This window comes from Dysosmobacter welbionis, from assembly GCF_005121165.3.
In the GTDB taxonomy this organism is placed as follows: Bacteria; Bacillota; Clostridia; order Oscillospirales; family Oscillospiraceae; genus Oscillibacter; species Oscillibacter welbionis.
In genome coordinates this window covers 1,078,604-1,132,740 of sequence record NZ_CP034413.3, presented here as the reverse complement: position 1 = coordinate 1,132,740, position 54,137 = coordinate 1,078,604, and the positions used below count along the sequence as shown (strand labels likewise).

Annotated in this window: 61 protein-coding genes, 1 tRNA gene and 2 pseudogenes (2 of these 64 running past the window's edge); 39 read left to right on the top strand and 25 right to left on the bottom strand. The window is 62.7% G+C overall.

Going from position 1 to position 54,137, the window contains the following annotated elements:
* Positions 1–408, top strand: a pseudogene (locus EIO64_RS06000) (phosphoketolase family protein) (it extends 2,036 nt beyond the left edge of the window).
* Between the two features lie 65 nt (positions 409–473).
* Here the strand turns inward: EIO64_RS06000 and EIO64_RS05995 are convergent.
* The 4 genes from EIO64_RS05995 to EIO64_RS05980 form a co-directional block, all read right to left on the bottom strand.
* Positions 474–1,592 (bottom strand): DUF4825 domain-containing protein, encoded by a 1,119-nt coding sequence (locus EIO64_RS05995; RefSeq protein ID WP_119311568.1) that lies wholly within the window; start codon positions 1,590–1,592, stop codon positions 474–476.
* Entirely contained in the window at positions 1,576–2,070 is a 495-nt protein-coding gene (locus EIO64_RS05990) for an RNA polymerase sigma factor (protein ID WP_021749601.1), read from the bottom strand. Before EIO64_RS05990 ends, EIO64_RS05995 begins: the two co-directional genes overlap by 17 nt.
* A gap of 760 nt (positions 2,071–2,830) precedes the next feature.
* Positions 2,831–3,757, bottom strand: a complete 927-nt coding sequence (locus tag EIO64_RS05985; protein WP_181446427.1) for a SufB/SufD family protein — start codon at positions 3,755–3,757, stop codon at positions 2,831–2,833.
* Positions 3,754–4,494, bottom strand: a complete 741-nt coding sequence (locus EIO64_RS05980) for an ABC transporter ATP-binding protein (protein ID WP_021750875.1) — start codon at positions 4,492–4,494, stop codon at positions 3,754–3,756. Before EIO64_RS05980 ends, EIO64_RS05985 begins: the two co-directional genes overlap by 4 nt.
* 196 nt (positions 4,495–4,690) lie before the next feature.
* Between EIO64_RS05980 and EIO64_RS05975 the strand changes: the two genes are divergently transcribed.
* From EIO64_RS05975 to EIO64_RS05965, 3 genes are all read left to right on the top strand, one after another.
* Positions 4,691–5,323: a ferritin-like domain-containing protein gene (locus EIO64_RS05975; RefSeq protein WP_119311567.1), complete on the top strand. Its 633-nt coding sequence runs from the start codon at positions 4,691–4,693 to the stop codon at positions 5,321–5,323.
* A 107-nt stretch (positions 5,324–5,430) separates the two neighbouring features.
* The gene (locus tag EIO64_RS05970; RefSeq protein WP_021750872.1) at positions 5,431–6,120 is read left to right on the top strand and encodes a DUF2461 domain-containing protein; all 690 of its coding nucleotides are present in this window, start codon (positions 5,431–5,433) and stop codon (positions 6,118–6,120) included.
* 25 nt (positions 6,121–6,145) lie between these two features.
* Complete coding sequence (locus tag EIO64_RS05965; protein WP_136891002.1) at positions 6,146–6,730, top strand: hydrolase; 585 nt, start codon at positions 6,146–6,148, stop codon at positions 6,728–6,730.
* On the opposite strand, the gene EIO64_RS05960 is transcribed toward EIO64_RS05965, so the two are convergent.
* Positions 6,682–7,302, bottom strand: coding sequence for a GNAT family N-acetyltransferase (locus tag EIO64_RS05960; protein WP_249390824.1), 621 nt, complete (start codon positions 7,300–7,302; stop codon positions 6,682–6,684). The genes EIO64_RS05965 and EIO64_RS05960 overlap by 49 nt on opposite strands.
* Before the next feature lie 162 nt (positions 7,303–7,464).
* On the opposite strand from EIO64_RS05960, the gene EIO64_RS05955 reads away from it, so the two are divergent.
* Positions 7,465–8,016, top strand: coding sequence for a helix-turn-helix domain-containing protein (locus tag EIO64_RS05955; RefSeq protein WP_119311566.1), 552 nt, complete (start codon positions 7,465–7,467; stop codon positions 8,014–8,016).
* A 58-nt stretch (positions 8,017–8,074) separates the two neighbouring features.
* Here the strand turns inward: EIO64_RS05955 and EIO64_RS05950 are convergent, their stop codons facing one another.
* The 3 genes from EIO64_RS05950 to EIO64_RS05940 form a co-directional block, all read right to left on the bottom strand.
* Positions 8,075–8,545 (bottom strand): hypothetical protein, encoded by a 471-nt coding sequence (locus EIO64_RS05950; protein WP_021750868.1) that lies wholly within the window; start codon positions 8,543–8,545, stop codon positions 8,075–8,077.
* Between the two features lie 68 nt (positions 8,546–8,613).
* On the bottom strand, positions 8,614–10,305 hold the full coding sequence (locus EIO64_RS05945) for a DAK2 domain-containing protein (protein ID WP_136891001.1): 1,692 nt from the start codon (positions 10,303–10,305) through the stop codon (positions 8,614–8,616).
* Between the two features lie 16 nt (positions 10,306–10,321).
* A complete protein-coding gene (locus tag EIO64_RS05940; RefSeq protein WP_021750866.1) occupies positions 10,322–10,672 on the bottom strand; it encodes an Asp23/Gls24 family envelope stress response protein in 351 nt (116 codons plus the stop codon).
* A gap of 261 nt (positions 10,673–10,933) precedes the next feature.
* Between EIO64_RS05940 and rarD the strand changes: the two genes are divergently transcribed.
* The 17 genes from rarD to spoIVB all read left to right on the top strand — a co-directional run bounded on the left by rarD (position 10,934) and on the right by spoIVB (position 28,667).
* A complete protein-coding gene (gene rarD / locus EIO64_RS05935; RefSeq protein ID WP_119311564.1) occupies positions 10,934–11,833 on the top strand; it encodes an EamA family transporter RarD in 900 nt (299 codons plus the stop codon).
* Positions 11,824–12,387: a 16S rRNA (guanine(966)-N(2))-methyltransferase RsmD gene (rsmD, locus tag EIO64_RS05930; protein ID WP_021750864.1), complete on the top strand. Its 564-nt coding sequence runs from the start codon at positions 11,824–11,826 to the stop codon at positions 12,385–12,387. Before rarD ends, rsmD begins: the two co-directional genes overlap by 10 nt.
* 5 nt (positions 12,388–12,392) lie before the next feature.
* Positions 12,393–12,884 (top strand): pantetheine-phosphate adenylyltransferase, encoded by a 492-nt coding sequence (gene coaD / locus EIO64_RS05925; RefSeq protein WP_025544663.1) that lies wholly within the window; start codon positions 12,393–12,395, stop codon positions 12,882–12,884.
* A 5-nt stretch (positions 12,885–12,889) separates the two neighbouring features.
* A complete protein-coding gene (locus tag EIO64_RS05920; RefSeq protein WP_025544664.1) occupies positions 12,890–13,417 on the top strand; it encodes a hypothetical protein in 528 nt (175 codons plus the stop codon).
* Positions 13,418–13,509: 92 nt separating this feature from the next.
* On the top strand, positions 13,510–13,731 hold the full coding sequence (locus tag EIO64_RS05915) for a hypothetical protein (RefSeq protein ID WP_155979332.1): 222 nt from the start codon (positions 13,510–13,512) through the stop codon (positions 13,729–13,731).
* A gap of 67 nt (positions 13,732–13,798) precedes the next feature.
* Positions 13,799–14,242, top strand: coding sequence for a division/cell wall cluster transcriptional repressor MraZ (gene mraZ / locus EIO64_RS05910; RefSeq protein WP_021750860.1), 444 nt, complete (start codon positions 13,799–13,801; stop codon positions 14,240–14,242).
* A gap of 6 nt (positions 14,243–14,248) precedes the next feature.
* The gene (rsmH, locus tag EIO64_RS05905) at positions 14,249–15,193 is read left to right on the top strand and encodes a 16S rRNA (cytosine(1402)-N(4))-methyltransferase RsmH (protein WP_136891000.1); all 945 of its coding nucleotides are present in this window, start codon (positions 14,249–14,251) and stop codon (positions 15,191–15,193) included.
* Between the two features lie 79 nt (positions 15,194–15,272).
* Positions 15,273–15,842, top strand: a complete 570-nt coding sequence (locus EIO64_RS05900) for a hypothetical protein (RefSeq protein ID WP_025544668.1) — start codon at positions 15,273–15,275, stop codon at positions 15,840–15,842.
* A gap of 117 nt (positions 15,843–15,959) precedes the next feature.
* The gene (locus EIO64_RS05895; RefSeq protein ID WP_119311562.1) at positions 15,960–18,425 is read left to right on the top strand and encodes a penicillin-binding transpeptidase domain-containing protein; all 2,466 of its coding nucleotides are present in this window, start codon (positions 15,960–15,962) and stop codon (positions 18,423–18,425) included.
* A 115-nt stretch (positions 18,426–18,540) separates the two neighbouring features.
* Positions 18,541–19,989, top strand: a complete 1,449-nt coding sequence (locus EIO64_RS05890) for a UDP-N-acetylmuramoyl-L-alanyl-D-glutamate--2,6-diaminopimelate ligase (protein ID WP_136890999.1) — start codon at positions 18,541–18,543, stop codon at positions 19,987–19,989.
* A gap of 414 nt (positions 19,990–20,403) precedes the next feature.
* The gene (gene mraY, locus EIO64_RS05885) at positions 20,404–21,339 is read left to right on the top strand and encodes a phospho-N-acetylmuramoyl-pentapeptide-transferase (protein WP_346730083.1); all 936 of its coding nucleotides are present in this window, start codon (positions 20,404–20,406) and stop codon (positions 21,337–21,339) included.
* A gap of 115 nt (positions 21,340–21,454) precedes the next feature.
* Entirely contained in the window at positions 21,455–22,696 is a 1,242-nt protein-coding gene (gene ftsW, locus EIO64_RS05880) for a putative lipid II flippase FtsW (RefSeq protein WP_174233003.1), read from the top strand.
* A 131-nt stretch (positions 22,697–22,827) separates the two neighbouring features.
* A complete protein-coding gene (gene murG, locus EIO64_RS05875; RefSeq protein ID WP_136890998.1) occupies positions 22,828–23,964 on the top strand; it encodes an undecaprenyldiphospho-muramoylpentapeptide beta-N-acetylglucosaminyltransferase in 1,137 nt (378 codons plus the stop codon).
* 64 nt (positions 23,965–24,028) lie between these two features.
* Positions 24,029–25,300 (top strand): UDP-N-acetylglucosamine 1-carboxyvinyltransferase, encoded by a 1,272-nt coding sequence (gene murA, locus EIO64_RS05870; protein ID WP_021750850.1) that lies wholly within the window; start codon positions 24,029–24,031, stop codon positions 25,298–25,300.
* Positions 25,301–25,310: 10 nt separating this feature from the next.
* Positions 25,311–26,072, top strand: a complete 762-nt coding sequence (locus tag EIO64_RS05865) for a cell division protein FtsQ/DivIB (RefSeq protein WP_021750849.1) — start codon at positions 25,311–25,313, stop codon at positions 26,070–26,072.
* 215 nt (positions 26,073–26,287) lie between these two features.
* On the top strand, positions 26,288–27,409 hold the full coding sequence (gene ftsZ / locus EIO64_RS05860; protein WP_021750847.1) for a cell division protein FtsZ: 1,122 nt from the start codon (positions 26,288–26,290) through the stop codon (positions 27,407–27,409).
* A 271-nt stretch (positions 27,410–27,680) separates the two neighbouring features.
* Positions 27,681–28,667 (top strand): SpoIVB peptidase, encoded by a 987-nt coding sequence (spoIVB, locus tag EIO64_RS05855; protein WP_249390823.1) that lies wholly within the window; start codon positions 27,681–27,683, stop codon positions 28,665–28,667.
* Between the two features lie 76 nt (positions 28,668–28,743).
* Here spoIVB and EIO64_RS05850 read toward each other — a convergent pair whose 3' ends face one another.
* A complete protein-coding gene (locus EIO64_RS05850; RefSeq protein WP_021750844.1) occupies positions 28,744–29,172 on the bottom strand; it encodes a helix-turn-helix domain-containing protein in 429 nt (142 codons plus the stop codon).
* Positions 29,173–29,263: 91 nt separating this feature from the next.
* Entirely contained in the window at positions 29,264–29,851 is a 588-nt protein-coding gene (locus EIO64_RS05845; RefSeq protein ID WP_197714231.1) for an NUDIX hydrolase, read from the bottom strand.
* Positions 29,852–30,169: 318 nt separating this feature from the next.
* On the opposite strand from EIO64_RS05845, the gene spo0A reads away from it, so the two are divergent.
* On the top strand, positions 30,170–30,931 hold the full coding sequence (gene spo0A / locus EIO64_RS05840) for a sporulation transcription factor Spo0A (protein WP_021750842.1): 762 nt from the start codon (positions 30,170–30,172) through the stop codon (positions 30,929–30,931).
* Positions 30,932–30,981: 50 nt separating this feature from the next.
* Here spo0A and EIO64_RS05835 read toward each other — a convergent pair whose 3' ends face one another.
* From EIO64_RS05835 to EIO64_RS05825, 3 genes are read right to left on the bottom strand one after another with little or no spacing between them, the layout of a single operon-like run.
* Positions 30,982–31,353 carry a hypothetical protein gene (locus tag EIO64_RS05835; protein WP_136890997.1) on the bottom strand — a complete coding sequence of 124 codons (372 nt, stop codon included), beginning with the start codon at positions 31,351–31,353 and terminating at the stop codon, positions 30,982–30,984.
* A gap of 43 nt (positions 31,354–31,396) precedes the next feature.
* Positions 31,397–32,386 (bottom strand): DUF2812 domain-containing protein, encoded by a 990-nt coding sequence (locus EIO64_RS05830; protein ID WP_136890996.1) that lies wholly within the window; start codon positions 32,384–32,386, stop codon positions 31,397–31,399.
* Positions 32,383–32,709, bottom strand: coding sequence for a PadR family transcriptional regulator (locus EIO64_RS05825; RefSeq protein WP_021750839.1), 327 nt, complete (start codon positions 32,707–32,709; stop codon positions 32,383–32,385). The genes EIO64_RS05830 and EIO64_RS05825 overlap by 4 nt, the downstream gene beginning before the upstream one ends.
* A 249-nt stretch (positions 32,710–32,958) precedes the next feature.
* Here EIO64_RS05825 and EIO64_RS05820 point away from each other — a divergent pair, with 249 nt between their 5' ends.
* The 3 genes from EIO64_RS05820 (at position 32,959) to EIO64_RS05810 (ending at position 34,877) form a co-directional block, all read left to right on the top strand.
* On the top strand, positions 32,959–33,138 hold the full coding sequence (locus EIO64_RS05820) for a hypothetical protein (protein ID WP_021750837.1): 180 nt from the start codon (positions 32,959–32,961) through the stop codon (positions 33,136–33,138).
* Positions 33,139–33,314: 176 nt separating this feature from the next.
* The gene (locus EIO64_RS05815; protein WP_021750836.1) at positions 33,315–33,572 is read left to right on the top strand and encodes a TIGR03905 family TSCPD domain-containing protein; all 258 of its coding nucleotides are present in this window, start codon (positions 33,315–33,317) and stop codon (positions 33,570–33,572) included.
* 165 nt (positions 33,573–33,737) lie between these two features.
* Positions 33,738–34,877 carry a glycosyltransferase gene (locus tag EIO64_RS05810; protein ID WP_021750835.1) on the top strand — a complete coding sequence of 380 codons (1,140 nt, stop codon included), beginning with the start codon at positions 33,738–33,740 and terminating at the stop codon, positions 34,875–34,877.
* Between the two features lie 84 nt (positions 34,878–34,961).
* Here the strand turns inward: EIO64_RS05810 and EIO64_RS05805 are convergent, their stop codons facing one another.
* Genes EIO64_RS05805 through EIO64_RS05795 form a run of 3 tightly spaced genes read right to left on the bottom strand, consistent with a single transcriptional unit; the run spans position 34,962 to position 36,225 of the window.
* Entirely contained in the window at positions 34,962–35,330 is a 369-nt protein-coding gene (locus EIO64_RS05805) for a DUF4180 domain-containing protein (protein WP_025545301.1), read from the bottom strand.
* A 57-nt stretch (positions 35,331–35,387) separates the two neighbouring features.
* Positions 35,388–36,056, bottom strand: a complete 669-nt coding sequence (locus EIO64_RS05800; protein WP_136890995.1) for a nitroreductase family protein — start codon at positions 36,054–36,056, stop codon at positions 35,388–35,390.
* Positions 36,057–36,084: 28 nt separating this feature from the next.
* Positions 36,085–36,225, bottom strand: a complete 141-nt coding sequence (locus EIO64_RS05795; protein WP_158629707.1) for a hypothetical protein — start codon at positions 36,223–36,225, stop codon at positions 36,085–36,087.
* A 393-nt stretch (positions 36,226–36,618) separates the two neighbouring features.
* Here EIO64_RS05795 and EIO64_RS05790 point away from each other — a divergent pair, with 393 nt between their 5' ends.
* The 3 genes from EIO64_RS05790 (at position 36,619) to EIO64_RS05780 (ending at position 38,201) form a co-directional block, all read left to right on the top strand.
* Positions 36,619–37,059, top strand: a complete 441-nt coding sequence (locus tag EIO64_RS05790) for a cell wall hydrolase (protein ID WP_021750831.1) — start codon at positions 36,619–36,621, stop codon at positions 37,057–37,059.
* Between the two features lie 12 nt (positions 37,060–37,071).
* A complete protein-coding gene (locus EIO64_RS05785) occupies positions 37,072–37,617 on the top strand; it encodes a hypothetical protein (RefSeq protein WP_119311555.1) in 546 nt (181 codons plus the stop codon).
* 71 nt (positions 37,618–37,688) lie between these two features.
* On the top strand, positions 37,689–38,201 hold the full coding sequence (locus EIO64_RS05780; protein ID WP_025545193.1) for a nitroreductase family protein: 513 nt from the start codon (positions 37,689–37,691) through the stop codon (positions 38,199–38,201).
* Between the two features lie 169 nt (positions 38,202–38,370).
* Here the strand turns inward: EIO64_RS05780 and EIO64_RS05775 are convergent, their stop codons facing one another.
* Positions 38,371–39,735, bottom strand: coding sequence for a D-alanyl-D-alanine carboxypeptidase family protein (locus EIO64_RS05775; protein WP_021749178.1), 1,365 nt, complete (start codon positions 39,733–39,735; stop codon positions 38,371–38,373).
* Between the two features lie 118 nt (positions 39,736–39,853).
* Here EIO64_RS05775 and EIO64_RS05770 point away from each other — a divergent pair, with 118 nt between their 5' ends.
* Genes EIO64_RS05770 through EIO64_RS05755 form a run of 4 tightly spaced genes read left to right on the top strand, consistent with a single transcriptional unit; the run spans position 39,854 to position 43,238 of the window.
* The gene (locus EIO64_RS05770) at positions 39,854–40,258 is read left to right on the top strand and encodes a ComEA family DNA-binding protein (RefSeq protein ID WP_021749177.1); all 405 of its coding nucleotides are present in this window, start codon (positions 39,854–39,856) and stop codon (positions 40,256–40,258) included.
* Complete coding sequence (locus EIO64_RS05765; protein ID WP_021749176.1) at positions 40,239–40,916, top strand: response regulator transcription factor; 678 nt, start codon at positions 40,239–40,241, stop codon at positions 40,914–40,916. The genes EIO64_RS05770 and EIO64_RS05765 overlap by 20 nt, the downstream gene beginning before the upstream one ends.
* A complete protein-coding gene (locus EIO64_RS05760) occupies positions 40,894–42,330 on the top strand; it encodes a sensor histidine kinase (RefSeq protein ID WP_021749175.1) in 1,437 nt (478 codons plus the stop codon). Before EIO64_RS05765 ends, EIO64_RS05760 begins: the two co-directional genes overlap by 23 nt.
* Positions 42,327–43,238: a GerMN domain-containing protein gene (locus tag EIO64_RS05755; RefSeq protein ID WP_025545191.1), complete on the top strand. Its 912-nt coding sequence runs from the start codon at positions 42,327–42,329 to the stop codon at positions 43,236–43,238. The genes EIO64_RS05760 and EIO64_RS05755 overlap by 4 nt, the downstream gene beginning before the upstream one ends.
* A 20-nt stretch (positions 43,239–43,258) precedes the next feature.
* On the opposite strand, the gene EIO64_RS05750 is transcribed toward EIO64_RS05755, so the two are convergent.
* Positions 43,259–43,780, bottom strand: a complete 522-nt coding sequence (locus tag EIO64_RS05750; RefSeq protein WP_036630223.1) for a spore maturation protein — start codon at positions 43,778–43,780, stop codon at positions 43,259–43,261.
* Complete coding sequence (locus EIO64_RS05745; protein ID WP_036630220.1) at positions 43,777–44,361, bottom strand: nucleoside recognition domain-containing protein; 585 nt, start codon at positions 44,359–44,361, stop codon at positions 43,777–43,779. The genes EIO64_RS05750 and EIO64_RS05745 overlap by 4 nt, the downstream gene beginning before the upstream one ends.
* A 191-nt stretch (positions 44,362–44,552) precedes the next feature.
* Here EIO64_RS05745 and EIO64_RS05740 point away from each other — a divergent pair, with 191 nt between their 5' ends.
* A complete protein-coding gene (locus tag EIO64_RS05740; protein ID WP_021749170.1) occupies positions 44,553–44,795 on the top strand; it encodes an AbrB/MazE/SpoVT family DNA-binding domain-containing protein in 243 nt (80 codons plus the stop codon).
* Positions 44,796–44,874: 79 nt separating this feature from the next.
* On the opposite strand, the gene rsmI is transcribed toward EIO64_RS05740, so the two are convergent.
* From rsmI to EIO64_RS05710, 6 genes and pseudogenes are all read right to left on the bottom strand, one after another.
* Entirely contained in the window at positions 44,875–45,708 is an 834-nt protein-coding gene (rsmI, locus tag EIO64_RS05735) for a 16S rRNA (cytidine(1402)-2'-O)-methyltransferase (RefSeq protein ID WP_119311554.1), read from the bottom strand.
* Positions 45,705–46,097 carry a hypothetical protein gene (locus EIO64_RS05730; RefSeq protein WP_249390822.1) on the bottom strand — a complete coding sequence of 131 codons (393 nt, stop codon included), beginning with the start codon at positions 46,095–46,097 and terminating at the stop codon, positions 45,705–45,707. The genes rsmI and EIO64_RS05730 overlap by 4 nt, the downstream gene beginning before the upstream one ends.
* A 47-nt stretch (positions 46,098–46,144) precedes the next feature.
* A pseudogene (locus EIO64_RS05725) lies at positions 46,145–46,315 on the bottom strand (methyltransferase); the annotation flags it as partial.
* Between the two features lie 472 nt (positions 46,316–46,787).
* Positions 46,788–47,642 carry a TraX family protein gene (locus EIO64_RS05720; protein ID WP_119311552.1) on the bottom strand — a complete coding sequence of 285 codons (855 nt, stop codon included), beginning with the start codon at positions 47,640–47,642 and terminating at the stop codon, positions 46,788–46,790.
* A complete protein-coding gene (locus EIO64_RS05715; protein WP_021749165.1) occupies positions 47,639–48,907 on the bottom strand; it encodes a S41 family peptidase in 1,269 nt (422 codons plus the stop codon). Before EIO64_RS05715 ends, EIO64_RS05720 begins: the two co-directional genes overlap by 4 nt.
* Before the next feature lie 199 nt (positions 48,908–49,106).
* Entirely contained in the window at positions 49,107–49,280 is a 174-nt protein-coding gene (locus tag EIO64_RS05710; protein WP_025544307.1) for a DUF362 domain-containing protein, read from the bottom strand.
* A 290-nt stretch (positions 49,281–49,570) separates the two neighbouring features.
* On the opposite strand from EIO64_RS05710, the gene EIO64_RS05705 reads away from it, so the two are divergent.
* The 5 genes from EIO64_RS05705 to EIO64_RS05685 form a co-directional block, all read left to right on the top strand.
* The gene (locus EIO64_RS05705; RefSeq protein ID WP_025544308.1) at positions 49,571–50,023 is read left to right on the top strand and encodes a CtsR family transcriptional regulator; all 453 of its coding nucleotides are present in this window, start codon (positions 49,571–49,573) and stop codon (positions 50,021–50,023) included.
* A 73-nt stretch (positions 50,024–50,096) separates the two neighbouring features.
* Entirely contained in the window at positions 50,097–50,606 is a 510-nt protein-coding gene (locus EIO64_RS05700) for a UvrB/UvrC motif-containing protein (RefSeq protein ID WP_021749162.1), read from the top strand.
* A 35-nt stretch (positions 50,607–50,641) separates the two neighbouring features.
* Positions 50,642–53,104 (top strand): ATP-dependent Clp protease ATP-binding subunit, encoded by a 2,463-nt coding sequence (locus EIO64_RS05695; protein WP_119311551.1) that lies wholly within the window; start codon positions 50,642–50,644, stop codon positions 53,102–53,104.
* 468 nt (positions 53,105–53,572) lie between these two features.
* A tRNA-Pro gene (locus tag EIO64_RS05690) sits at positions 53,573–53,648 on the top strand.
* Between the two features lie 392 nt (positions 53,649–54,040).
* On the top strand, positions 54,041–54,137 hold the beginning of the coding sequence (locus tag EIO64_RS05685) for a translation initiation factor 2 (RefSeq protein ID WP_181446426.1). 335 nt of this gene lie beyond the right edge of the window; the window shows 97 of its 432 coding nt (coding positions 1–97); the start codon lies at positions 54,041–54,043; its stop codon lies off the right edge, out of view.

Sequence of the window (54,137 nt, the reverse complement as noted above, 5' to 3'; positions counted from 1 at the left end):
TCTGATGAAGCTCCAGCCCCACACGGAGCATCCCCACGGCCTCACGGACATGGAGTACGATATGCTCTTCACCCAGGACAGGCCCATCATCTTCGCCTACCACGGATACCCCACGCTGATTCATGAGCTGACCTACCGCCGGCACAACAAGCATCTTCACGTCCGTGGCTACAAGGAGGAGGGCACCATCACCACGCCCTTCGACATGCGGGTCCTCAACGATATCGACCGGTTCCATCTGGTGATCGACGTGGTCCAGCGGCTGCACTCCCTGGGTAACCGGGGGCCTATCTGGTCCAGCGGATGAACGACAAGCTGGTGGAGCACCGCCAGTATATCAAGGATCACGGCGTGGACCTGCCGGAGATCCGGGAGTGGAAGTGGAACAACGGCAAGGGAATTGAATGAGCCGGCTTCATTTGCACAAAAGAAGCGCCCCGTCTCCTTTGAGACGGGGCACTTCTGACGCTGTTTTAGAATTGCGGGGTGAAAATGGTGGTTCCATCTTCTTCCGTGACCACATAGAAGCCGTGACATGTCAGGTCCAGCAGCTGCTGCAGGGCTGCCGGTGAGGTGGCGTAATCCTTGACACTCTCCGGGGCAGTCCAATCCGCGCCGGCATCCAGATTGTAGGCTTCGATCCAATCCGGCAGGGCCTGGTCCACTTCCTCCAGTGTCACAGAGCGGGTCACTGCGGTGCCGTCCGGGGCGGCGTAGGTCCACTGCACCTGCCCCAGGTTGCCGATCAGCGCCAGCAGGGAGGGAGCGATGGCATACATCCGCTTGTCGATGTCGCGCTCCACACCCAGTACATGAGCGGTGACGCTGTCGAAGTGAATGGTCAGGCCATAGGGCTCGCTGGTGGTTTGCAGGCTGATGGTGTAGTTATAGGGGAGCTCCATACTGGAAAGCCAGAGGCCGATCTCATGGACCAGGTTCCCCACGGCAGTGGCGTCGCCTACATAGGGGGTGCGGGCGTCGTAGATCCACAGTGTGGATTCAAGAATAGTGGTGCCGTTCTGCCAGACCAGCCTGCCACAGACCCAGACTTCCTTAAGCCCCTCCAGTGGGACCCGAAGGTCTACTAGATCGTTTGGGTGAATGAAAGAGGCTCTCGCTTCACGGGCGGTGAAAGAAACAACCCCATCTTCTGTCTCATCCTGTTCCCAGCCGTAGAAGGCATTGACAGCATACAGGCAGTCCACATTGACAGACAGGGTGTCCCCATCCACAATTTCCACGAGGCGAACCCCCACATCATTGGCTTGTCCCGGCCCGCCAATGATGAAGATTTTTGTAAGAATCACTGCCGCCAGCACCAGCGTGGTGCAGGCCACCGCCAGCCATACTCTCCGCCGGTTCCTGCGCCGCACCTTTTTCAGATAGTCCACCTCCCGGGCGGTCTCTTCGGCGTTTTGACCCGCCGCTTCCGTTTCCTTCGCCCCCATGGCGGTCCGCTTGGCCGCACAGGCGGGGCAGGACGCCAGATGGGCCTCCACCGCCATGTTGGTTTCCTCCGAGGTCAGCCTCTCCACATAGGTGGGCAGCAGGTCCTCCACAATGGCGCAGGATAATTCAGGAATGTTCTTCATGGTCTGCTCCTCCTTTCCGCAGTGCCTCCTTGCCCCGGTAAAACGTCACCCGGGCCCAGGTCTCCGTCCGTCCCAGCACGTCCCCGATCTCCCGGAAGCTGAGGCCCCCGAAGGCCCGGAGGTACACCACCTCCCGGGTGCTGGGGGGCAGGGCATGGATCTGCCGCAGCAGGTCCAGATGGCCCTGCCGGGTGAGCACGTCCTCCTCCGCGGAGGGGCCCGGCAGGCCGTCCTCCGGCAGGGGCTCCTCCGGTTTTCGTTTCCGCAGGTGCTGGTACCACAGGTGCTTGGCGATCTGGCACAGCCAGACGGACACCTTGCAGGAGCCGTTGAACCGGTCGATGGACCGGACGGCCTGGTAGAAGGTCTCCTGGGTCAGCTCCTCCGCCAGGTCGGCGTCATGGCACTGGGAGAGGAGAAATTTATAGACGGTCCTGGCATGGGCCTGGTAAATTTCTTCCATGTTGGCCAAGGGCATCTCCCTCCTCTCTGTCAGGTATGTCCGGCTGGCGGGGGATTCGTTACACGGATTTGAAAAAAATTCTCCATCCCGGCAGGGAGAGGGATGGGCCGCCGAACGGCGGCCGCGGGGGATTCCGCTCCCGCAGGGGATGCGCGCCCCATTTTCTTTTTGAGACATCAAAAAGAAAATGCGCCGCGCCCGGTGGAAAAGAAAACATGTTCGGCGGGTCGGCCTGCGCAGGCGCAGCCCTCCTGCCGCCGGCGGGGGAAGGTTGGCAGTCCCTTGCGGCAGTCAGAGACGGAAACGCGCCGCCCTTGGGGAAACCTCCAGCCCGGGGAGGTACAGGGATACCCCCTGCCCCTCTCCCCGCTGCCGCTCACGCTCCCGCGAAGAAGCAGGCAGCGCCTGGCGAAGCGGAAGGCGCAGAAAGAGAAGCTGGTCGAATGCATCCTTGCACCCCGACGCTGTCGGCACCATCCGCCACGGGACAGCAGTCACGACCTCGCAGAAGATGATAGCGTGCCCGAAGGCAAGCCCAAATCGGCGCTTGCACCGATACGCCGACCCCCGTCAGCACAGAGGCGCGAATGCGCCGGCGTGCGCCAAAAGCGGCCTTTTCTTTTGGACCGGGCATTGCCCAGCCATCCTCATGGCTGAATCCACCCGGGCGGCAGATTGCCGCCCCTGCGGCGCCTCCGGAAGAAAGCCCCCTCTCTGGGGGCGGGGAAGCAAAAAAGGCGGCCGGCCCTCCGGCCAGCCGCCCCGCGGTCTGTCTTTATGCCAAAAATCCCTTGAGGATCCGGTCCTCCGCTTCCTCCTCGGTGAGGCCCAGGGTCTCCAGCTTCAGCAGCTGGTCCCCGGCGATCTTGCCGATGGCGGCCTCGTGGATCAGCTGGGCCTCGGTGTCGTTGGCGGCGATCTCCGGCACGGAGCTGATCTTGGCCTGTCCCATAATAATGGAGTCGCACTGCACATGGCCGAAGCACTTGGCGTTGCCCACCACGCAGGGGCGGAACACCTGGGAGGACTCGTCCTGGGCCACAGACCGGGAGATGACCCGGCCCTTGGCGTCCTCACCGTTCAGCTCGATGACCATGTCGCTGTCCGCCACCTGGCGGCCGTGGGTCAGCAGCCGCTCTGTGATGACGGCCTCGGCCCCCTTGCCGCAGACGATCTTGGTGTACCGCTTGGTGGAGTCCACGCCCCGGATCTGCACCGTGTCCATCTGGATGGAGGCGCCCTCCTCCAGATACACGATGGTCTGGGGGTTCATGATCTTCTCGCCCCTGCCGTCCCCCTCAGCGTAGTGCTTTTCCGAGTAGTGGACATGGGAGTTTTTGCCCACATGGAAGGTGTGGATGCCGTCGTGGCGGGACTCCTGGTCGCCGCAGTTGTGGATGCCGCAGCCGGCCACGATCTCCACATCGCAGTCCCCGCCGATGTAGAAGTCGTTGTACACCGTCTCTTCCACACCGGACTTGGTGATGATGACGGGGATGTGGCAGGTCTCGCCCTTGGTCCCGTCCAGAATCCGGATGTCGATGCCGGCGTGGCCGTCGGTCCGGTCGTCGATCTTGATGTGCTCCGTGGACACCCGGCCGTCACAGCCGCAGTCCTTACGAATGTTGAAGGCCCCCACGGGCTTACCGATCAGGTCCGCGATCTTCTCCAGCAGCTCCCGGTCCACCTGTGTGTCCATCATACAGCAGCACCTTCTTTCGTCAGCACCGGGCACCCGGACAGGGTGTCCGCCAGGATCTGGGGCAGGATCTCCTCAGGTGTGCCCCGGTGGCGCAGCTCCCCGTCGCCCACCACGATGATCTCGTCTGCCAGGGAGATGATCCGCTCCTGGTGGGAGATGATAATCATGGTCGCGGTGCCGCTGGCGTGGATCTGTTCAAACGTCTCTGTCAGCCGGGCGAAGCTCCACAGGTCGATGCCCGCCTCCGGCTCGTCGAAGATCATCAGCTGGCTGCTGCGGGCCAGGATGGTGGCAATCTCGATGCGCTTCACCTCGCCGCCGGAGAGGGAGGCGTCCACCTCCCGGTCCAGATAGTCATTGGCGCACAGGCCCACCTTCGTCAGGTACTGGCAGCACTGGTCCTTGGACAGCTTCTCATTCCCGGAGGCGATGGTCAGCAGGTTGCGGACCGTCAGCCCCTTGAACCGGGGGGGCTGCTGGAAGCCGTAGCTGATGCCCAGACGGGCCCGCTCCGTGATTCCCAGGTCCGTGATATCCTGACCGTTCCACAGAATCTGGCCGCCGGTGGGCTTCACCAGACCCATGATGATCTTGGCCAGAGTGGTCTTGCCGCCGCCGTTGGGACCGGTGAACACCACCAGTCGGTGGTCGTCGATGGTCAGGGAGATGTCGTTTAAGATCCCCAGCTCACTGTCGCCCTCCCGGACGGCGTAGCTGATATGTTTCAATTCCAGCATACAATCGGAACCTCCTTTGCTGGCATCAATCCTCGCAGTTTCCCTATTTTAACAGAAACAACGGGAAAAAGCAATGAAAAAGGGAACTCTCGTCCTATGATATTTTAACCCTGGGGCGAATTTCATACGTGTGATTTTTGCAACAGGAACCGTTTTTTCCAAAGCGCATACACTGGGGAGAAAAGGAGGGACCTGGATGGAACAGACCATACATACTCCGGAGACCTATGACTTCCGGAAATACGACCAGATCTGGCGGCGGGTGGCCCCCAACCTGGAGCCCTATCCCGACCTGCGGGAGCCGGCGGTGCCCGCGATGGCGCCCCTGGCCTCTGGTGCCGCACCGCGGGCTTCCCAGCCGCCGGCCGGTGAGGACTTGGAGCACCTGCCCGGTGCGGAGGAGAACCCCTGCTGCATGGGCACCATGGCGCAGGAGGAACTGGGAGTGATCGAAGGGTTCATCGAGGTGGAGCTGGCAGACCGGCGGACCTATCAGGCATTCGCCCGGCGGGCACCGGCTTTCGCCCGGGGGACGATGCGGGATTTGGCAAACGCGTCGGGCGCAGCTGCCCGGCGGCTGATGACGGCCTACTACCTCATCACTGGGAACTGCTACCGCCCGGCGGTGGCCAGCGGACGGATTTCCATAGATAGCTGGTGCCCCGCCCTGCGGGAGCGGTACCATGTGGAGGCCTGCAACGGCATGAACTACCTGCGGGCGGGGGAGGAGACCACAGACCCCTGCCTGGGGAGGCTGCTGAAGGAGCTGGGAGAGGAATCCTACCGTCAGGCGGACCAGCTGATGGCCCTGCTGGAGCGGGCGCTGTGAGCGGAAAGAGGGGAAGGGCGCCGAAAAAACGCCGTTCCCCTCTTTTCCATGGCCGGAAAATGTGTTATACTAAATCTTAAATTTTGAAATCCAGCGGGAGGAACGGGATGTTTACCGGCTTTACAGACGAGACTGTGGACTTTATGTGGGGCATCCGCTTCAACAACGAGCGGGCTTGGTTTGAAGCTCACAAGGAGATTTATCTGACGCACTTTTATCAGCCCATGCGGGAGCTGGGGGACGAGCTCTATGACTACATCGCCGCCAAGCGGCCGGATCTGGGGCTCATCCGCAAGGTGACCCGGATCTACCGGGACGTCCGGCGGCTCCACGGCCGGGGGCCTTATAAGGAGAGCCTGTGGTTCTCTATCGAGCAGCCCTCGGAGGAGTGGACGGCCCACCCCACCTTCTGGTTCGAGCTGATGCCGGAGGGGTGGACCTGCGGCATGGGGTATTATATGCCCAAGCCGCTGACGATGGCCAAGCTGCGGGCCCGGATCGACCGGGACCCCGCCGCCATGGAGAAGCTGATGCGGAAGCTGAACCGCCAGAAGGAACTTGTCCTGGAGACGGAGGACTACAAGCGCCCCAGGGCCCCGGCCCCTTCCAAACTGCTGGAGCCCTGGTACCGGGCCAGGAGCTTCACCATCTGTCACAATGACAAGCTGACGGACGAGCTGTTCAGCCGGGACATCGTGGAGCGCCTGAGACAGGACTTCACCTTCCTGCTGCCCTATTACGACTACTTCGTCACCCTGGAGGGCGACCCGGATCCCCGGGATGCTGCCCCGGTCTGATTTTACAAAAGGAGAGCGATCAAAGATGAAAGCATGTCCCGAGAGAAGCGCGGCCCTGGCGCTGCTGCGCAAGTACAATGCCGAGCCCTTCCATATCCAGCACGGCCTGACGGTGGAGGGCGTCATGCGCTGGTACGCTCAGGAGCTGGGTTACGGCGAGGACGCGGATTTCTGGGCCGCCGTGGGCCTGCTCCACGATGTGGACTTTGAGAAGTGGCCGGAGGCGCACTGCAAAAAGGCTCCGGAGCTGCTGGCGGAGATCGGCTGCAGCGACGAGTTCATTCACGCCGTATGCAGCCACGGATACGGCCTGTGCTCTGACGTGGAGCCCACGGAGGAGATGGAGAAGGTCCTCTTTGCCGCGGACGAGCTGACGGGCCTCATCGGCGCGGCGGCGCTGATGCGCCCCAGCAAGAGCTGCCAGGACATGGAGGTCAGCTCCCTGAAGAAGAAGTTCAAGGACAAGAAGTTCGCCGCCGGCTGCTCCCGGGACGTCATCAAGACCGGGGCTGAGCGGCTGGGGTGGACGCTGGAAGAGCTGATGGAAAAAACCCTCCAGGCTCAGCGGAGCTGCGAGGAGAGCGTGGCGGCCCAGATGGCGGCCCTGTAACCCTGTATGGAAAACTGAGAACAGCCGGCCCTGGTGGGGGCCGGCTGTTCCTGATTCAGCGGTGGAGGGCGGTCAGAGGAGCTTTTCATAGGCGATTTTCTCACTGTTGTCGAACCGGATGGTGCCCCGGTACTGAAACCCCTGCTTGGCCAGGATATGCTGCATTTTATGATTTCCCGCGTCTGTGTCCACCCGAAATTCCCGGCCCCCCGATCCCGGCACAGGTCCTCCACCAGCTGGAAGGCCGTACCGGCGGCGCCCCGGCCCCGGGCCGCGTCGGATAGGGCCAGGCGGTGTACCACTACATAGGGCTCCTCCCGGGCCCAGGTGCCGTTCAGATGGTCGTAGGCCGGTTCTCCGTCGAAATCGACGCAGAGGTAGCCTAGAGGGATGCCGTCCTCCTCCAGAAAATACCCTTTTCCCGTTCGGACGTCCCGTTCCAGGCAGTCCCGGTCCGGATAGCCCGTCTGCCACTGGTCGATCCCCTGTGCCCGCAGGTGGGCCTTGGCCTGGTTGATGATGTCCATAGCCAGCTCCACCTCGGAAAGTGCGGCGGCTCTCAGTCTGCGCATACGACTCCTCCTTTTGGTGCCGCGCCGGGAAACTACCGCACCGCTCTTGACGGACCGTTTCCGGGTGCAGTACAATATCCAATGGAATTTTTTCAAGATACTGGATTTCCTGTATATTATATGATTCATCTAATATCTTGTCAATAGAGAGGGGAGAAACGTTTGGAGATCAACGCAGTGGTGTCGGAGAACGCCCGGCGGCTCCGGGAGGAGAAGCGGCTGACGCTGGACGAGGCCGCCCGTCTAACGGGGGTGTCCCGCAGTATGCTGGCCCAGATCGAGAAGGGGGACGTGAACCCCACCATCTCCATGGTGTGGAAGATCGCCAACGGTTACAAGGTGTCTTTCACCTCGCTGGTGGAGCCGGCCCGGGAGCGGCCGGTGCTGCTGCGGGGCGATGACGCGCCGATTCTGGAGGAGGATGGGGGGAGGTACCGGAACTGCCCGGCCTTCCCCTTTGACGGGGAGCGGGGGTTCGAGACCTATCGGATCGTGATGCTCCCCGGCGGCGCACTGGAGGCCCAGCCCCATCTGCCGGGGACGGAGGAGTATGTGACCGTCTTCGCCGGGGAGGCGGAGATCGGCCTGCCGGGGGAGACCTACCGGCTCCGGACCGGCGACTCCCTGCGCTTCCCGGCGGACCAGCCCCACCGCTACCGGAACCCGGGGACGGAGGAGACTCAACTCAGTATGCTGATCTGGTACAGGCATTAAAGAACCAGCCCGGGCCTGACGGCCCGGGCTGGGGCATTTTTCAGGAGAGGGGGCCGGGTCACCGCCTCCGCCGGCCCCATAGGAAGCCCAGGGAGAACAGCACCGCCAGCATCAGCAGGGAGAGCGCATTGGCCGCCAAGGTTTCCGGCGGCCCCCAGCTGTGATTGGAAAAGGGGATCACCAGCCGGCAGGCCAGGGAAAACAGCGGGAGGCCGGGGTACTGCCCCAGCCCCGCCAGCAGGAAGCTCCGGGCCTCACTGGAGACAAAGTGGAACTGCCACACGTACAGGGCAAAGCTCACCAGGCTGGGCCACTGGGTCAGCAGCAGGCAGGCGGGGTAGCTCCTTTCGGAGCGGCCGCACAGATGCCCCAGCCAGAGGCAGAACACGATGGCTGCAGGCACCTGGATATAAAATGCCAGTGTAAACAGGAAGGCAGGGCCGTTCAGGGACACGGCGGTGAGCCAGTTGCACAGCCAGCCCCACAGGCCGGGCACCAGGGCCAGCAGCAGGAGCTTCCAGGTCTTCATAGGGCGCCTCCTTTTCAAAAAGAAAGAGGTGTCTCTGCTTGAAAGAAACAGAAACACCTCCTGATGCTTTATTCCATGCTGATAATATAATAGTACACAGGCTGTCCGCCGGAGAGGACCGCCACCTCCGCACCGGGACACACCTCTTCAAACAGGGCCCCGGCCTTCTGAGCGTCCGCCTCCTGCACATCCTCGCCGAAGTACAGGGAGATGAAGGAGGCCTCCCGCCCGGCGGCGTCCTCCGCCAGCTTGTGGAGCAGCGTGTCAAGGGAACCGTCCGTGTCGAAGAGCTTGCCTTCCTCCAGGGCCAGATAATCGCCCTCCTTGATGGCGAAGCCGTCGAAGTCGGAGTCCCGGGCGGCGTATGTGATCTGGGCCGTGGTGACGGAGCTGAGGCTTCCCGTCATGGCGTCAGTAATGGTCTGGGCATCCGGCGCGTCGAAATCCACGTTCATCATGGCGGTGATGCCCTGGGGCACGGTCTTGGTGGGGATCACCACCACCTGCTTCTCCGTCAGGGCGGCACACTGCTGGGCTGCCATAATAATGTTGCCGTTGTTGGGCAGGACGAACACCGTCTCCGCCGGGATCTTGTTCACGCCCTCCAGAATACTCTCGGTGGAGGGGTTCATGGTCTGCCCACCGGACACCACACCGTCGGCCCCCAGGTCCCGGAACACGGCGGCCAGGCCGTCCCCAGCACACACCGCCAGAAAGCCGTAGGGCTTCTCCGGCGCCGCCACGGCGGGCGTTTCTTCCACGGGGACGGACTCCAGCTCCGCCTCCACCGCGTCCAGGTCATCGGTGCTCTGGACGTGCTTGCCCGCGGCCAGGTCGTCCGCCTGGGTCCGCATGTTCTCGATCTTGGCCAGCTCCAGGGTACCGTATTTCTGGGCCTCGTTCAGGGCGTTGCCGGGGATGTTGGTGTGGACGTGGACCTTAAAGGCCTCGTCGTCCTCGCCGATCACCAGACTGTCACCGATGCTGTTGAGATATGTCCGCAGCGGCTCCAGCGAGATATCGGCCATGGCCTTGCGGACGATGAATACCGTGTCGAAGGCGAAGGTGATGTCCTCCGCCGCCATGGTGGCGAAGTCTGCCTTCTCCTCTCTGGACTCGCCAGCCTCCGTCTCGGGCATGGGCTCGCCCCGCAGTTCCGCCAGCATGCCGTCCAGGATCAGGAGATAGCCCTTGCCGCCGGCGTCCACCACGCCGGCCTTTTTCAGCACCGGGTTCATCTCGGTGGTCTGGGCCAGGGCGGCATAGCCCACTCGGATGGCGTCCTCCAGGACCCGCTCCAGGTCCGTCTCTCCGGCGGCGGCTGTGTCCACCGCCTGCTTGGCGGCAAGACGGGAGACGGTGAGTACCGTGCCCTCGGCGGGCTTCATCACCGCCTTGTAGGCGGCGGAGACACCCTCCTGCATGGCGGCGGCGAAAGCGGCGGCGTCCGCAGTCTCCCGGCCCTTCAGGGCCTTGGACAGGCCTCGGAACAGCAGGGAGAGAATGACGCCGGAATTGCCGCGGGCCCCCCGCAGCAGGGCGGAGGCAGTGACGGAGGCCGCCTGCTCCACAGTGGCGGGCTCGCTCTTGCGCAGCTCCGTCACGGCGGTGCCGATGGTCATGGACATATTGGTGCCCGTGTCGCCGTCGGGCACGGGAAAGACGTTCAGGTCGTTGATGGCCTGCTTCTGGGCCGTGATGACGGCTGCGCCGTGGAGCACCATCCGCTTGAACAGTGCGCCGGTGATTTGTTCGTTCATCTGTCTCGTTCCTCCCTCACAGGGTCATGGAATCCACGCACACGTCCACGTCCTTGACGGTGACGCCGGTGTTCCGGGTGACGACATAGCGCACTTCATTCATGATGGAGCGGCAGACCGCGGGGAGATTGACGCCGTTTTCCACGATGATGTGGAGCTCGATGGAGATGGAGTTGTCGTCGTGATAAGTGATGCTGACGCCCTTGCTCATGGCCTCCCGGCGCAACAGATGCACCAGGCCGTCCGTCATGGAGCGGTAGGCCATGCCCTTGACGCCGAAGCAGTTGGTGGCCGCCATGCCGGTGATGTTGGAGAAGACGGCGCTGCTGACGGTGATATCGCCGTGGTCAGACTTGAATTGAATCATGAGAACGTCCTTTCTTTCCCAGGAGTTTGGCACGAAGGGCGGCGGGCCGCCTGCTCTGGACAGCGGCTGTCCACAGCCTGTACTTTGAGAACCTTATTATATACGATTCCCCGTGAAAGTACAAGTCTAAAAAAGACCCGGCTCCGGCGCGGAAAGCTATTGAAATCTTCCGCGGCTTGCCGTAAAATAGACAAATCACGGGATTTTTCAGAAACTGAAGGCCACAGAGGTGAAGGCTGGAGGGGAAAGGAGAGCGACCCAATGAAAAACAAGGGCCCGCTGTATGTGCTGACCTGCTATGTCATCTGGGGCCTGCTGCCCATCTTCTGGAAGCTGCTGGCCCAGGTGGATTCCCTGTATGTGCTGGCCAGCCGCATCGTGTGGTCCATGGTGCTCACCGGAGGCATCCTGCTGCTGCGGCGGGACCGGCTGGCCGGTGTGCGGGCCGCGTTCCGGGACCGGAGGGAGTGGGGGCTGCTGGCCGCTGCGGGCTGCGTGGTCTGCGTCAACTGGGGCGTCTACATCTGGGCGGTGGCCAACGGGCACATGATCGACTCCAGCCTCGCCTACTATATGAATCCCATCCTGGCGATCCTGTTGGGGACGGTCCTGTTCCGGGAGCGGCTGACAAAGCTCCAGTGGCTGGCGGTGGCGGTGACCTTCGCGGGACTGGTAATCACTGTCATCCGCTACCGGCAGATCCCCTGGATCGCCCTGGTGATCGGCGGCAGCTTTGCTGTTTACGGGGCGCTGAAGAAGCAGGTCCGTTCCGACGCGGCGGTCTCCACCTTTGTGGAGACGCTGACCCTGGCGCCCTTTGCCCTGGTGCTGATCTTCTGGATGGAGGCCCACGGCACCGGCGCCGCCGGGGTCCTCTCTGGTTGGCAGTGGCTGCTGCTGCCGGTGTCCGGCGTGGTGACCACTGTGCCGCTGATGTTCTTCGCCGCCGGCATGAAAACCACGCCAATGACCCTCTCCGGCATTCTGATGTATATCAACCCCACCATGCAGCTGCTGCTGTCCGTGGCGCTGTATGGAGAGGCATTCACCGCCACCCACGCCATTTTGTTCGGCTTCGTCTGGACGGGGCTGATCCTGTACCTGATCTCCGGCGCCCGCGAGAACCGGAGGCACCGAGAGGAGGAAAAACCATGCGTGTGATTACCGGCACTGCCCGCGGCCGCCGGCTGAAGGAGCTGGAAGGGACGGAGACCCGCCCCACCACCGACCGGGTGAAGGAGGGGCTCTTCAGCGCCCTGCAGTTCGACATCGAGGGGCGCCGGGTGCTGGACCTGTTCGCCGGAACCGGCCAGCTGGGCATCGAGTGCCTCAGCCGGGGTGCCGCCTCTGCCGTGTTCGTGGACCGGCGGGCCGACGCCGTGAAGCTGATTCGGGAGAATTTGAAGCTGACGGAGCTCCAGGACCGGGCCCGGGTAGTGGCGGGGGACTCCATGGAGTTTCTGCGGTCACTGCGGGAGCGGTTTGACATCGTGTTTCTGGACCCTCCCTATGAGGCGGGGCTGCTGGAGCCCGCCGTCGCCCATCTGACAGCGTTTGACATTCTCAATCCCCATGGTATAATTGTGGCAGAACACCCGGCGGACCGGAGCCTTCCGGCGCCTGCGGCGCCCTACCGGGTGCGCCGCACCTACCGTTACGGCAGGATCGCCCTGACGCTGATCCGCCGGGGCGGAGACCGAGAAAACGAGGAATGACCCCCATGAGAACAGCGATTTGCTCCGGCTCTTTCGACCCCATCACCCTGGGGCATTTGGATATCATCCGGCGGGCGGCTGCCTGCTTTGACCGGGTCTGTGTCTGTGTCAGCCCCAACGCTGAAAAGCGAAACCAGATGTTCACACCGGAGCAGAAGCTCCAGCTGGTGCGGACGGCGGTGGCGGACCTGCCCAATGTGGAGGCGGAGCTGTGGCCGGGCCTGCTGGCGGATTTCGCGGTGCGGCACCATGCCTCCGCCATCGTCCGGGGCGTGCGCAACACCACGGACTTTGACGTGGAATATCAGATGGCTCTCATCAACCGGGGGATCCATCCGGAGCTGGAAACGCTGCTACTGCCTGCCAGCGCGGCATATCAGCACTTCAGCTCCTCCATGGCTCGGGAGATGATCCGCTATCACCAGCCGCTTGAAAACTATTTGCCCGCGTCCATCGTGCCTCTGGTGCGGGAGATGACGGAAAAGAAGGAAGGATGAGTCCCATGGCAAATGATGTGAACCGTTTGATCGATATGCTGTACGAGCGGATCGAGGACGCCAAGTCCCCGGCCCTGAAACCCAATATGAGCATGGTGGACCGGGACGAGCTGCTGGATCTGCTGGACGAGCTGCGGGCCCAGCTGCCGGTGGAGATCAAGCGCGCCCAGGAGCTGCTCTCCGCCCGGGACAAGTTTGTGGAGGATGCCAAACGGGACGTGGACCGGATGATGCGTCAGGCGGAGCTGGATGCCAAGACCAAGGTGTCCGACAGCGAGGTGCTCTATGCGGCCAAGGAGAAGGCCCGCCAGATGGTGGCCCGGGCGGAGGAGCGCTGCCGCCAGTTGTACCAGGTGACCAATGAGTATGCCGAGGACGCCCTGGCCCGCACGGAGGAGGCGGTGCAGATGGCGCTGGATGAGGTGAAGCAGCAGCGGGTGCGGTTCCGCAGTGCCTCCGCTGCCAAAATGCAGGAGCAGCGGGACAAGCTGGACGGCAGGACCCCGCCCCAGGAGGATGGCGGCGAGGAGTGATGCCGCAGGTCAACCGTAATCTTAAAAATTTGTGAAAAACGCCAAAGGATTTGGCGAAACTTTTTTGGAATACTCTAGATGTTGCGGAGAAAATGAAAAAAAGCACCCCATGGCACAAGTTCTTGCGTCATGGGGTGTTTTTTATTTTACGTAAACTTGTCAAAGAGATGTCGAACATCTGTTTTAAAATGGCGATTTTGGCCGAAAAATGCCATAATTTGGCGTTCTTAGCGGCGGTTTTCCCGGAAAAAACTGCTTGCAATCCCGGCCAATTTCGCTTATACTCAGAGCATGTGGTGGGGAAAAGTGGGTAAAAGTAGAGATTAAGTGCCAAAGAGACCCCATCCAGACCCAAAAAACGCGGGAAAGGGGGGATCAACCGTGGCCAGGCTGTTGGGAAAATCCAACAACAGCATCGACTCCAAGGGCCGTCTGGTGATCCCCTCCGCCATGCGGGAGGCCCTGGGCGACACGTTCTACATTACCATCGGCGCGGAGCACTGCCTGACCATTTACCCTCAGGCCAAGTGGGACCAGATGTCCGAGGAGATGGACGACCTCTCCTATACAGAGGCCCGGGCGCTGACGCTGCTATACGCCAACGCCGTCCAGTGTGAGCCGGACGCCCAGGGGCGGGTGCTGATCCCTGCCAGCCTTCGGGCCCACGCGGGACTGAAAAAGACCGCCACCATCGTGGGATTGAATTCCTTCGCCGAGATCTGGGACGAGAAGACCTGGACGGAGCGGGAGCAGCGGATGCTGGAGAGCGACGATATGGCCGCGGCCATGGACGCCCTGGCCCGTGTCCGGCGCAGCCGCGGGTGAGTGCCGATGGAATACACGCACAAGCCTGTTCTGCTGGACGCCTGCATCCAAGCACTGAACATCCGCCCCGATGGGATCTATGTGGACGGCACCCTGGGACGAGCCGGACACTCTCGGGAGATCGCCGGTCGGCTGACCACCGGGCGGCTCATCTGCATCGACCGGGACCAGGCCGCCATCGACGCGGCGCAGGACCGTCTGGCCCCCTGGCTGGCCCGGGTGACGCTGATCCACAGCAACTTTTCGGAATTGAAGGAGGTCCTGTCCCGGTGCGGTGTCAGCGGCGCCGACGGGATGCTCTTTGACTTGGGCGTGTCCTCTCCCCAGCTGGACGACGCCTCACGGGGCTTCTCCTATATGCAGGACGCCCCGCTGGACATGCGGATGGACACCTCCGCCCCCCTGAGCGCCGCGGACATCGTGAACACCTGGAGCCAGGAGGAGCTGCGGCGCATCCTGTTTGAATACGGCGAGGAGCGGTACGCCCCCGCCATCGCGAGAGCCATCGTCCGGGCGCGGGAGACCGCGCCTGTGAAGACCACCCTGGAGCTGGTGGAGATCATCAAGAGCGCCATGCCTCCCGCAGCTCTGCGGGAGAAGCAGCACCCGGCCAAGCGGAGCTTTCAGGCCATCCGGATCGCGGTCAACGGTGAACTGGATGCCCTGCCCCCCATGCTGCGGGCGGCGGTGGACGGGCTGAACCCCGGCGGTCGCCTGGCCGTCATCACCTTCCACTCTCTGGAGGACCGGATCGTCAAGCGGACGCTGGCGGAGCTGGCCCGGGGATGCGTCTGCCCGCCGGAGTTTCCGGTGTGCGTGTGCGGCAAAAAGCCCCAGGTGCGGCTGGTGACCCGCAAGCCCGTCACGGCGGGCGGCGCGGAGCTGGAGGAGAATCCAAGGGCCCGCAGCGCCAAGCTGCGGGTGGCGGAAAAGTTCGGCTTTGACCTTTGACCACACCGGGACCATCCGGTGTTAATGTGTGTGAGAACGGCTCCGTGCCGGTATGGCGGAGCAAAAGGAGGGACCTTCTTTGGCAGCAGCGCGGGAACTGCGGTACAACAGCCGCAGCGCGGTATATGGGGACTTGGCGTACGACCTGGACCGGGAAGTCCGGGAGCGCGCTCTTCGGCACGCCGGAGAGGCTCCCCGTCACCAGACGGCGGTAGAGGCCGTCCCCAAGGCGAAGCCCCGGGTGCGGAGCCTCTCCAAGGCGCAGGTACGCCAGCGGCAGAAGGTGTCCGTCCTCTCCGTTTTGGGCGTGGGCGCGGCCATCGGCCTTGCAGTGATGGTGCTGATGGGCTACATCCAGCTGACGATCATCTCCGACGAGGTGGTGTCCCTCCAGAACCAGCTGGAGGAGCTGCAGACGGAGAACGTCACACTCACCGCCCAGCACGAGCAGATGTTTGACCTGGCCACCGTGAAAGAGGTGGCGGAGGCGGCGGGCATGAGCAAGCCCAGCAGCAGCCAGATCTATTACATCGATCTGTCGGAGGGCGACAGTGCCGTGGTCTATCAGCAGGAGGAGTCCAATCTGCTCAGCCGTTTGCTGACCTCGCTGAACCACGGGATCTACGCCGTGGTGGAATATTTCGAGTGACGGCCGCACTATAATGAAGCGAACGGTGGGGAGTAAGAAGGGGGCCTTCTTACTCCTTGCTTTGGTATTGCGTATGGACGGGGGAAGCGGCCCCGGCGTTCCGAAAGGAGAACAGGCATGACGGACAGACCCAGAAGAAAGAGCGACGCCGCCCGCCGGGCGAACCAGGTAATCCGGGGCAGGACGATGCTCATCATGCTGCTGTTGGGTGTGGCCTCCTTCACAGTGCTGTTTTGGAAGCTGTACGATCTGCAGATCAACCGGCACGACGAACTGAAGGCCGAGGCGGTGAGCCAGCAGACCGACAGCATGGTCATCAGCGCCTCCCGGGGGACGATCTACGACAAAAACGGCGAGATCATGGCCATCTCCTACTCCACGGAGACAGTCTTACTGGATCCCGGTGGCGTCCAGGACTTTGTAGAGTCCCAGGAGCAGAAGATCCAGGATGCGGCCGAGGAGGCTGCCGAGAAGGGAGCGCCTTACACGGCGCCGGAGGTGCTGGACCAGGCGTATATCGCCCGGGGCCTCAGCCGCATTCTGGATGTGGAGGAGGAGACCATCCTGGAGCACCTGGAGAACACCGCCAACCGATACTGGGAGGTCAAAAAGAAGGTAGACCAGGACGTGGCCGACGAGGTCCGCCGGTTCATCAACGGAGAGATCGACGATGAGGGGAACCAGCTTACCACGGTGGACGAGGACGGCAACACCGTTCTCATCTCTACCGGCGGGCGGCCCACCCGGCTCCAAGGCATCTCCCTGACGCCGGACACCAAGCGGCTGTATCCCTTCGGCTCTCTGGCAGGCAATGTGATAGGGTTCGTCAATGCCAACAATATGGGCGCCTACGGGCTGGAGGCGTCCTATGATGACGTGCTCAGCGGCAGCACTGGACTGACCATCACGCCTACCAACGTAAACGGCACGCCGTTGTTGTTCAGCGGCGGCGAGCAGATGTTTGATGCGGAGAATGGCAGCAGCTTGGTGCTGACTCTGGACACCAACGTCCAGTACGCCCTGGAAAAGGGCCTGGAGAGTATGCTGGATAAGTACGACGCGGCCAACGGCGGCACCGGCATCGTCATGGACGTGAACACCGGCGGCATTGTGGCCATGGCCTCCTATCCCAACTATGATCCGGGAGACTTTTCCACCATCTATACTGAGGGACTTCAGGCGGAATTGGATGCCGCTCTGGCGGAGATCCAGCAGAACCGCAGCACCTACGAGACGGAGGAGGCGTACAATCAGGCGCTGGCGAATGCCCGGGCCACCATCCAGTTCAAGCAGTGGCGGAACAAGTGCTATCAGGACACCTACGAGCCCGGCTCCACCTTCAAGCCCATCACGCTGGCCACGGCCCTGGAGGAGGGCGTGGTGAACATGAACACCACCTTCACCTGCACCGGCTCCATCCACGTGGAGGGCTGGGGAAAAGCCATCAACTGTTCCAAGCGGGCCGGCCACGGCACCCAGACCCTGAAGGTGGCTACCGGCAACTCCTGCAACCCGGCCTTCGTCACCATGGGCCTGAAGATCGGCACGGAGGCATACTACCGCTATCTGAAGTCCTTCGGCCTCATGGAGACCACCGGTATCGACCTGCCTGCGGAGGCGGAAGGCATCTTTGCCAATGAGGACAGCTTCAACTCCAACGTGGTTTCCCTGGCGGCCTACTCCTTCGGACAGACCTTCAACGTCACGCCCCTGGAGCTGATCCGGGCCCAGGCAGCCACCATCAACGGCGGCTATCTGTATACCCCCTATCTGGTAGAACAGGTGCTGGACGACGAGGGCAACATCCTCAGTCAGCACGAGACCACAGCGGTGCGGCAGGTCATCAGTGAGGAGACCTCCGCCAAGGTGCGGGAGTGCCTGGAGTGGGTGGTGTCCGACGGCGGCGGCCGCAACGGACAGGTGACGGGCTACCGCATCGGCGGCAAGACCGGCACTGCGGATAAAACCGGCACCAAGGACGTGGTGGTGTCCTTTATGTGCTTCGCCCCGGCGGACGACCCACAGTACATCATGCTGCTGACCATGGACACCCCCAGCCGCACGACCGGCACTGCCGTGTTCGGCGGCACCATGGTGGCCCCGGTGGCCAGCCAGATCATGAGCGAGATCCTGCCTCTGCTGGGCGTTGAGCCGGATTACACCGCCGAGGAGCTGGTGGGCGCTGACACCACGGTTCCCAATGTGGTGGGACAGACCAGGGAGGCCGCTGAAGATCGGCTGGCTGACCTGGGCTTCACCTTCCGCACTGTGGGGGACGGGGACACGGTCACCGACCAGACCCCCGCCGGCGGCGCCATCGTGCCGGGAAATGCCTCCATCATCCTCTACCTGGGGCAGGAGAAGCCGGACACCCCCTGCACCGTGCCCAATGTGGTGGGGAAGAGCGCCTCAGAGGCCAACAAGGCCATCACCAACGCCGGACTTATCATGAAGGTGACCGGTACCACCACAGCCAGCTCCGGCAATGTCTACGCCATTACCCAGTCTCTCCCTGCGGGCACGGAGGTGGCGGCGGGCACGGTGGTGACCGTCCAGTTCGGCGACAACTCTGTCCTGGATTGAGAAAGCAGGTTCTGCATGGTTTTTGGCACCTTCCTCCGTATACTTTGCAAATCCCCTTGTTTATAATGAGGGACGGCAAACTGCTGCCAGACTGAACAAAAGGGGTGTGCATACAATGCATTTGAAAACGCTGCTGGCAGGGCTCTCCCTGCGGTCCGCTACCGCGGACATGGAGACGGAGATCACCCATATCAGCTATGACTCCCGGACCACGGCACCCGGGGACGTCTTCGTGGCCATGACCGGCTTTGCCACCGACGGCCACGCCTATATCGGAAAGGCTGTGGCGGCGGGAGCCGCCGCGGTGGTGTGTGAGCGACCGCCGGAGGACAGCTCCGTGCCCTATGTCCTGGTGGAGAACTCTCGCCGGGCCCTGGCGGTGATGGCCGCCAACTATTACGGCCATCCGGCAGACAGCATGACCATGGTGGCCGTCACCGGCACCAACGGCAAGACCACCACCACCTATCTGCTCAAGGCCATCCTGGAACAGGAGCTGGGGGCCAAGGTGGGCCTGATCGGCACCAACCAGGATCTGATCGGCGATGAGGTGGTGCCCACTGAGCGCACCACGCCGGAGTCCCTGGAGCTCCAGGAGCTGTTTGCCCGGATGCGCTCCGCTGGCTGCACCCATGTGGTGATGGAGGCATCCTCCCACGCTCTGGCGCTGGACCGGGTGTACGGTATCCACTACGCGGTGGGCATTTTCACCAACCTGACCCAGGACCACCTGGATTTCCACAAGACCATGGAAGCCTACTGCGACGCCAAGGCCATCCTGTTCCAGAACTGCGACGTGGGCGTCTGCAACGCCGACGATCCCTGGACAGAGCGGCTGCTGCAAAACGCCGCATGTCGGCAGTACTTCTATGCAGAGCACGCCGCGGCAGACCTGCGGGCGGAGCATATCACCCTTGCGGCGGACCACATCGCCTTCGATGCGGTGACAAAGGATAGCCGCACGCCCATCAAAGTTGGCATTCCCGGCGGGTTTATGGTATATAATACGCTGGATGTGCTGGGTGCGGCTCTGGCTCTGGGCGTTCCTCTGGAAAAGAGCGCCCGGGTGCTGGCTGCAGTTCCCCATGTGAAGGGGCGGGTGGAAGTGGTCCCCACACCGGGAAAGGACTACACGGTCCTGATCGACTACTCCCACACGCCGGATAGTCTGGAGAATATTCTTCGCACCGTGAAGGGCTTTGCCAAGGGACGCACCGTGGCCCTGTTCGGCTGCGGCGGCGACCGGGACCGGACCAAGCGGCCTATTATGGGCAGCGTGGCGGCGGAGCTGGCGGACTTTGTGGTGGTGACCTCCGACAACCCCCGGACCGAGGACCCGGAGGCCATCATCGCCGACATCCTGCCGGGCCTGGAGGGCAGCGGCACCCCCTACCAGGTGATCTGCGACCGGGTGGAGGCCATCCACTGGGCGATGGACCACGCGCAGCCCGGCGATGTGATCGCCCTGTGCGGCAAGGGCCACGAGACCTACCAGGAAGTGAACCACGAGAAGCACCACATGGACGAACGGGAGATCGTGGCGGAGCACTTGACGGGGAAGTAACCGCCGGACGTCCGGCGTCAAGCGGTTTGCCGCAGGCAAACCCTTGAAATCGGCTGAATTCACTTCGGGCGATTTGAGTCAAATGCGGGGTCCCCACAAAATCGGAGATTTTGTGGGGCGTGAACCACGAGAAGCACCACATGGACGAACGGGAGATCGTGGCGGAGCACTTGGCGGGGAAGTGACCGCCGGGCGTCCGGCGTCAAGCGGTTTGCCGCAGGCAAACCCTTGAAATCGGCTGAATTCACTTCGGGCGGTCCGCGTGAAATGCGGCGGTCAGCCGTGGGCGGCGCCGCATGGACAATGGGATACGGCGGGACATCCGGCGGAGGATCGGCCGCCGGAGAACCGCTGGAATCAGGAACGTACCAAAGGGCCGGGGCTGTGCCCGGCGAAGGAGAGGGAGACGGATATATGACACTTTCTTTGATCGCGGCGGCCGTCAGCTTTGTGCTGACGCTGCTCATCGGCAGATTTCTCATCCCGGAGCTGCGCAAGCTGAAGGCCGGCCAGGAGATCCGGGAGGACGGACCCACGTGGCACAAGTCCAAGGCCGGCACGCCCACCATGGGCGGCATCATGTTCATCCTGGGTGCGGGCGTCACCGTGTTCATCCTGGGTTGGAGCTTCATGCTGGAGGGGGTGTTCTGGCACCTCTACGTGTATCTCTTCGCCCTGATCTTCGGCCTGATCGGCTTTGTGGACGACTACCGCAAGGTCCGCCAGCACCAGAACGAGGGACTGACGGCCCGGCAGAAGTTCATCCTTCAGCTGGCGGCGGCGGTGGTGTTCCTGGTGCTGATGCGGTACGAGGGCCTGCTGACCAACGACCTGTATATCCCCTTCCTGAACATGAGCTTTACCATCAACTGGATCGTGTATCTGATCTTCGCGGCCTTCGTCATTGTGGGCTGCGTCAACGCTGTGAATCTGACCGACGGCATCGACGGGCTGGCTGCCAGCGTCACCTTTGTGGTGATGGCGTTCTTCACCGTAGCCGGCGTCCTCTGGAGCACCTACGGCATCCAGGCTCTGTTCCCGGCGGCTATGGCGGGAGGGCTGGCAGCCTTCTTCGTCTATAACCACCACCCTGCCAAGGTGTTCATGGGGGACACCGGCAGCCTGTTTCTGGGCGGCGCGGTGGCGGCCCTGGCCTTTGTGTTCGATATGCCCCTGGTGTTGATCCCCGTAGGCATCATCTACATTCTGGAGACGCTGTCCGATATTATCCAGGTGGGTTACTTCAAGCTGACCCACGGCAAGCGGTTCTTCAAGATGGCCCCCTGCACCACCACCTGGAGCTCTCCGGCTGGAGTGAGGCGAAGCTGGTGGCGGTATTCTCCCTGGTGACGCTGGCGGGCTGCGTCCTGGCCTATCTGGGCGTCCAGGGACGATTCTGAGCACTCTGCGCCGGCCCGCTGCGGAGCGCGGCAAGATCCACAGACCCCGAGAGGAGGGAAGCAGTATGGTACGGCAGAAAAAAGCCCCGGCGGCCCGCCGGCGACCCATGAGTCGGGAAGAGGCCCTGGCCCGGCAGGAGCGCCAGCAGCGCCGGCGGGAGCTGGAGCAGGAGAGCCGGGAATTGGCCAAGGGGCCCATTGACCTGCCCTTCTTCATCCTGGTGATGCTGTTGACCGGCGTGGGCCTGGTGATGCTGCTGTCCGCCAGCTTCCCCTCCGCCTATTACGAGACGGACGGCCAGAACCCCATGTCCTACTTTATCCGCCAGGGCGTGTTCGCCATCATGGGCGTGGCGGCCATGCTCTTCATTGGCAAGATCAACTATCAGCGGTTCCGCGGTCTTGCAAAGCCGCTGCTGTATCTGGCCGTCATTCTGCTGATCCTGGTGATTGTTCCGGGCAACCCCTTGGCCATTACCCGGAACAACGCCACCCGCTGGCTGGGCATTCCAGGTACTTCGCTGCAGTTCCAGCCCTCGGAGATCGCAAAGCTGGCGGTGGTGATCTATTTTGCCGACAGCATCTCCAAGAAAAAGGACCGTATGCAGACGTTCCGCTACGGCATCGCCCCCTATGCGGTGCTGCTGATTGTCTTGGCAGCCCTGGTGGGCATCGAGCCCCACCTCTCCGGCGCCATCCTCATCATGGGCGCCGGCGCGGTGATGATGCTGGTGGGCGGCATCCACTGGAGATGGGTGGGGCTGGCTATGGGTGCAGCCGGACTGCTGCTGTATCTGGTGCTGGGCGTGATCGGCTACAACGCCTCCCGCATCGAGATGTGGCACAACCCCTGGCTGGATCCCCAGGGAGCCGGTTACCAGCTGCGCCAGAGCCTCATCACCATCGGCTCCGGCGGGCTGTGGGGCGTGGGCCTGGGGAAGAGCCGCCAGAAGTTTCTCTATCTGCCGGAGGAGCACAACGATTTCATCTTCGCCATCGTCTGCGAGGAGCTGGGCCTGATTGGCGCCACCGTTATCATGCTGCTGTTCGCGGCGCTGATTCTCCGGGGCTTCTGGATCGCCCTCCATGCCCGGGACCGGTTCGGCAGCCTGATGGTGGTGGGCGTCATGACCCTGGTGGGCCTTCAGACCTTTTTGAACATCGGCGTGGTGACGGGCCTGCTGCCCACCACCGGCATCTCCCTGCCGTTTTTCAGCTATGGCGGCACGGCGCTGTCCATCCAGCTGGCGGAGATGGGCATCGTCCTGTCGGTATCCCGGCAGATGAAGCCTACAAAGGCGGGGTAGTACGACCCAGAGGAGTTAAGAGATAAAAGATAAGAGATAAAGGCGGAATCTCAAAATGTCCGGCTGTGCCGGACACCGAATCTCTTCTCCCTTCACTTTTATCTCATATCTTTCGATTGGAGTGCAGCAAAGTGGAAGCATCATTGAAGAAGGTGATCTTCACCTGCGGCGGCACGGCTGGGCACGTGAACCCGGCTATCGCGCTGGCCCAGCTGATGCGCGAAAAGGACCCGGAGACAGAATTTTTGTTCGTGGGAGCGGAGCGGGGACTGGAGAAGGACCTGATCCCCAAGGCGGGATACGACTTCCGCACCGTCCACATCTCCAGCTTCCACCGGTCCTTCAAGCCTCGGGAGATCCGGCACAACCTGGTCTCTGTGGGGAACCTCCTTCGGGCGCCCGGAGAGGCCCGGGCCATTCTGCGGCAGTTCCGGCCGGACGTGGTCATCGGAACGGGGGGATACGCCAGCTTCCCTATGGTGAAGGCCGCTGCCAAGGCGGGGATCCCCACGGCCGTTCACGAGTCCAACATGGTGCCCGGCCTCACCACGGAGATGCTGGAGCCCTTCGCGGACCGGATCATGGTGGGGTTTGAGGCCTGCCGGGAGCACTACCGCCACCCGGAGAAGGTGATCGTCACCGGTACGCCGGTGCGGCGGGACTTCTTCCATCTGACGAAGGCACAGGCCAAGCGCCGCCTGGGCGTGGAAGACGGCCGGCCCCTGCTTGTGTCCTTCTGGGGGTCCCTGGGGGCCTCGGGCATGAACCGGCAGATGGCGGACTTCCTGGCGCTGGAGGCGGCCAAGGAACCTTTCCACCACATCCACGGCGCCGGAAAGGATGGCTATCCAGTGCTGCTGAAGCTGCTGCGGGAGAAGGGAGTGGACCTGGCGGACCACCCGGCGCTGCAGGTGCGGGAGTACATCTATGATATGGCCGCCGTCATGCGGGCGGCGGATCTGGTGCTCTGCCGGGCGGGGGCCTCCACCATCAGCGAGCTGACGGCACTGGGGGTCCCGGCGCTGATCGTGCCGTCCCCCTATGTCACCAACAACCACCAGGAAAAAAACGCGAGGGTCCTGGAAAACGCCGGCGGTGCCGCGGTGCTGCTGGAGAAGGACTGCTCCGGTCAGGCGCTGTTCCAGGCGGCCTGCGGCATCCTTCATGACGGAGCGCGCCGGGCCTCCATGGAGCGGGCCATGTCCGCCCTGGGAATCCGGGACGCCACAGAGCGAATTTATCAAACCGTGCTGGAAATCTGCCAGTAACCACGAAACCCCGCCGGCCATAGGATGGACTGTTGAACCATTCTGGATTCGGAGGGGAACGGATATGAGCCAGCTTTTGTCGGTGCGAGGCGGCCGCCGCCTGGAGGGAGAGGTCACGATCCAGGGGGCCAAGAACAGCGTCCTGCCCATTCTGGCGGCCACGCTGTTGGCAAGGGGGCAGGTGGCGCTGCTGGGCTGCCCCCGGCTGCGGGATGTGGACGCCTCCATCCGCATCCTGCGGCATCTGGGCTGCGACGCCCATTGGGAGGCGGATGCCCTGGCGGTGGACACCACCGCCCTGCGCCGCTGTGAGATTTCGGATGTACTCATGCGGGAGATGCGCTCCTCCGCCATTTTCCTGGGGGCGATCCTGGCCCGGTGCGGGCAGGCGGACCTGAGCTACCCCGGCGGGTGCGAGCTGGGCCCCCGGCCTATCGACCTCCACCTTGCGGGCCTGCGGGACCTGGGGGCGGAGATCCGGGAGGAGGGCGGCTTCCTCCACTGCCGGGCGGACCGGCTGCGGGGCCGGGAAGTGGTGCTGCGGATGCCATCCGTGGGGGCCACGGAGAATCTGATGCTGGCCGCCTGCGGGGCGGAGGGCGTCACGGTGATCTCCAACGCCGCCCGGGAGCCGGAGGTGGTGGACCTGCAGAACTTCCTGAACGCCTGCGGGGCTCGGGTGTCCGGGGCGGGGAGCTCCGCCGTGTCCATAGAGGGCGGGCAGGACCTCCACGGCTGTACGTACCGGGTCATGCCGGATCGGATCGCGGCGGCTACTTACCTCTGCGCGGCGGCCTCTGCCGGCGGGGACATCTATCTCCGGGGCGCGGAGGAGGGGCACCTGTCCACAGTCACCGCCGCCCTGCGGGAGGCGGGCTGCACGGTCACGGCAGACAGCGGAGGCATCCGGGCTCTGTGCCGGGAGCGGCTGCGGGCCGTGGGGCCGGTGCAGACGGCGCCCTACCCCGGCTTTCCAACGGACGCGCAGGCGGTGCTGATGGCGGCACTGCTGCGCAGCCGGGGCGCCACGGTATTTGAGGAGAACATCTTTGAAAACCGCTATCGCCATGTGGACGAACTGATCCGCATGGGGGCCAGCATCCGGGTATCCGGCCGGGTGGCGGTGGTCACGGGTGTGGAGCGGCTTCACAGCGCGCCAGTGCGGTGTACGGATCTGCGGGGCGGGGCGGCCCTGTGCGTGGCGGCTCTGGCGGCGGAGGGGGAGACCCGTGTCTCCCAGATCTGCCACATCGACCGGGGCTACGAAGACCTGGCCCGGGACCTGCGGGCTCTGGGGGCGGACGCGGTGCGCGTGGAAGAGACAGAAAACGGGTAGGAGAGACGACATGGCCAGACGCAGACATTCCAACCGGCGGCGCAGGAGGGGAAACTTCGGCTTCCTCTATAAGCTGCTGTCCGTGCTGGTGATCTGCGCGGCCGTGGTGATGGCCCTGACGCTGTTCTTCCGGGTGGACACCATCGAGGTCACGGGGACTGAGCGGTACACCGAAAAGGACGTGATCGAGGCCAGCGGTATCCAGCTGGGCGACAACCTCTTTCTGCTGAACAAGTACGAGGCCGCCCGCAGCATCGCGGAGCAACTGCCCTACATCGACATTGAGGACATCCGCATCCGGCGGGAGCTGCCGGACACTCTGCTGATCGATGTGGCGGAGTGCGGTACACCCCTGGCGGTGATCCAGGACGGCAGCGCCTGGCTGCTGAGTCCCAAGGGCAAGATCGTGGAGCAGCTGCCGGCGTCTCAAGCTGGGGACTATGCGGTGATCGACGGCTGTGAGCTGCTGGCCCCCTCGGTGGGCACGGACATCGCCCTGTCCACAGAGTTCGCCAATCAGCAGACCAGTCTGCTGGCGCTGCTGGCGGCGCTGGACGCCGCGGGCCTGACGGACCGGGTGGATGCCATCCACCTGGACGATCTGTCCCGGCTGACCATGGACTACGCCGGCCGCTTTTCTGTGGAGATGGAGTACAACGCGGACTATGACCGGATGCTGCAGATCCTGGAGGCGGGAATCAGCAAGCTGGAGAGTAACCAGACAGGCAGCATCCGCCTGGACCTGAATCCGCCGATCCTCACGCTGGACTGAGAGTGGCGGATTTGGCAGAAGATTGCCGAGACAGGGGGGACGGACCGCCGCCCCTCCTTTTTCCGGACAAAAATCTGAGGGAAAAGCCCGATGGACTCTTGACCAGAGGGCGAAAGTGTCATACAATAAACTAAATGTTATGAGATACAGGATATTGTGAATCCAAAGGGACGATCCTCCCTTTTTACACAAACGATAGTAGGAGGCACCACTATATGGCATTTGGATTGGAGACCGGTCCCGATACCGTTGTCAATATCAAGGTCATCGGCGTGGGCGGCGGCGGCAACAATGTGGTCAACCGCATGGTCCGCAGCGGCACCAAGGGCGTGGACTTTGTGGCGGTCAATACCGACAAGCAGGCGCTGAACGTATCCAGCGCCACCTATAAGATCCAGATCGGCGAAAAGCTGACCCACGGTCAGGGCGCCGGATCCGACCCCGAGGTGGGCCGCAAGAGCGCGGAGGAGAGCCGCAACCAGATCGCCAAGGCACTGGAGGACACGGATATGGTGTTCATCACTGCTGGCATGGGCGGCGGTACCGGCACTGGCGGCGCCCCCATCGTGGCGGAGATCGCCAAGGAGATGGACATCCTCACCGTGGCGGTGGTCACCAAGCCCTTCGGGTTTGAGGGCCGCCGGCGGATGCAGCAGGCAGAGGCCGGCATCGCGGAGCTGAAGGACAAGGTGGACTCCCTGGTCATCATCCCCAACGAGCGGCTGAAGCACGCCACGGACCAGAAGATCACCTTTGCAAACGCCTTCGAGATCGCGGACGACGTGCTGCGCCAGGCGGTGCAGTCCATCTCCGACCTGATCCGGGATACCGGCTTCATCAACCTGGACTTCGCGGACGTCACCGCCATCATGAAGAACGCCGGCATGGCCCACATGGGCGTGGGTCGGGCCGCCGGCAAGGGCAAGGCCGAGGAGGCCGCCAAGATGGCCATTTCCAGCCCCCTGCTGGAGACCTCCATCGAGGGGGCCAAGGGCGTGCTCATCAATGTCACCGGCTCCATGGACATCGGTCTGGAGGAGGTGGAACAGGCCGCCAGCTTGGTCCAGGCGGCGGTCCATCCCGATGCGCTCACCATCTTCGGCGCCACCTTCGACGAGACGCTGGACGACGAGATCCGGGTCACCGTCATCGCCACCGGCTTTGACAAGGTGCCGGAGCAGCTGCCCAAGGTGCCGCCCATCCAGGCGGGGGCCGCGGGCCAGCAGAGCGCCGCGGCGGAGCCCATGCCCCTGAAGGAAGAGGACGTGCCCAAGCCGGAGGAGCCGGAGGATGACCCTTTCGAGGATATTTTCAAAATTTTCAATAAGCGGGATTGAACGATTTTTTCCAGGACCTGCGGGTATTTGCCTGCGGGTCCTGTTTTTTTGCCGCCGCGGCGGCACAGTCAAAGCCTGCCATGGGGCTGCTTCCGCATTTTGCAAGGCGTGTTTTTCCGTCTGCGGCAGATGATAATCTCGCCGGCAGATCAGCGGATTTGCCGGCCGCGTTTCGGAAAGGGGTGATTTCATGTATGGACCATTTCAAAAAGCGAGACACGTGCTGCGGGGCGGAGCGGCGCTGGTCTTGGCATTGCTGTTGTGCGCGGCCATGCCGGCGCGCGCTGCCGGTGTGACGGCCGGCGGCGCGGACCAGGACACCTCCGCCCGGATGCTGGTCCCCGTGGGCCACACGGTGGGCATCAAGCTCTTTGCCCGCGGGGTGATGGTGGTGAAGGCGCCGGAGAGCGGCACGCCCGCGGATGACTGCGGCCTGCAGACCGGCGACATCATCGTCAAATGCGGCGGCGTCTCCGTAACCTCCTCAGAGCAGTTCCAATCCCTGCTCCAGGAGAATGGGGAGACGGCCACCGACCTGCAGGTCCGCCGGGAAGGCGGGAGCGTGACGCTCTCTGTTTCCCCGGAACAGAACGAGAAGGGCGCCTACTGCATTGGGGCCTGGATTCGGGACAGCATGGCCGGCATCGGCACCATGACGTATTACGACCCGGAAAGCGGCGCCTTCGGCGCTCTGGGTCACGGGATCACGGACGCCGACACGGCGCTCCTGATGCCCTTTGCCTCCGGATCCATTCTGCCCTCCACCGTGAAAGCGGTGAAGAAGGGTGCCATCGGAGAGGCCGGTGAGCTGCGGGGGGATTTCGACCTGGCCACAGATTTGGGTGATCTGTACGCCAACACCACCAGCGGCGTCTTCGGCACGCTGGACCCCGGCGAATTCACCGAGCGGCTGGGCGATCCCATGCCGGTTGCGGCCGCCGGGGAAGTCCACGCCGGTCCTGCCACCATCCTCTCTAATGTGGAGGGTGATGCCGTTCAGGAATATGATGTGGAAATTTTACAGGTTGTAGAGAATGCAGCAGACGGCCGGGACCTGGTGATCTCTGTGACGGACCCGGAGCTTCTGGCCGCCACAGGCGGCATCGTCCAAGGTATGTCCGGCAGCCCGATCCTGCAAGACGGAAAATTCGCCGGTGCGGTGACGCACGTCCTGCTGAACGATCCAAGCAAAGGGTATGGAATTTTGGTGGAAACTATGCTGGCAGCGGGAGATTTCTCAGAAGAACCCGTGGCCTGACATGGTCTCCCAGGCAGACAGCGGCGGCGGGAAGCATTTTGCTTCCCGCCGCCCCGGAATTTTTTACAATACAGATTTACGACTCTCCGCGCGGGAGTTCCTGCGCTTGGACAGTGGATTCGGCCTCCGCCTGGAAACTGCGGAACGCCGCAAAGTTCAATAGAATCAACAATAAATTGACCATCACAAAGGCGATCAGCACCCCGGCCACGATCCTCCAGATCCGCCGGGCCCGGCGGTTTTTCACCGCCAGCTGCTCGGCGATGCGGGCCAGCTGCTCCGCTGTTCCGCCGCGCTCCGCCTCTGGCGGGACCTCCGGCCCCAGCAGAGCCGCGGAGGTGGTGTCCAGCTCCTCCGCCAGCCGGATCAGCAGGTCCGCGTCCGGCACGGACCGGCCTTTTTCCCATTTGGAGACGGTCTGCCGCACCACATGGAGTCGGGCGGCCAGCTCCTCCTGGGAGAGGCCCTTGGCCTTCCGCAGGGCCTTCAAATTCTCTGCAAGCATTGCGTTGCCTCCTTTCCGGGATCATTCTACCAGGGGAACCGCCGTTGCGGCAAGCAACGCAGACGCACATGGCCCCTGAGCTGCAGAGGTGTTACATCCCCTGTTCCCCGGAGAACAGCGCCAGCTTGGCGTTGAGCTTCCTGTAAATGCGCTCCCGGAACCAGGGCTCCGACGAGGCGGCCACCGCCTCCTCCAGACCGAACCAGGCCACAGCGCTGTTCTCATCCGGCTTCCGGCGCACGGGGGCCGCCGGGTCTGCCTCCAGCAGGTAGGTCACATTCAGATGCAGGTGGGAGGAGACGTAGGCGCCCCGCTTCTCGTGGCCGTCCACAGTGAGGATTTCCAGAGAGTAAATGTGGGGCGATACCGGACGCACCGCCGTGAGTCCGCTCTCCTCCCGGACTTCCCGCATGGATACCGCCAGCAGATCCCGGTCCCCGTCCGCGTGGCCGCCCAGCCAGGACCAGGAGTCGTAGAGGTTGTGGTACGCCATCAGCACCTGTGTCAGGTCCGGGCTCACCACCCAGGCGGAGGCCGTCAGGTGCCCGGCAGCGTTGTCCCGGGTGTAAAGCGCCTCGCCGCTCCGCAGCCGCCGCAGCAGTTCCGCCCGGTCCCGTTCCTCCTGGTCATTCCAGGGGCGATACGCTTCTAATTCCTCCAGCAGCGTCACATGTCTCATCCTTTCTCTTGAGATGGCTCCATTGTACCACGGCCCCGTCCAAAAGGGAAGCCACTGCTGCCGGGAGACTCTGCACCCCTTGCGGCACAATGAGTTAGGAGGCGCGGCGCAGAAAGTGTCGAATGATTCTTGGAAGTTATTTACAGTTTCTTGTTGCAAATCGTGTCCGTTTATGCTACTTTATAGAAAACGCGATTTGAAGCTTCATGAATCCGTCGTAAACAGGAGCGCCCACTTTTTTCCGGCAGGGAGAGGGGGCCTGCTCTGAAGCATTTGTGCCTGGTAAACGAAAATTGTGGAAAGAGGACAGGGGAAGACATGGACATCAGAAGAACTGTATTGCTGGCAGATGCCAATGAGGAATTCCGCACCCTTGTGCGGAAGATCATAGACGAGACAGAGGAGTTTTCGGTGGTGGGGTCTGTGGGAGACGGGACGGAGGCCCTGCGCCTGGCGCGTGAGGAAGCGCCGGACCTGATTCTGATGGATGTGGTCCTGCCGGGGCTGGACGGCTTCGGCGTACTCAAGCAGCTGCGGGAGCAGGAGGGGAAGGTCCCCAAGGTTATCCTAATCTCCGCCTTCTGCAGCGACAGCGTGGTGTCGGAGGCTGTGGATCTGGGAGCCAGCTACTTTTTGACAAAGCCCGTGGAGGAGAACGCCCTGCTGGATCGGATGCGGGCGCTGTTCAGCCGGGGTGCCCCGGTGGAGGAACACCCGGCGGAGCTGAAGAATCTGGTGACCTCTGTTATCCATGAGATCGGTGTGCCCGCCCACATCAAGGGCTATCAGTACCTGCGGGAGGCCATCATGATCGCCGTGGACGACATGGATGTGATCAACGCCGTCACCAAGGTGCTGTATCCGGAGGTGGCCAAGCGGTTTTCCACCACGCCCTCCCGCGTGGAGCGGGCCATCCGCCACGCCATCGAGGTGGCCTGGGACCGGGGCGATCTGGAGACGCTGCAGAAGTATTTCGGCTACACCGTCTCCAATGCCAAGGGCAAGCCCACCAACAGCGAGTTCATCGCCATGATCGCCGACCGCCTGGTGCTGGAGCAGCGGAAGGACCGGAGAGCGTAAGAAAACAGACAGAAAACCAGCCGGGAGAGGGTATCCTCTCCCGGCTGTTGTCAGGCGTACAGGAGCTTTTCTCCGATGACAGCCATCTGGTCTGCCGTCAAGCGCCAGTCCCAGGGCAGCTTGACCTCTGCCATCCGGTCCGGCCAGCACAGCAGGAATTGGTTCACCGGCTCTGCACCGGAGTACCGCTGGAAAACCTCCTCCGCACCCCAGGGGGCGGCAGTCACGGTGAGGTACTCCTCCCAATACTCCATGGGCAGCTGATCGTTGTCCCGCTCCACCCACTGGATGAAATCACGCTTGCACAGGCCATAGAGGAAAGGAAGCTTCACCGTGACGATCTCATAGCGCAGCTCCGGCAGGTCTCCGTCCCCCAGCCGGGCGTCCTGCCGGTACTCCCCGTGGGCGGCCAAGGGGACCACTCCACATCCGCCTCCGTGGACCAGCCGTCATAGTCGATATCGATCAGGTCCTCCACCCGCAGGGGATGGGATCGGCGTAGACGGACCAAGTCATGCCGTGGGCGGTGTAGGTCTCCACCGGCGGATGGTCCTCCAACCAGCCGGAACCGGCATTGCGTATCATGAGGGCGAACAGACCTGTTGTCCCGCCCGCAAACATGGCGATGCAGATTCCTACGATTACCAGGAGGTTGGCCCAGGGCGGGCACCGCAGCCGTTGGAGAGCCTTCCGGGCGGCGTTGGCCAGAAAATAGACCAGTGCGAAAAACAATACCATCCCGATGGTCAGTATGACCATCCCGGTGGACCGGCTTATGGAGGCAAACAAGCCTGCAATCAGGAGTCCGGACCACATCAACACCAGAATGCCAAGTCCCCGGGCACTCCGCAGGTCCGGCAGGGGCAGCCCCGCCTCGACGGCGGCCTCGGCCCGCCACTGCCAGCGGCGGTAGAGCAGCAGGCTTGCCAGCGTCAGCACCAGCAGGGGCAGGTAGGCTGTGGCCGCCAGTAGGGCAGTGGGACTGGCCAGGGTGTCCACGGGATCCGTCCAAATCTGGTAGCATTGAAACGCCACTTCCAGCAGACAGAGGAGCAGCAGCGCCAGGTAATTGCGTATCATGGGCTTTCCAATGCTCCGTCGGATGTTCTCCAGCTCCGCCGCCGGGTCGGTGTCGATGGGAACGGCCGCCGGATCCTCGCTGTAAAACACTTGTACCTGGTCGGAGCTGGCCGCCCGGTGCCACCCGGCTTGGGCGCAGTAGTCCTGAAAGGTGTCCAGCCCCGCCGCCGGAGCGGGAGAGAACCGCCCGGCCCCGGCGAAAAAGGTGACGGCGAACCGGAGCTGCTTCGGCTCTGTCCGCCGGTAGTGCCAGGACCAGGTCCCCAGCCGGTCCAGCATCCAGCCCCTGGCGGCCATGTCTGCCAGATGGTCTGTGACCCGCTTCCGGTCCAAAAAGCTGTACAGGGGCATCCACTCCCGCTTTGTGTGCTTCATGGGGCGCCTCCTTCCGATTCCATCAGCCGTTCATAATCCGCCGTCAGCTGCCGCAGCCGCCGGGCCTCTGCCTCCAGGGCTTCCCGCCCAGTGGGGGTGAGCACATAGCTCCGCTTCCGGCCCTCCACCTTCGTCTCCCGGATGTACCCAGCCTGCAAAAACTGCTCCAGCAGGTTGTACAGCGTCCCCGGGCCCACCGCCACCCGGCTGCCCGTGGCCTCTGCGACCCAGGCCATCACGTCGGCGCCGCACCGCTCCTGCCGCAGGCACAGGAGAATGTAGAACATCTGCTCGGTCAGGGTCTGAAATTTTCCCCGGGCCATGGCGCTGCCGCCTCCTATTATCGAATATCGTTATTGCTTTGAGACCACTATATCATCGAATATCGATATTGTCAAGCCGGGATTCTTTAACCCGCCTGCAGTCTCTTTTCGAGATAACTGATGATGACGCAAACGCTTCCGCCTTCGCCAGGCGGCCTTGATCCGGATCAGATGATCTGATAAAATAAAAAATGCAGGTTTCCCGGACGGGCAAGACCCATTCGGCGGATTGGGGAGGAGGCAAATTACATGCAGATATACTGGTGGTTTCTGATTCCTGCTTTTTTCCTTCTGATCTTTTCGGACCGGATAGACAGAGCCGTCAAGGCAAATAGAAAGCTCAGAAAAGCAATGTTGGTAATACTGGCTTTGTGCAGCGGCCTGCTGCTGGTATCTATCATGGCTGTGCTTGCATCGCGCTTTGCCTGAAATCCGAAACGGCAGGAATGGACCCTGACAGTTGGGGAACGGAAAGGAACCGCCGCATGTTCCGCTGAAATGACGGAGAATTTCCCCCCCTTCTTCAAATTGTGCCGCCTCTTGCCATTCCCGGCGGGATGTGATATCCTAAACGGGCAATATCATGAAAAGAGGAGATTTCGACCATGACGTATACGTTCCGTCCCCGGGGCGTCTGCTCCCAGGAGATGCGCGTGGAGGTGGATGACGCCGGCATCATCCAGAAGATGGAGGTCCTGGGCGGCTGCAGCGGCAACCTCCAGGGGATTTCCGCCCTGGTGGTGGGGATGCCTGCCCAGGAGGCGATCCACCGTTTGAAGGGCATCCGCTGCGGTGCCAAGAGCACCTCCTGCCCAGACCAGTTCGCCTGCGGGCTGGAGTCCGCCCTGGCCAAACAGAAATAAGCCTGAGACAGGCCCTGCGGCATCTGCCGCGGGGCCTGTTGTTCAGAGTCCGTTCAGAGATCCCGCAGGCGACGAAATTCCCTGGACAAGCGATGAAAAACATGGTAAACTAAACCGTTAGCGGCGGAAGCGCCGCCAAACCAAAGAAAGACGGTTCAGACGTTTATGAAGATCGTTTTGGTCATCGACCAGTTTGACGACGCGAACAACGGCACCACCATCAGCGCACGGCGTTTTGCCCAGGCGCTGAAGAACCACGGCAACGAGGTGCGGGTCATCGCCACCGGCAAGCCCGCGGACTACAAGTACGCCGTGCGGCAGATGAGGTTCTTTCCAGTGGTGGAGCATCTCATCACCAGCCAGGGGATGCGGCTGGCCATCCCCAACCGCCATGTGTTTGAAAAGGCGGCGGCCTGGGCGGACGTGGTGCATTTCATGATGCCGTCGCCCCTGGGCATCATGGGCCTGAAGCATGTGGAAAAGCTGGGCATCCCTCACACGGCGGCCTTCCACTGCCAGCCGGAGAACATCACCTTCACCCTGCACATGGGCAACAGCAGGCGCGTCAACGACTTTGTATACAACCGCTTCCGGGATACGTTCTTCAACCGGTTCACCCACATCCACTGCCCCAGCAATATGATTGCGAACCAGCTCCGCCAACACGGCTACACCGCCCGGCTCCACGTGATCTCCAACGGCATCAGCCCGGAGTACATCTACGGCAAGCGGGAAAAGGAACCCTGGATGCAGGGCCTCTTCAATGTGCTGATGGTGGGCCGCTACGCCGGGGAAAAGCGTCAGGATGAGCTGATCGACGCCTGCGCCAAGTCCCGCCACGCCCGGGAGATCCAGGTGATCCTGGCGGGAAAGGGTCCGCTGGAGAAAAAATACCGCCGTCTGGCGGAGAAGCTCCCCAATCCCATCGTCATGGAGTTCTATGAGCCTGCCCGCCTGCTGGAGATCCTCCACATGGCGGATCTGTACGTCCACACCTCCGACGCGGAGATCGAGGCTATGAGCTGTATGGAGGCATTTGCCTGCGGCTTGGTGCCGGTGATCGCCGATTCCCCCCGGTCCGCCACGCCCCAGTTCGCCCTGGATGAGCGGAGCCTGTTCCCGGCCGGGGACACAGACGCGCTGGCCCAGCGGATCGACTGGTGGATCGAGCACCCGGAGGAGCGGCAGGCAATGGAGCGCCGCTATGCCGAACACGCCAGACAGTACTCTCTGGAGGAGTCCATCCGCCAGACGGAGGAGATGTTCCGTCAGGCCATTGCGGAGCAGCGGGGGGCGAAAGCCTAAGCGCCCGGAAAACCGAACACGCAGAAGAACCAAAGGGACGGCAGCGAAATCGCTGCCGTCCCTTTTGCGCCGCCGCGGGGCTGCTCACTCCGCGTCTGTCAGCCGCTGGACGGCCTCCTTCATGGTGGACACGAAAAAGAAGTCTTTGCCATGATTGGACTCGCGGATAAAGTCCCGCAGCGGCTTGCTGGCGTAGTGGGAGTAGTCGCCGTAAATGGCGGCCTTGAACCGGTAGTTCATCAGCTTCTGCAGGATGTCTCCCGCCACGCCGGTGCTGAGAATGAAAAAGTCGCTGCACACCAGGCGCTTGTCGATGGCCAGCCTGGACGCGCCGGTCTCATACCGGACGGACATGGCCAGGTCCAGGGCCGCACCCGCGTCCGTGATCTGCACCTTCCCGCCGGAGAGCACTGCGATGGCGCCCCGCGGGGCTTGTATGGTTTCGATATTCATCAAAATCCTCCTGACAGGGGCGGGAGGCCCGGAGGCTGCCGGAAGACCGGCTCCCGGTCAGGGAGCCCAGCGGAACTGCGCGGTCCCCGCCCCGATTTCAAAATGGTATTTGGCAATGCCCAGGTCCACCTTGGTGTAAAAGCCGGTTCCGGCTTTCGCGGCCACGCTGCCGCCTTGAAGCGTGAAGGTAAATTTCTGCTGGTTCATGGCTGTGGGCGCCAGCAGCGCCGCCCGCACGCCCCGCTGGAACCAGTCCGGCACAGGGGAATCCGCCTTGGACACCTCTTCCGGCTGCTTGACCGGGTGTCCGGCGCCCTGGGTGGTGCCGTGGCCCACCGCGATCACCAGGCAGAGCTTCTCGCCCGGGGCGATCTGAAAGGCGGTCTTGACCTTGCTGTACGTCATGGCGACCCAGCAGGTGTTGAGACCCAGCTGCTGGGCCCGCAGTACGATCTTCTCCCCGTAGTACCCGCAGGCTTCCTCCAGGTTCGGGGACTTCTTTCCGATCAGCGCGATGTAGTTTTTTACGCCGGAGAACTTCCCGTAGTGGGCCGGAAGCCCTCCGAATCCTCTGGGCTCATCCAGAACAAGCTGGATGTGAAGCCCGCTCTCCCGGTTGCACTGGGCGATGCACGCCAGCAGTGCTTCTCTCGCCTCCGGCGCGATGGGCCGGTCCTCGTAGGAGCGGACCGCATGCCGGTGCTCCATGGCCTCGAACAAATCCATAACTGTATTCCTCCTGTGATAGCCGCAGTCAATCCTCGCCGCTCTTGTCCGGAGCGTTTCTCAGGATCTGCAGAATGTCTGCGAACAGGCGCGCTACGTTTTCGATCCCACTGTCCTGCAGGGCCAGATAGTAGAAGACGCGAGTCGCTTCTTTTCGGGCTTTTATCACGCCTGTCTCCCGCAGAACCTGCAGGCGGGGGAGACAACAGGACGCGCAGCAGGTCCTGCCGCGTCTCGCCGCCAAAGGCGGTGAATCGGTTCCGGCACGGCTGGAACTCCCTCCGCAGATGTGCGGGATCTTGAGGCGTATTTTCCATGCCGCGGCCGCCTGACTCGTTCGCTGAGAATCCAGTATACCACATTCCGGCTGGGCCGGTCCATCCGGAAAAAATCGAGACCGACTTTTTCGCTGGGAGACTCCCCCTTCACGGGACCGGGAGGCTGCCGCTGACACCTTCTGCAGTCCCTGTGCATATCCTGAGGGTGAAACGTCCGGGCCAGGCGGTCTGCCGGACCGGCGTTTGGTACGTATGGCAGGCCCCGACAGAGGAGTGATCGACCAATGGCTTATTCCGACCGGGAGCTGCTGGCGCGCCTGATCCAGTGCGAGGCGGGCGGAGAGGGTGAAGACGGCATGAAGGCGGTGGCCGGTGTTGTAATGAACCGGGTCCACGCCAAGGGCGGGGAGTATGCCCGGGTCGGGCAGGGCAGCATCCGCAATATCATCTTTCAGCCCTATCAGTTCGTCTGCGCCAGCGAGACGGAGGGCGGCGCCTACAACCCCCAGAATATCTACAACATGAGACCCGAACAGATCCACTATGACATCGCCGACTGGGCCATCGCGGGCAACCGCCTGCCGGATGTGGCGGATTCCCTGTGGTTTTACAACCCCTTCGGCCCCACCTGCCGGTCCTTCTTTCCCTCGAAGGTGGGATACTGGCAGACCCGGATCGGCGACCACTGCTTCTATAATCCCACAGACGCGTATTATCAGACTTGAGAGGTGTTGGAAATGGCACACTATCAGAATATCTACAACGGCGGAAACGGGGCGCCTCCTGTGGCGCAGGTCGCGCCCAGAATGACGGACTGGTCCGGTGAAGTCACACCCATGCCCGCCGACCCGCCCATGCCGGAGGCGCCCGGCCGCACCGTCACCAGTGCCGGCCGCCCTATGGACCGCCTGAACGCCGCGGAGGAGCAGGGCGGCCAGTCTATGGGGTCCCTGGACATGCGGAACCACCTGCCCAGCGAGGTCATCACGGACCCCATCTCCATGGAGGAAGCCTACCGGGGATCTTTGAAGGCCATGCTGAAGAAAAACGTGGGCAACTACGTGGTGGCCACCTTCCTGGTGGGCACCCAGAGCACCACCTCCTGGGAGGGGATTCTGTACGATGTGGGCAACGACTATATGACCATCTACCAGGAGGGCCGGGACCGCTACATCGTCTCGGACATTTATTCCCTGAAATTCATCGAGTTCTACGACACCCGCTGCCGGGACATCTGCGACGAGGTCCTCCGCAGCGGCTGGATGCCCAACCAGGGGATGTGAGAAAAACAGTTGCGGCGGCCGCGGGGATGTGCTAAAATCAGGTATCTCTACATCAGAAAGGAAGCATCCCCATGGATTTTGCGAAACTGGCCGCGGAGCGCTATTCTCTGCGGAAATTCAGCGACCGCCCCGTGGAGGCGGAGAAGCTCTCCGCCGTGCTGGAGGCCGGCCGCAATGCCCCCACTGCCCATAACCTCCAGCCCCAGCGCATCTTTGTGCTCCAGAGCTCGGAGGCGCTGGAAAAGGTGGACGGCTGCACCGGCGCTCACTTCCATCCGCCGGTGATGCTGCTGGTGGCATACGACCCGGAGGCCGCCTGGAAGCGGGAGGACGACGGCAAGAACCACGGCGAGATTGACGCGGCCATCGCCGTCACCCAGATGATGCTCCAGGCCGCGGACCTGGGCCTCGGCACCACCTATGTGGGCATGTTCGACCCGGAGAAGCTCCACGCCGCATTCCCGGAGCTGGCGGGGCTGACACCCATCGCCCTGCTGCCTATGGGCTATCCGGCGGAGGGCGCCCATCCCTCCCGCCTGCACACGGACCGCAAGCCCCTGGAAGAGCTGGTGCGGTATCTGTGACAATAAGGGATCTAGAATCAGGGGCGCACGCCGTGCGCCCCTGAATTCTATTCCGGATTTTCTGGAAAGAGTGAAGAGCAGAGCGGGAGGATTCCGTATCTCAACAGCTGCGCTTTGTGCCTCTCTCTGTAAAAAGGCCCTGGGGATGCTGCCCCAGGGCCCTTTTGTGTCAATGCCGCCTCCGGCCCCGGTAGCCGCCCCCGCGGCGGCGGGGTACGCTACGGCCGTACCGGTAGCGCCGGCGGCCTACCGTCAGCTTCCAGACGATCAGCGCCGCCGCCAGCACCAGCAACGCGATGCCAACCACCTTCACCGCGGTGGAACTGAAGAAGTTCCGCACGTTCCGCCAAAACAGCAGCAGGCCGGAGGCCTCCACATCATGGGAGGCCAGCAGGTCCACCGTGGTCAACACCTCTCCCTCCAGAGAGAGGGAGAGAGTGCCAAGCACCTGCCCCTCGGTGACCGGAGCGTCCACAGGACTCTCCAGGTCCAGCGTCCGCTCCAGAGAGGCGGGATCAGTGCCCTTGGGCAGCAACAGCTCCACATCCGCCGCCGGATGGACGGACACATGGTCCACCTTGGACAGCGCCACGCTGACCTCCTTCACCAGCTCAGCCTCCTCCAGCACCGTCTGATAGGAGAAGTTCTCAAAACCCCAGTCGAAGAGACGGGAGGTCTCGGAAAAGCTCTGGACCTGGGTGCCGCCGCTGGGCAAGGTCACGGATTCGGCCCCCAGCACCACGCTGATGAAGGAGAGGCTGCCCTCCGCGGCAGTGGATACCAGGCAGTGGCCGGCATCGGAGGTGGAGCCGGTCTTGACGCCGTGGGCCCGGCTGTCCAGATATCCCAAGGCCCGCCAGTTGGAGATCAGGTAGTTGGTGGAGTGGAGCACCCGCTCCTCGCTGAGATTGGTGGCGGGGATGGTGGCGCTCTTCATATCGCAGATCCGCAGGAAGTCGTCATGCTTCAGGGCCTCCGCTGTGATGAGGTACAAGTCCCAGGCGGAGGTGTAGTGCTGGCTGTCATGCAGGCCGGTGGTGTTGACGAAGTGGGTGTTCTCACACCCCAGAGCCGCAGCCTTTTCATTCATGGCGCCCACGAAGGCGTCCACGCTGCCGCTGACCTGCTCCGCCAGAATGTTGCACGCCTCGTTGGCGGAGACGATCAGCATACACTCCAGCAGCTGCTCCACCGTCAGCACCTCCCCGGCCCGGATGCCGGCGGTGCTGCCATCCGCCGCCAGCCCCTCCAGGGCGCTCTCCGTAACAGTGATTGGCTGGTCCATGGACAGCTGCCCGCTGTCCACTGCCTCCAGCGTCAGCAGAGCGGTCATGATCTTGGTGAGACTGGCGGGATAGAGCTCCTCGTGCTCGTTCTTTCCATAGACCATGCGGCCGGTGTTGGCGTCCACCAGCAGGGCAGCCTTGGCCTGGATGGCGGGGTCAGGCACCTCTGCGGCGGAGGCAGGACCTGTCAGCAGGGAGACCGCCAGGATCAGCAGCAAAAAAACAGAGAAAAAGCGGTGTGTTTTCATATCAAACTCCTACCATCTGTGGTATAATCAACTTGCATCGCGCGGCAGCGGCGGCGAAAAGCGCCGCGGTTCGACATTTCAATTCATAGTATATCAAAAAACGGGTGGGAGTTCAACAGTGAGTGGACGGGGAAGGCCGACAAAAAGTGAGATCATTCTGCTGGGGTTGACGGCGGTGTTCCTGTGCGCCCTGGCGGGCCTGTCTCTTCGGGATCGGCAGGATCGCGTCCCGGGCGTAGTCATCGAGACAGAGGCGGAGGTCCCCCGGGAGGAGATCGCCCCGGACTTCCCGCCGGTGGATCTGAACACCGCCACGGCGGAGGAGCTGGACACGCTGCCCGGCATCGGGGAGAGCCTGGCCCGCCGGATCATCGCGTACCGGGAGGCCAACGGCCCCTTCGGGAGCATTGAGGAGATCATGGAGGTGAGCGGGATCGGAGAGGCGAAATTCGCCGAGCTGGAGGACCGCGTCACTGTGGACAACGGCAAAGGAGAGGTGACAAATGAGGATTCTGGTGGTTGATGACGAAAAGCTGCTGGTCAAAGGCGTGAAATTCAATCTGGAGAACGAGGGGTACGAGGTGGAGTGTGCCTATGACGGTGCCTCCGCCGTGGAGCTGGCCCGCAACGGCCGCTTCGATCTCATCATTCTGGATGTGATGATGCCGGAGCTGGACGGGCAGGAGGCATGTATGCGGATCCGGGAGTTCTCCAATGTGCCCATCATCATGCTCACCGCCAAGAGCGAGGACGCGGACAAGCTGATGGGCTTTGAGTGCGGAGCGGATGACTATGTTACAAAACCCTTCAACATTCTGGAGCTGAAGGCCCGGGTTCGGGCGCTGCTGCGGCGGGCCGCCGGCACGCAGCGGAACCGGGGCGCCGTCCTGACCGCGGGGGACTTGTCCCTGAACACGGAGGAGCGGGTGGCCATCCGGGATGGAAAGACCGTGGATCTGACCGCCAAGGAGTACGATCTGATCGAGCTGCTGATGCGCAATCCCCGGCGGGTGTACAGCCGGGAGAATCTGATGAACGTGGTGTGGGGCTATGCCTACGCCGGGGACTACCGGACGGTGGATGTCCACATCCGCCGCCTGCGGGAGAAGCTGGAGAAGAACCCGGCGGAGCCGGAGTATATTATGACCAAGTGGGGAGTTGGATACTATTTCAAAGGATAAGGGCAGGATCTGGGACAGCCTGCAGTTCAAGTTCGGCCTGAGCTATATCCTGATTATCGCGGGCGTGCTGCTGCTGCTGAACACCTATCCGCTGCGGGTATCGCAGGATCTGGTGTTCCGCTCCAAGGCAACCACGCTCCAGAGCAGCGTGTCCGTGATGGTCTACTCCCTGTCCGGCCTGGACCGGCTGACCGAGGAGAATGTGTCCCAGGCCATGGCGGTGGTGGAGGAGACGGGCCTCAGCCGCATCCTGGTGACGGACAGTGCGGGCAAGGTCCTCTACGATACCCGGGAGACCAACGACGCCCTGGGGGAGTACAGCTTCTACACAGAGATCGTCCAGGCCCTGCTGGGGAACGACGTGTTCTCCAGCAGCTACCGGGACGGGGCCTTCCGCAGCCGGGCGGCCTCGCCGGTGCTGTACCAGAACCAGATCATCGGCGCCGTATACGCATACGAGTATGACACGGAGCAGGCCGCTCTGCTGGAGGGGCTGCAGGGCAATCTATTGCGGCTCTCCGCCGGCATCGCGGTGGTGGTGCTGTGTCTCAGCGGCCTGCTGTCCCGGGCGCTGACCCGGAAGATCGGCCAGCTGCTCACCGCCATCCGGGAGGTGCGGGAGGGCGCTTACAGCCACCGGGCGGAGGTGCCCGGACGCGACGAGATCGCCCAGCTGGCCCAGGAGTTCAACAGCTTGACGGACCGCCTCCAGACTACGGAGAACGCCCGCCGCCGCTTTGTGTCCGACGCCTCCCACGAGCTGAAAACGCCCCTGGCGGCCATCCGGCTGCTGACGGACTCCATCCTCCAGACGGAGAACATCGACCGGGAGACGGCCCGGGAATTTGTCACAGACATCGGGCAGGAGGCGGAGCGCCTCTCCCGTATCACAGAGGATCTGCTCCGCCTGACCCGGCTGGACAGCAACGTGCTGGAGCGGCCGGTGGTAGTGGACGCGCTGCCGGTGCTGGAGCAGGTGATGCGGATGATGAGCCTGGTGGCCCAGGAGAAGGGAACGGAACTGACCTATCGGGCGGAGGGGACCTGTACGATGCTGGCCACCCGGGATGAGATCCACCAGATCATCTATAATCTGACGGACAACGCCGTGAAGTACACGCCGCCGGGCAGCACGGTCCAGGTCTCCCTGTTTCGGGAGGGGGATCAGGTGGTGCTGACGGTGGAGGACAACGGCGCCGGCATCCCGGAAGAGGACCTGCCCCGGATCTTTGAGCGGTTCTATCGGGTGGACAAGGCACGGTCCCGCGCTGCCGGCGGCACGGGTCTGGGATTGGCCATCGTCAGGGACACGGTGGAAAAGCGGGGCGGCACTGTGGAGGCGGCCAACCGTCCTGGAGGCGGCGCAGTTTTCACCGTCCGCTGGCCCTGGCGGGAAGGAGGCGGCCAGACATGAAAAAGCGATGGATTGCCGTGCTGCTGTGCGCCGCCCTTCTGGCGGCCTTCGGCTGGGGACAGCCCCGCATTTCCGGCGAGGGCGAGACATACGACCTCTATTTCCTGGAGGCGGATCTGTCCGACGCCCCTGGCGGCGATGCCCTGCGGGCGGAGCCGCTGTACATCGAGTCGGGCGAGGTGCGGGACACCCGGGAGCTGGCGGAGTATCTGGTGACGGAGCTGCTGGCGGGACCGGAGGACGCCGCCCTCACCAGCGCCATTCCAGAGGAGACTACCCTGCTGTCCCTGGAGCTGGATGGTACCCGGGCCAAGGTGGACCTCTCCTCCCGCTACCGGCTGCTCTCCGGCGTGGCGCTGGCCTTGGCAGACTATGCCATCACCCTGACGCTGACCCAGCTGCCGGAGATCTCCGCTGTCAGCGTGACGGTCCGGGGCCAGCCGCTGGCCTACCGGGACCGGCAGATCTTCACAGCCAGGGATGTCCTGTTTTCCAGCAACGAGGATGTGATCGACACGCTGAACGCCACCCTGTACTTTCTGGATGAGACCGGCGGCCTGACGCCGGTGGAGATGACACTGGACCTGTACGAGGGGGACACGCAGGCCGGGGCCGTGGTCAAGGCCCTGCTGGAGGGGACGGAGGAAAAGGACTGGCTCTCCGCCATTCCGGAGGGATTCCAGGTGACTTCCGTCCGGCTGGAAGAGAGCACGTGCTATGTAGACCTGCCCACGGCGGCTCTGCCGGGTCTGCCGGAGGAGGCGGATCTGTCCCTGGCCCTCCGGGCACTGGCGGACTCCCTGCTGTCCCTGCGGGCAGTGGAAGAGGTGCGGTATCTGGTGGACGGTGAGTTCGCCTCCGCCTACGGCGGCGCCGCTGTGCTGGAGCCTTATCTCAGCGCAGCTTGACGGCGCGGGACGCCGCCCCATCAGGCGCCGAAGAACAGCCGCACCGCGAAGGCGGAGGCCAGAAACCCCGTCAGGTCCGCGGCCAGGGCTGCCGGGACCGTGTGCCGGGTGCGGATGATCCCGGCAGAGCCGAAGTACACGGCGATGGTGTAGAATGTGGTTTCCGTGCTGCCCAGCATCACGGCGGCCACCCGGCCGATGTAGCTGTCGGGGCCGTAGGTGGCGATGAGGTCCGAGCCGACTGCCAGGGCGCCGCTGCCGGATACGGGGCGCACCAGCATCAGCGGCGTGGTCTCCGGCGGAATGCCCAGAAACTCCAGCGCCGGGGCGCAGAGGCCCGTGAGCCACTCCAGGGCGCCGGAAGCCCGGAACATGGCCACGGCGGTCAGCAGTCCCACCAGGGCAGGCAGGACCTTCAGCAGGACCGTGAGCCCCTCTTCGGCCCCGTGGGTCAGGGCGCCGTAGACATCCACCCGCTTCCCCATGCCGTAGAGGGCCACCCCGGCCAGCAGTACGGGGATCACCAGAGAACTGAGATTCAACGCCGGCACCTCCCCACGGCGGCCAGGAATTTGGCCGTCAGAACGCCAACCACCACCGACAGGGCCGAGGCCAGCCACACCGCCGGCAGGATGTCGAAGGGAGACTGGGCTCCACTGGCGCTGCGGACGGAGGCGATGGTGGCGGGCAGCAGCTGGATGGAAGCGGTATTCAGCACCACCAGCAGGCACAGTTCGTCGCTGGCGGTGCCGCTGCAGCCGCGGGCCATCCGTCGGGCCGCCTGGATCCCGAGGGGCGTGGCGGCGTTGCCCAGTCCCAGCAGATTGGCGGACACGTTGGCGGAGAGTGCCGCCAACGTTTTTTCATCCCGGCTGGCCTGGGGCATCAGTCGCCGCAGAATGGGCCGGAAGGCCCGGGCCAATCCGGCAGAGAGGCCGCAGACATTCATGATTTCCATGACGCCGCTCCACAGGCACAGAATGCCGGCCATGGAGACACTGAGCTCCACGGCGGAGGCGGCGCCGTCCATAGCTGCGTCGGCCACGGCGTCCAGATTCCCGGTGAACAGGCCGAAGACCAGGGACAGCACCACCATCCCGGTCCAGATCCAGGTCATTGCCATTGTCATTCCCCCTGTGTTTGTGACGGATACCCAGTTGCCTCACAAAAATATAGAGAGGACAACTGAGATTTCAAAAAAGCAAATTGGTAAATTCACTTTATTTTTGGAATCAAATTGACAAAATGCGACCGTCTGTGATATGTTCTTATAAATGGATAGTTAGGACATATTGCTGAAAAAGGAGATACATCGTGAAATCAACGGGAATTGTCAGAAAGGTGGATGAACTGGGACGGATCGTGCTCCCTATCGAGATGCGCCGGACGCTGGATATCGGCGAGAAGGATGCATTGGAAATCTATGTGGAAGGCTCGTCCGTCATTCTGAAAAAATACAAGCCCAGCTGCGTTTTCTGCGACGCCACCAAAGACATCACGGTATTCAAGGGGAAGAATATCTGCCCCAAGTGCCTGAAAGAATTGAAAGAGCTGTGAGCGCCCTGTGCGCTGAAAACATGACGCCCATGCGGAGTTCTCCGCATGGGCGTCTTCTGCGCTGCATGTCCTGCGCGGGTCATGACCGCTCCAGGGCCGCGGCGTACAGCTCGTTTTTGGAAAGACCCGTGTGGGCCGATACCTCCCGGGCGGCATCTTTCAGCCGGATTCCCTGGGCCACCAGCCGCAGGACTTGCTCTGTCCCCTCCTCCAGCGTGACGGCGGCGGTCTCCCGGGGCGGGCTGCCCGCCACCACCAGCACGTATTCTCCCTTGGGGGTGTTTTCCTGGTAATAGGCCGCCGCTTCTCCCAGGGTGGTGCGCACAGTCTCCTCGTGGAGCTTCGTCAGCTCCCGGCACAGGGCCACCCGCCGGTCCGGGCCGAAGGTCTCCCGCAGGTCCTCCAGCGTGGCGCGCAGCTTGTGGGGCGCCTCGTGGAAGATCATGGTCCGCTCCTCGTTTTTCAGAGAGTCCAGCCGTTCCCGGCGGCTTTTCTTGTTGACGGTGATGAAGCCCTCAAAGGTGAACCGCCCCGTGGGCAGGCCGCTGACCGCCAGGGCATTCACTGCCGCGCAGCAGCCGGGGATGGAGAGCACCTCCACCCCATTTTCGGCACATAGCCGCACCAGATCCTCTCCGGGATCGGAGATGGCCGGTGTACCGGCGTCCGTCACCAGAGCGCAGGACTCCCCAGCCAGCAGCCGCTGCAGGATGGCCTGGCCCGCAGCGGCATGGTTGTGTTCGTGGTAGCTCACCAGGGGCTTTTTGATCTGAAAGTGATTCAACAGCTTCACAGAGACCCGGGTGTCCTCCGCGGCGATGAAGTCCACGGCTCCCAGCGTCTCCGCTGCCCGGGGAGAGAAGTCCCCCAGGTTGCCGATGGGCGTGGCCACCAGATACAGCGTACCGCTCATGCGTTCGTCTCCTTTGTTCGGAAATAGGCGTTGTCCAGCTCCGCCGTGGGGCGGCCGGTCCCGTCCTCCAGGCAGAGGGGGGCGGCGATGTCCAGCCCGGGCCGTCCGCCCCGGCGGGCCTCCAACAGCAGCAGGGAAGGGGCGTCCCCCGCCCGGCGGCAGACGAGGCGCAGCCGCTTGGGCTCCAGTCCCCGGGCCCGGAGGGCGCAGCACAGGTCCGCCAGCCGCTCCGGCTTGTGGACCAGGCAGAAGCTCCCGCCCCACCGCAGCAGCCAGGCTGCTGCGGTGCAGATATCCTCCAGGGTGCAGCCAGTCTCGGACCGGGCAGCCCGGAGGGCCTCAGTCTCCGGCAGCCTGCCGGACCCGGCGGGATAGTAGGGGGGTTGCACACCACCAAGTCAAAGCCACCGGCGGGCAGCAGGCCGCGGATCTTTCGTAGGTCTCCCCGGCGGAAGATCAGGCGGTCTGCCAGGCCGTTCCGGGCGGCGGCCTGCTCCGCCAAGCGGACGGCGTCCAGCAGCAGCTCCACACCGGTGACGGACAGTGCCCGCTGGCGCTGGAACAGCAGAAGGCCCAGCAGTCCGGTGCCGCTGCCCAGGTCGCACACCCGAAGCCCCGGCTTCAGCCGGGGAAAGCTGCCCAGCAGAAAGGAGTCGGTACTGGGCTGGAACAGGCCGTCATCGCAGACGAAGGAGAGTCCGCCGGGGCAGAGGAGTTCCCAGTGCTGCAAGTCGATCCCCCCATTGGATGATGTCTATATTCATATTATAATGGAAGATCATCATTCTTGCAATGGGGGGCACGGTTCAAAAGAAAAGGCCGCTTGGGCGCGCTCCGGTGCAGTGGCCCTCCGCGCGACGATCGGTGCAAGCGCCGATTTGGTCTGGCCTTTGGGCCTTTTGCGATTCCTGTAGTTGCTGCCCCGTGGCGGATCGTGCGGACGGCGCGGAGCGGCCACTGCATGTTCTCTCCTTCTCTTTTTGCTGCCGCTGGCCCGGTGGGTGATGGAAGTTTCTGCAGCAGGCCGATGCTCTCATCGCCCGCCGGTCCAGGCCCCTGCGGGTCGTGAGGGCCGAGACTTACAGCACGGCCCGGAGCCAGCCCAGGACCAGCAGGTGGAGGGGGTAGAACATATAAAAGAACCACTTGGAAAAACCGCCGCTGGTTCCGTGCCGGCCTGTGTAGCGGGAGAGGAGCAGCAGCGGCAGAAACGCCCCCACGTACTCGACGGAGTAGGCGTAGAGCTCCCAGTCGATCTGGAAGACATGGTCGTAAAACAGTCCGAAAAACGGGTGGATCAGCAGGGAGAGCACCCCCATGTCCAGCATGACCACCATGCAGTAGGCAAACGCCTGGTGCTTCCAACTGCCATAATAATAGTCGAACACCAGGATAATCACCACGCCTGTGTAGCCCCAGTCCGCCGGGACAGACAGGATGAACAGGAGCAAAATCAGCAGGACCTTCCAGGCAGAGCAGAGGCGCGGGCTCCTGCGGATGCGGACCGCCAGAACGCCCAGAAAAATGGTATAGATGACATTGGGGCGCATCAGCTGGATGGCGGCCAGATCGCCGCCGAAGTGGAAGTACAGAAAGGGAAACCAGCTGACCAGCGCGAAAACAGCCAGGCGGAGCAGATACCGGTTGAGGTTTCTGGTGTGGTGACAGCCCTCCACGGCGGCAAAGAACATGGTGGGGCCGGTGATTTTTCCGATGGAATGCAGGAGAATCGCCAACAGGGTGCCGTCGGGGACAAAGGCGAAGGCGATATGGTCGATCACCATGGCCGCCACCGCCACGGCCTTCAGATGATTGAGGGAGAGCCCGCCCCGGGACCGCTCCAGGCATTCAGCGGACGGGGGAGGGCAGGCGGGCAGCCCCTGTGGCGTTCCTCCGGAAAGGCCGCGGCTTTCCTCCAGACAGTGGTCGGTCATGCGACTCCCTCCATGGCCCGCAGGGCCGTCACCAGAGCCGGTTCCCCGGCAGGGGAGAGAATGTCCGGCGTGGTGCCCGTTTCCTCACTGCTGGAGCCGTCACCGTTCAGGCCGAACATCATGGTGAACTGCACCAGGATGCCGCTGTTGGGCAGCTGCAGGAAGACTGGATCCAGAGCCCCGATGCCGTCGCCGCCGGTGGGACTGCCCACCAGGGTGGCGAAGCCTGTCTCCTGGCAGAACACGGCGAAGGACTCGCTGGCGGAGTAGACCGCTGGCCCCACCAGCACCCAGATGCGGCCGTGGAAGGGGGCCCGCTCTGCCGCTGGCTCCACAGAGAGGGTGCTCTCCACAAAGTGGGTGGCGGCCTGGATTCCGTCCCGCTCCAGCTTGGGCAGATCCGGCAGGTCCGCGATGGGGTGCAGCTCCTCCGGGGAGAACACCTCCTGGATATAGGGGCGGTTGTTGCCGCTCTCCGCCAGCAGGGCATAGTTGGTGCAGGAGAGGGGACGGTCCGTCAGGGGCGCCGCCAGCAGCTGCTGCCAGTAGACCTCGCTTCCGCCGGAGTTGTCCGTCAGGTCGATGATGAGATCCGTGCAGTCCGCCGCCTGGCGGTAGAAGTCCGTCAGGGCCGCCCGGTCTGTGGCGTAGCTGTCCTCATATTCCGCCGGGAAGCTGTCGATCTTCACATACCCCACGTCTCCGCCGGGCAGGAGCAGGGTGTGGAGGTTCGCGGCAGGCTCCTCCGAATCGGCTGAATTGACCGTGCCGTCCTCTTCGCCGTAGGCATCCAGCAGCGTCTGGAGTCTTTCATAGCCCCGGACGGTCACCGGGTCCGTCAGCACCTCCCGCCAGTGCTCCCGGTCCTGGATGCCGCCGTCCTCATAGGCCTCACAGTAGGCGCGGTACATATCCGGCTCCACGATCCAGAGGTGGCCGTACGTCCCCAGGCGGAACAGTGTGCTGTAAACAGCGGAATAGAATACCTCGTCGCTGTCGCTTTCCTGGATCATCTCCCGGTATGCCTGGAAGATGGCCGCCGACGGGTCCTCCGGGTTGTCCCGGTCTCGGACACCCATGCAGAGATAGCTGTCCCCCAGTGTCTGGACCAGGTAGTCGTAGTCCTCCAGCCGCTGTTCCTGGGTCAAGCCAAGCAAGTGGTCCATGGAGGGGACCTCAGATTCCGGCCCTCCCAGGGCACCGCATCCCGCCAGCAGACAGGGCAGCACCGCTGCTGCCAGCAGCTTCTTCCAAGCGTGTTTCATCGTGTGTCTCCTTTCAAATCGGCTGTCCCCAATATTACGGGAGTAAAGGGCCTCTTTCTTCACTCCAGCGGGGAACACCGGCAGGATAACACCAATTTCTTACAACTCTATGGAGAAATCTCTTACAGATTTCTTACAGTTGCCGAAACGACAAAAAGGTCCGCGAGCTTTGGCTCGCGGACCTTTTATGTATCCTCGATTACTCCTCGGGGACGATGGCGCCGTTGGGGCAGGTGTCGCTGCAGGAACCGCAGTCCAGGCAAGCGGCAGCATCGATGACGTACTGGTCATCACCCTGGCTGATAGCACCGGCGGGGCAAGCGTCCGCGCAGGAGCCACAGCTCACGCAGGCAGAAGTGATTTTGTAAGCCATGGGAAGCACCTCCATCAGAATTGTACCCCTATTGTAGCATACAAATTAAAAAAAGCAAGTACCAGCCGTTCAAATTCTATGGTTAAATTTTCGAAAAAATACGGGAAAGCGTCCAAAAATGACGTTTGTCAAGACTAACTGTTCATAAATTGTTTTCAAATAGGTCAAAGAAAGTCAAAATTCAGCTCTTGACATTTTGCTCGGGCGTGTTATACTAAACACAGAACAAAAGGTTAAAGAAAGTCAAAGTCAAAGAGACAAGGCGTTCTTTGGAAAGGGAGGAATCATCCGTGGGGATTTCCGATTTGATTGCCAGCTTCCTGCAGGAGAGTTTGGAGGAGACGGACGGTGGTGTGCTGGAGGTCCAGCGCAATGACCTGGCCCAGCGCTTCAATTGCGTACCCAGCCAGATCAACTACGTGATGTCCACCCGCTTTTCCCCGGAGCGGGGTTATATCGTGGAGAGCCGCCGGGGCGGCAATGGCTACATCCGGATCACCCGGGTCCGGGTAGACCGCCAGACGCTGCTGATGCAGGTCATCAACACCCTGGGCAGCCAGGTGGACCTGGCCTCCGCTCGGGCCATCCTGAACAATCTGGTCCAGGCCGGCGCCCTGGAGGAGAACGCAGGTCGGAGCATTCTGGCCGCCGTCGGCGACAAGGCCCTGGCCGCGGTCCCGCGGGAGAGCCGGGACACCGTCCGGGCGGACATCATGAAGCAGGTGCTGATCCTGCAGGTGTAGCCGGGACCCGGGCAGCGGGGAAAAATGTTTCAATAAGCACGCACAGTTTCCAGATGATAGGAGGAATTGATTTATGAAATGCGAAAATTGTGGTAAGAATGAAGTTACCTTTGTGTATCGGAGCAACGTGAACGGCCATGTGGAAGAGAAGCACCTGTGCAGCGACTGCGCGGAAAAGCTGGGCTATACCCAGCGGCTGGGTGCCCAGAGCCAGCGGATGATGCAAAGCTTCTTCGGGAACAGCCTCTTTGGAAACGATTTCTTCGACGATTTCTTCTCTCCCATGCCCAGCCTGCTGGGGCGGAGAATGAAGATGCTGGAGGACCCCTTTGACGACTTCTTCGCCGAGATGCCGGCCCTGAGCGCCTCTCCTGTCCAGCAGCAGGAGGCAAAGCAGGAAAAGAAGGACGACCTGGTAGGCCAGGAGGACCAGAGCCGCTTTGCCTATCTGCGCCAGATGAACGCGCTGAAGCTGGAGATGAAGAAGGCTGTGCACCAGGAGAACTTTGAGCGGGCGGCGGAGCTGCGGGACCAGATCAGGTCTCTGGAGGCCGCTCACAAGGAGCAGAAGGAAAACAAGTAAACGGGACTTTCCCATGGAAAGGAAGGTAAGACACTATGAATGAGAACAAATTTTCGCCCAGGGCGGAGGAGGCCCTGCGGCTTTCCCAGGAGGCAGCCGGTGAGCTGGGCCACGGCTACGTGGGCACGGAGCACCTGCTGCTGGGCCTGATCCGGGAAGAGGAGGGCGTGGCCCACACCGTTCTGACGGAGGCGGGCCTCACCGATGACATGATCGTGGAGATCATCAAGAAGAGCGTGGGTGCCGGTCTGCCCGGCAGCAATCCCGCCCAGGGCCTCACCCCCCGCGCCAAGCGGGTGGTGGAGCTGGCCATGGAGGACTCCATGCGGGGCGGCTACAACTACGTGGGCACGGAGCACCTGCTGGCGGGCATCCTGCGGGAAGGCAACAATATGGCCGTCCGTATCCTGCGCACCGCTGGCGTGGATGCCCGTCACCTGTACACAGCCCTGATGCAGAAGCTGGGTGAGATGCCCCGGAGTCAGGCCGCCGATCCCGGCCGCTCCGGCACCAGCCCCGCAAAGGAGGATAACGGCAAGAACAAGACCCTGAAGGAGTTCACCCGGGACCTGACCGCCGACGCTCGGGCCGGCAAGCTGGACCCGGTCATCGGCCGGGACGGGGAGATCCAGCGGGTGATCCAGATTCTCTCCCGCCGCACCAAGAACAACCCCTGCCTGATCGGTGAGCCCGGTGTGGGCAAAACCGCCATCGCTGAGGGTCTGGCCCGGAAGATCGTTATGGGCGACGTACCCGACGAGATGCTGGACAAGCGCCTTTTGTCCCTGGACCTCAGCGGCATGGTGGCGGGCACCAAGTACCGGGGTGAGTTTGAGGAGCGGATTAAGAAGCTGCTGGAGGAGGTCAGGAAGTCCGGCAATGTGATCCTCTTCATCGACGAGCTCCATACCATCGTGGGCGCCGGCAGCGCCGAGGGCGCCGTGGACGCCGCCAACATCATCAAGCCGGCTCTAGGCCGGGGCGAGATCCAGGTGATCGGCGCCACCACCCTGAACGAGTACCGGAAGTATATCGAGAAGGACGCCGCCCTGGAGCGCCGGTTCCAGCCGGTGCAGGTGGGTGAGCCCAGCCAGGAGGCGTCTCTGGAGATCCTGAAGGGCCTGCGGGAGAAGTACGAGAAGCACCACAGCCTCCAGATCACCGACGAGGCCCTGGAGGCCGCCGTGAAGCTCTCCGCCCGGTATATCAACGACCGGTTCCTGCCGGACAAGGCCATCGACCTGATGGACGAGGCTGCCAGCCGGGTGCGGATGGAGACGGAGGAGATCTCCCCGGAGCTGAAGAGCCTGGAGGAGAAGATCGCCGCCCTGGCCAAGGACAAGGAGGCTGCTATCGAGAAGCAGGACTATGAGACCGCCGCCAAGCTGCGGGACATTGAGAAGGACTACCAGGAGCAGGTGGAGATGGAGCGGGAGAAGCGCCGCAAGAACAACACCCAGCACCGCCCGGTGAACGCTGACGACATTGCCGCCGTGGTGGCCGGCTGGACCGGTATCCCCGTCACCCGTCTGACGGAGGATGAGGGCACCCGCCTGCTGCACATGGAGGACACCCTCCACGAGCGGGTAGTGGGTCAGGACGAAGCCGTAAAGGCCGTGGCCCGGGCCATCCGTCGGGGCCGTGTGGGTCTGAAGGATCCGAAGCGCCCCATCGGCTCCTTCCTGTTCCTGGGCCCCACCGGCGTGGGAAAGACGGAGCTGTGCAAGTCCCTGGCAGAGGCCATGTTCGGCGATGAGAACGCCATGATCCGGATCGATATGTCTGAGTATATGGAGCGGCACACAGTGTCCCGTCTGATTGGCTCCCCGCCGGGCTATGTGGGCCACGAGGAGGGCGGTCAGCTGACGGAGAAGGTGCGGCGCAAGCCCTACTCCGTGGTACTGTTTGACGAGATCGAAAAGGCCCACGAGGATGTGTGGAACATCCTGCTGCAGCTTCTGGATGACGGCCGGATCACCGACTCTCAGGGCAGGACGGTGGACTTCAAGAACACCGTCATCGTCATGACCAGCAACATCGGTGCCCGCAGCCTCACTGCCATGGGCAGCAAGCTGGGCTTTTCCGCCGAGGAGCGGGACTCCGATCCTGACGCTGAAAAGAAGTTCGAGACCGCCCGGGAGCAGGTGATGGCGGAGCTGCGTCAGACCTTCCGCCCGGAGTTCCTAAACCGGATCGACGATATCATCGTATTCCGCCCCCTGACGGAGGAGGACATCCGGGAAGTGGCCCGGCGGATGCTGAAGACCGTCTCCGCCCGGATGGAGACCATGGGCATCCACCTGGATGCCAGCGACGAGGCTGTGGCAGAGCTGGCTAAGGAGGGCTTTGATCCCAAGTACGGGGCCCGTCCCCTGCGCCGGGCCATCCAGAGCAAGGTGGAAGACGCCGTGGCCGAGAAGATGCTGGACGGCACCCTCAAGGCCGGTGACACCGCCAAGCTTACCGTGGAGAACAATCGACTCTGCGTTTCCAAGTGAAGAGACCTGGTCAAGCCGTCCGGAGGCCCCATAGCCTCCGGACGGCCTTTCCGACATACCGGCCGGAAGCGAATAGACTTGACTTTGGCGGAGAAACAGGTAAAATAGAGAGGTATAAAATGAACCCATCGTGCTGTCCCCGATCCAGTAAAAGATGGTGCCAGAGTGCCAACGCGGCGGATCGCAGAGTATATTGCCGCACGTATGTGGGGAAGAACGCCCCCGGGCGGGAGAAATATCTATGACCAAATGTAGCGTAGTTGGCAGCACGCGTGATTTGGGAGGATAGAGAGCCTATCCATTCCCCAAAAAGTGAAAGCCTGGAAGTCCTTGGGACAGTAGCCTGCGGCGGAAATCCCCCGCCTGAAGATCCCCCCGCAAAACCGGGCTTGACCACAGCACTGCCCACAGACACGAAAAACTTGCTTTTTCCTTCTCCGCATGGTATCATGCAGAAAAATCGAATATCCGGGTATAGCGCAGTTGGTAGCGCGCCAGCTTTGGGAGCTGGATGTCGTGCGTTCGAGTCGCACTACTCGGACCAAGATGTGTTGATGAAAGATGCAACACAGAAAACACCGCACGAAAGTGCGGTGTTTTTGCATCTTTACAGGCTTTTTTCTGGCGGAAAAGTTAGGAAAAACGCTTTTTTCGGAAAATCGGTTTTTCCACGCGAGAGGCGACATTTCAGAGATTCAGCAGAGCGCTCTTATGGACTGGTGTGACTTGAACACCGAGGCTAAAAAAGAATAAAGCATAAGAAGGCAGGCCGCCGTTCGGTTCCCCATGTGGGAGAGAACGGCGGCCTTTTTCGTTTCATTGGTGCTTATGTTGCTTTCGCTTCGTTTGTCTGCCATTCCTTGGTGGTGTTGGTAATAGCTTTCTCGTAACCTTTCGGGTATGCTTGCGTTACAAAAAACGAGGAGGTATCCGAGAATGGCAACCACTAAAAACTTGTGTGCTCAGATTCCCATCGACCTACATGAGCGGGTCAGTGAAGAACGAGAACGGCTGGGCCTGACCACCAGCGAGT

What these genes read in the sequence shown, in the direction of transcription:
- EIO64_RS05995 (WP_119311568.1), bottom strand. Translation starts at nt 1,592, where the DNA reads ATGAAGAACATTCCTGAATTATCCTGCGCCATTGTGGAGGACCTGCTG.
- EIO64_RS05990 (WP_021749601.1), bottom strand. Translation starts at nt 2,070, where the DNA reads ATGCCCTTGGCCAACATGGAAGAAATTTACCAGGCCCATGCCAGGACC.
- EIO64_RS05985 (WP_181446427.1), bottom strand. Translation starts at nt 3,757, where the DNA reads ATGATGGACACACAGGTGGACCGGGAGCTGCTGGAGAAGATCGCGGAC.
- EIO64_RS05980 (WP_021750875.1), bottom strand. Translation starts at nt 4,494, where the DNA reads ATGCTGGAATTGAAACATATCAGCTACGCCGTCCGGGAGGGCGACAGT.
- EIO64_RS05975 (WP_119311567.1), top strand. Translation starts at nt 4,691, where the DNA reads ATGGAACAGACCATACATACTCCGGAGACCTATGACTTCCGGAAATAC.
- EIO64_RS05970 (WP_021750872.1), top strand. Translation starts at nt 5,431, where the DNA reads ATGTTTACCGGCTTTACAGACGAGACTGTGGACTTTATGTGGGGCATC.
- EIO64_RS05965 (WP_136891002.1), top strand. Translation starts at nt 6,146, where the DNA reads ATGAAAGCATGTCCCGAGAGAAGCGCGGCCCTGGCGCTGCTGCGCAAG.
- EIO64_RS05960 (WP_249390824.1), bottom strand. Translation starts at nt 7,302, where the DNA reads ATGCGCAGACTGAGAGCCGCCGCACTTTCCGAGGTGGAGCTGGCTATG.
- EIO64_RS05950 (WP_021750868.1), bottom strand. Translation starts at nt 8,545, where the DNA reads ATGAAGACCTGGAAGCTCCTGCTGCTGGCCCTGGTGCCCGGCCTGTGG.
- EIO64_RS05945 (WP_136891001.1), bottom strand. Translation starts at nt 10,305, where the DNA reads ATGAACGAACAAATCACCGGCGCACTGTTCAAGCGGATGGTGCTCCAC.
- EIO64_RS05940 (WP_021750866.1), bottom strand. Translation starts at nt 10,672, where the DNA reads ATGATTCAATTCAAGTCTGACCACGGCGATATCACCGTCAGCAGCGCC.
- rarD (WP_119311564.1), top strand. Translation starts at nt 10,934, where the DNA reads ATGAAAAACAAGGGCCCGCTGTATGTGCTGACCTGCTATGTCATCTGG.
- rsmD (WP_021750864.1), top strand. Translation starts at nt 11,824, where the DNA reads ATGCGTGTGATTACCGGCACTGCCCGCGGCCGCCGGCTGAAGGAGCTG.
- coaD (WP_025544663.1), top strand. Translation starts at nt 12,393, where the DNA reads ATGAGAACAGCGATTTGCTCCGGCTCTTTCGACCCCATCACCCTGGGG.
- EIO64_RS05920 (WP_025544664.1), top strand. Translation starts at nt 12,890, where the DNA reads ATGGCAAATGATGTGAACCGTTTGATCGATATGCTGTACGAGCGGATC.
- EIO64_RS05915 (WP_155979332.1), top strand. Translation starts at nt 13,510, where the DNA reads ATGAAAAAAAGCACCCCATGGCACAAGTTCTTGCGTCATGGGGTGTTT.
- rsmH (WP_136891000.1), top strand. Translation starts at nt 14,249, where the DNA reads ATGGAATACACGCACAAGCCTGTTCTGCTGGACGCCTGCATCCAAGCA.
- EIO64_RS05895 (WP_119311562.1), top strand. Translation starts at nt 15,960, where the DNA reads ATGACGGACAGACCCAGAAGAAAGAGCGACGCCGCCCGCCGGGCGAAC.
- EIO64_RS05890 (WP_136890999.1), top strand. Translation starts at nt 18,541, where the DNA reads ATGCATTTGAAAACGCTGCTGGCAGGGCTCTCCCTGCGGTCCGCTACC.
- mraY (WP_346730083.1), top strand. Translation starts at nt 20,404, where the DNA reads ATGACACTTTCTTTGATCGCGGCGGCCGTCAGCTTTGTGCTGACGCTG.
- ftsW (WP_174233003.1), top strand. Translation starts at nt 21,455, where the DNA reads ATGGTACGGCAGAAAAAAGCCCCGGCGGCCCGCCGGCGACCCATGAGT.
- murA (WP_021750850.1), top strand. Translation starts at nt 24,029, where the DNA reads ATGAGCCAGCTTTTGTCGGTGCGAGGCGGCCGCCGCCTGGAGGGAGAG.
- EIO64_RS05865 (WP_021750849.1), top strand. Translation starts at nt 25,311, where the DNA reads ATGGCCAGACGCAGACATTCCAACCGGCGGCGCAGGAGGGGAAACTTC.
- ftsZ (WP_021750847.1), top strand. Translation starts at nt 26,288, where the DNA reads ATGGCATTTGGATTGGAGACCGGTCCCGATACCGTTGTCAATATCAAG.
- spoIVB (WP_249390823.1), top strand. Translation starts at nt 27,681, where the DNA reads ATGCCGGCGCGCGCTGCCGGTGTGACGGCCGGCGGCGCGGACCAGGAC.
- EIO64_RS05850 (WP_021750844.1), bottom strand. Translation starts at nt 29,172, where the DNA reads ATGCTTGCAGAGAATTTGAAGGCCCTGCGGAAGGCCAAGGGCCTCTCC.
- EIO64_RS05845 (WP_197714231.1), bottom strand. Translation starts at nt 29,851, where the DNA reads ATGAGACATGTGACGCTGCTGGAGGAATTAGAAGCGTATCGCCCCTGG.
- spo0A (WP_021750842.1), top strand. Translation starts at nt 30,170, where the DNA reads ATGGACATCAGAAGAACTGTATTGCTGGCAGATGCCAATGAGGAATTC.
- EIO64_RS05830 (WP_136890996.1), bottom strand. Translation starts at nt 32,386, where the DNA reads ATGAAGCACACAAAGCGGGAGTGGATGCCCCTGTACAGCTTTTTGGAC.
- EIO64_RS05825 (WP_021750839.1), bottom strand. Translation starts at nt 32,709, where the DNA reads ATGGCCCGGGGAAAATTTCAGACCCTGACCGAGCAGATGTTCTACATT.
- EIO64_RS05820 (WP_021750837.1), top strand. Translation starts at nt 32,959, where the DNA reads ATGCAGATATACTGGTGGTTTCTGATTCCTGCTTTTTTCCTTCTGATC.
- EIO64_RS05815 (WP_021750836.1), top strand. Translation starts at nt 33,315, where the DNA reads ATGACGTATACGTTCCGTCCCCGGGGCGTCTGCTCCCAGGAGATGCGC.
- EIO64_RS05810 (WP_021750835.1), top strand. Translation starts at nt 33,738, where the DNA reads ATGAAGATCGTTTTGGTCATCGACCAGTTTGACGACGCGAACAACGGC.
- EIO64_RS05805 (WP_025545301.1), bottom strand. Translation starts at nt 35,330, where the DNA reads ATGAATATCGAAACCATACAAGCCCCGCGGGGCGCCATCGCAGTGCTC.
- EIO64_RS05800 (WP_136890995.1), bottom strand. Translation starts at nt 36,056, where the DNA reads ATGGATTTGTTCGAGGCCATGGAGCACCGGCATGCGGTCCGCTCCTAC.
- EIO64_RS05790 (WP_021750831.1), top strand. Translation starts at nt 36,619, where the DNA reads ATGGCTTATTCCGACCGGGAGCTGCTGGCGCGCCTGATCCAGTGCGAG.
- EIO64_RS05785 (WP_119311555.1), top strand. Translation starts at nt 37,072, where the DNA reads ATGGCACACTATCAGAATATCTACAACGGCGGAAACGGGGCGCCTCCT.
- EIO64_RS05780 (WP_025545193.1), top strand. Translation starts at nt 37,689, where the DNA reads ATGGATTTTGCGAAACTGGCCGCGGAGCGCTATTCTCTGCGGAAATTC.
- EIO64_RS05775 (WP_021749178.1), bottom strand. Translation starts at nt 39,735, where the DNA reads ATGAAAACACACCGCTTTTTCTCTGTTTTTTTGCTGCTGATCCTGGCG.
- EIO64_RS05765 (WP_021749176.1), top strand. Translation starts at nt 40,239, where the DNA reads ATGAGGATTCTGGTGGTTGATGACGAAAAGCTGCTGGTCAAAGGCGTG.
- EIO64_RS05755 (WP_025545191.1), top strand. Translation starts at nt 42,327, where the DNA reads ATGAAAAAGCGATGGATTGCCGTGCTGCTGTGCGCCGCCCTTCTGGCG.
- EIO64_RS05745 (WP_036630220.1), bottom strand. Translation starts at nt 44,361, where the DNA reads ATGGCAATGACCTGGATCTGGACCGGGATGGTGGTGCTGTCCCTGGTC.
- rsmI (WP_119311554.1), bottom strand. Translation starts at nt 45,708, where the DNA reads ATGAGCGGTACGCTGTATCTGGTGGCCACGCCCATCGGCAACCTGGGG.
- EIO64_RS05720 (WP_119311552.1), bottom strand. Translation starts at nt 47,642, where the DNA reads ATGACCGACCACTGTCTGGAGGAAAGCCGCGGCCTTTCCGGAGGAACG.
- EIO64_RS05715 (WP_021749165.1), bottom strand. Translation starts at nt 48,907, where the DNA reads ATGAAACACGCTTGGAAGAAGCTGCTGGCAGCAGCGGTGCTGCCCTGT.
- EIO64_RS05710 (WP_025544307.1), bottom strand. Translation starts at nt 49,280, where the DNA reads ATGGCTTACAAAATCACTTCTGCCTGCGTGAGCTGTGGCTCCTGCGCG.
- EIO64_RS05700 (WP_021749162.1), top strand. Translation starts at nt 50,097, where the DNA reads ATGAAATGCGAAAATTGTGGTAAGAATGAAGTTACCTTTGTGTATCGG.
- EIO64_RS05695 (WP_119311551.1), top strand. Translation starts at nt 50,642, where the DNA reads ATGAATGAGAACAAATTTTCGCCCAGGGCGGAGGAGGCCCTGCGGCTT.